This is a genomic window from Acinetobacter sp. NigerLNRRAM0016 (genome assembly GCF_054112845.1).
The window spans coordinates 1-56,529 of the sequence record NZ_JBSYVT010000018.1 but is presented as its reverse complement, the minus strand read 5'-3'; the positions used below and the strand labels follow the sequence as shown (position 1 = coordinate 56,529).

58 protein-coding genes (1 of these 58 only partly in view) are annotated in these 56,529 nt (G+C 45.0%); 28 read left to right on the top strand and 30 right to left on the bottom strand.

Annotation, left to right across the window (positions count from 1 at the left end):
- The 3 genes from dapB to ACWQ4X_RS12280 form a co-directional block, all read left to right on the top strand.
- A protein-coding gene (gene dapB / locus ACWQ4X_RS12290) for a 4-hydroxy-tetrahydrodipicolinate reductase (RefSeq protein ID WP_142769894.1) crosses the window boundary here: on the top strand, positions 1-127 show its final stretch. It extends 695 nt beyond the left edge of the window; 127 of the gene's 822 nt are visible here — the last part of the coding sequence; the start codon falls outside the window, past its left edge; it ends in the stop codon at positions 125-127.
- Between the two features lie 58 nt (positions 128-185).
- Positions 186-830 carry an START domain-containing protein gene (locus ACWQ4X_RS12285; RefSeq protein WP_457903829.1) on the top strand — a complete coding sequence of 215 codons (645 nt, stop codon included), beginning with the start codon at positions 186-188 and terminating at the stop codon, positions 828-830.
- A gap of 214 nt (positions 831-1,044) precedes the next feature.
- On the top strand, positions 1,045-1,935 hold the full coding sequence (locus ACWQ4X_RS12280; RefSeq protein WP_457903828.1) for a LysR substrate-binding domain-containing protein: 891 nt from the start codon (positions 1,045-1,047) through the stop codon (positions 1,933-1,935).
- On the opposite strand, the gene ACWQ4X_RS12275 is transcribed toward ACWQ4X_RS12280, so the two are convergent.
- Positions 1,895-2,296 carry a hypothetical protein gene (locus ACWQ4X_RS12275; protein ID WP_457903827.1) on the bottom strand — a complete coding sequence of 134 codons (402 nt, stop codon included), beginning with the start codon at positions 2,294-2,296 and terminating at the stop codon, positions 1,895-1,897. The two genes, ACWQ4X_RS12280 and ACWQ4X_RS12275, sit on opposite strands and share 41 nt — an antisense overlap.
- A 96-nt stretch (positions 2,297-2,392) precedes the next feature.
- Here ACWQ4X_RS12275 and ACWQ4X_RS12270 point away from each other — a divergent pair, with 96 nt between their 5' ends.
- Positions 2,393-3,838: an aminotransferase-like domain-containing protein gene (locus ACWQ4X_RS12270; protein WP_457903826.1), complete on the top strand. Its 1,446-nt coding sequence runs from the start codon at positions 2,393-2,395 to the stop codon at positions 3,836-3,838.
- On the opposite strand, the gene ahr is transcribed toward ACWQ4X_RS12270, so the two are convergent.
- From ahr to ACWQ4X_RS12230, 8 genes are all read right to left on the bottom strand, one after another.
- Positions 3,808-4,845, bottom strand: coding sequence for an NADPH-dependent aldehyde reductase Ahr (gene ahr / locus ACWQ4X_RS12265; RefSeq protein WP_457903825.1), 1,038 nt, complete (start codon positions 4,843-4,845; stop codon positions 3,808-3,810). The genes ACWQ4X_RS12270 and ahr overlap by 31 nt on opposite strands.
- 27 nt (positions 4,846-4,872) lie before the next feature.
- On the bottom strand, positions 4,873-5,439 hold the full coding sequence (locus tag ACWQ4X_RS12260; protein WP_457903824.1) for a DNA-3-methyladenine glycosylase I: 567 nt from the start codon (positions 5,437-5,439) through the stop codon (positions 4,873-4,875).
- Between the two features lie 30 nt (positions 5,440-5,469).
- Entirely contained in the window at positions 5,470-5,715 is a 246-nt protein-coding gene (locus ACWQ4X_RS12255; protein ID WP_457903823.1) for a hypothetical protein, read from the bottom strand.
- Between the two features lie 17 nt (positions 5,716-5,732).
- Complete coding sequence (locus ACWQ4X_RS12250) at positions 5,733-6,230, bottom strand: M23 family metallopeptidase (protein WP_457903844.1); 498 nt, start codon at positions 6,228-6,230, stop codon at positions 5,733-5,735.
- Positions 6,231-6,331: 101 nt separating this feature from the next.
- Positions 6,332-7,366 (bottom strand): A/G-specific adenine glycosylase, encoded by a 1,035-nt coding sequence (gene mutY, locus ACWQ4X_RS12245; RefSeq protein WP_457903822.1) that lies wholly within the window; start codon positions 7,364-7,366, stop codon positions 6,332-6,334.
- A gap of 127 nt (positions 7,367-7,493) precedes the next feature.
- Positions 7,494-7,859: an HIT family protein gene (locus ACWQ4X_RS12240; RefSeq protein ID WP_161932827.1), complete on the bottom strand. Its 366-nt coding sequence runs from the start codon at positions 7,857-7,859 to the stop codon at positions 7,494-7,496.
- A gap of 74 nt (positions 7,860-7,933) precedes the next feature.
- The gene (locus ACWQ4X_RS12235) at positions 7,934-8,674 is read right to left on the bottom strand and encodes a dienelactone hydrolase family protein (RefSeq protein ID WP_457903821.1); all 741 of its coding nucleotides are present in this window, start codon (positions 8,672-8,674) and stop codon (positions 7,934-7,936) included.
- A 292-nt stretch (positions 8,675-8,966) separates the two neighbouring features.
- Entirely contained in the window at positions 8,967-9,125 is a 159-nt protein-coding gene (locus ACWQ4X_RS12230) for a DUF1328 domain-containing protein (protein WP_016168908.1), read from the bottom strand.
- Between the two features lie 189 nt (positions 9,126-9,314).
- Here ACWQ4X_RS12230 and ACWQ4X_RS12225 point away from each other — a divergent pair, with 189 nt between their 5' ends.
- The 3 genes from ACWQ4X_RS12225 to ACWQ4X_RS12215 all read left to right on the top strand — a co-directional run bounded on the left by ACWQ4X_RS12225 (position 9,315) and on the right by ACWQ4X_RS12215 (position 12,117).
- Entirely contained in the window at positions 9,315-9,767 is a 453-nt protein-coding gene (locus ACWQ4X_RS12225; protein WP_457903820.1) for a YcgN family cysteine cluster protein, read from the top strand.
- Between the two features lie 78 nt (positions 9,768-9,845).
- Complete coding sequence (locus ACWQ4X_RS12220; RefSeq protein ID WP_457903819.1) at positions 9,846-10,760, top strand: alpha/beta hydrolase; 915 nt, start codon at positions 9,846-9,848, stop codon at positions 10,758-10,760.
- 82 nt (positions 10,761-10,842) lie between these two features.
- On the top strand, positions 10,843-12,117 hold the full coding sequence (locus ACWQ4X_RS12215; RefSeq protein ID WP_457903818.1) for a replication-associated recombination protein A: 1,275 nt from the start codon (positions 10,843-10,845) through the stop codon (positions 12,115-12,117).
- 230 nt (positions 12,118-12,347) lie between these two features.
- On the opposite strand, the gene ACWQ4X_RS12210 is transcribed toward ACWQ4X_RS12215, so the two are convergent.
- The 5 genes from ACWQ4X_RS12210 to ACWQ4X_RS12190 all read right to left on the bottom strand — a co-directional run bounded on the left by ACWQ4X_RS12210 (position 12,348) and on the right by ACWQ4X_RS12190 (position 16,332).
- Positions 12,348-13,124 (bottom strand): ABC transporter ATP-binding protein, encoded by a 777-nt coding sequence (locus tag ACWQ4X_RS12210; protein WP_100241112.1) that lies wholly within the window; start codon positions 13,122-13,124, stop codon positions 12,348-12,350.
- 11 nt (positions 13,125-13,135) lie between these two features.
- A complete protein-coding gene (locus ACWQ4X_RS12205) occupies positions 13,136-13,849 on the bottom strand; it encodes an ABC transporter permease (RefSeq protein ID WP_100241113.1) in 714 nt (237 codons plus the stop codon).
- The gene (locus ACWQ4X_RS12200) at positions 13,846-14,535 is read right to left on the bottom strand and encodes an ABC transporter permease (RefSeq protein WP_457903843.1); all 690 of its coding nucleotides are present in this window, start codon (positions 14,533-14,535) and stop codon (positions 13,846-13,848) included. Before ACWQ4X_RS12200 ends, ACWQ4X_RS12205 begins: the two co-directional genes overlap by 4 nt.
- A gap of 94 nt (positions 14,536-14,629) precedes the next feature.
- A complete protein-coding gene (locus ACWQ4X_RS12195) occupies positions 14,630-15,415 on the bottom strand; it encodes an ABC transporter substrate-binding protein (protein ID WP_100241115.1) in 786 nt (261 codons plus the stop codon).
- Between the two features lie 347 nt (positions 15,416-15,762).
- Positions 15,763-16,332, bottom strand: coding sequence for a LysE family translocator (locus tag ACWQ4X_RS12190; RefSeq protein ID WP_457903817.1), 570 nt, complete (start codon positions 16,330-16,332; stop codon positions 15,763-15,765).
- A gap of 137 nt (positions 16,333-16,469) precedes the next feature.
- On the opposite strand from ACWQ4X_RS12190, the gene ACWQ4X_RS12185 reads away from it, so the two are divergent.
- Positions 16,470-16,928 carry an Lrp/AsnC family transcriptional regulator gene (locus ACWQ4X_RS12185; RefSeq protein WP_457903816.1) on the top strand — a complete coding sequence of 153 codons (459 nt, stop codon included), beginning with the start codon at positions 16,470-16,472 and terminating at the stop codon, positions 16,926-16,928.
- A gap of 114 nt (positions 16,929-17,042) precedes the next feature.
- Here the strand turns inward: ACWQ4X_RS12185 and purC are convergent, their stop codons facing one another.
- The 3 genes from purC to dapA are packed head-to-tail and all read right to left on the bottom strand — an operon-like array spanning position 17,043 to position 19,321.
- Complete coding sequence (gene purC, locus ACWQ4X_RS12180; RefSeq protein WP_100241118.1) at positions 17,043-17,762, bottom strand: phosphoribosylaminoimidazolesuccinocarboxamide synthase; 720 nt, start codon at positions 17,760-17,762, stop codon at positions 17,043-17,045.
- Positions 17,763-17,799: 37 nt separating this feature from the next.
- On the bottom strand, positions 17,800-18,408 hold the full coding sequence (locus tag ACWQ4X_RS12175) for a lipoprotein-34 precursor (NlpB) (RefSeq protein ID WP_100241119.1): 609 nt from the start codon (positions 18,406-18,408) through the stop codon (positions 17,800-17,802).
- 13 nt (positions 18,409-18,421) lie between these two features.
- Complete coding sequence (gene dapA / locus ACWQ4X_RS12170; RefSeq protein ID WP_100241120.1) at positions 18,422-19,321, bottom strand: 4-hydroxy-tetrahydrodipicolinate synthase; 900 nt, start codon at positions 19,319-19,321, stop codon at positions 18,422-18,424.
- A gap of 636 nt (positions 19,322-19,957) precedes the next feature.
- Between dapA and mhpT the strand changes: the two genes are divergently transcribed.
- From mhpT to ppk1, 4 genes are all read left to right on the top strand, one after another.
- Complete coding sequence (gene mhpT, locus ACWQ4X_RS12165; RefSeq protein ID WP_457903815.1) at positions 19,958-21,169, top strand: 3-(3-hydroxy-phenyl)propionate transporter MhpT; 1,212 nt, start codon at positions 19,958-19,960, stop codon at positions 21,167-21,169.
- A 157-nt stretch (positions 21,170-21,326) separates the two neighbouring features.
- The gene (gene pncA / locus ACWQ4X_RS12160) at positions 21,327-21,956 is read left to right on the top strand and encodes a bifunctional nicotinamidase/pyrazinamidase (protein ID WP_457903842.1); all 630 of its coding nucleotides are present in this window, start codon (positions 21,327-21,329) and stop codon (positions 21,954-21,956) included.
- A 53-nt stretch (positions 21,957-22,009) separates the two neighbouring features.
- Positions 22,010-22,963 (top strand): bile acid:sodium symporter family protein, encoded by a 954-nt coding sequence (locus ACWQ4X_RS12155; protein WP_457903814.1) that lies wholly within the window; start codon positions 22,010-22,012, stop codon positions 22,961-22,963.
- Between the two features lie 166 nt (positions 22,964-23,129).
- A complete protein-coding gene (gene ppk1 / locus ACWQ4X_RS12150) occupies positions 23,130-25,190 on the top strand; it encodes a polyphosphate kinase 1 (protein WP_457903813.1) in 2,061 nt (686 codons plus the stop codon).
- A gap of 56 nt (positions 25,191-25,246) precedes the next feature.
- On the opposite strand, the gene ACWQ4X_RS12145 is transcribed toward ppk1, so the two are convergent.
- Complete coding sequence (locus tag ACWQ4X_RS12145; protein WP_457903812.1) at positions 25,247-26,500, bottom strand: hypothetical protein; 1,254 nt, start codon at positions 26,498-26,500, stop codon at positions 25,247-25,249.
- A gap of 77 nt (positions 26,501-26,577) precedes the next feature.
- Here ACWQ4X_RS12145 and serB point away from each other — a divergent pair, with 77 nt between their 5' ends.
- The 3 genes from serB (at position 26,578) to ACWQ4X_RS12130 (ending at position 29,378) form a co-directional block, all read left to right on the top strand.
- Positions 26,578-27,798 carry a phosphoserine phosphatase SerB gene (gene serB / locus ACWQ4X_RS12140; protein WP_142769914.1) on the top strand — a complete coding sequence of 407 codons (1,221 nt, stop codon included), beginning with the start codon at positions 26,578-26,580 and terminating at the stop codon, positions 27,796-27,798.
- Positions 27,799-28,211: 413 nt separating this feature from the next.
- Positions 28,212-28,544: a ciprofloxacin tolerance protein AciT gene (gene aciT / locus ACWQ4X_RS12135; protein ID WP_142769915.1), complete on the top strand. Its 333-nt coding sequence runs from the start codon at positions 28,212-28,214 to the stop codon at positions 28,542-28,544.
- Positions 28,545-28,898: 354 nt separating this feature from the next.
- Positions 28,899-29,378 carry an SCP-2 sterol transfer family protein gene (locus tag ACWQ4X_RS12130; protein WP_100241127.1) on the top strand — a complete coding sequence of 160 codons (480 nt, stop codon included), beginning with the start codon at positions 28,899-28,901 and terminating at the stop codon, positions 29,376-29,378.
- A 67-nt stretch (positions 29,379-29,445) separates the two neighbouring features.
- Here ACWQ4X_RS12130 and dtd read toward each other — a convergent pair whose 3' ends face one another.
- Entirely contained in the window at positions 29,446-29,886 is a 441-nt protein-coding gene (gene dtd / locus ACWQ4X_RS12125; RefSeq protein WP_100241128.1) for a D-aminoacyl-tRNA deacylase, read from the bottom strand.
- A 156-nt stretch (positions 29,887-30,042) separates the two neighbouring features.
- Here dtd and pncB point away from each other — a divergent pair, with 156 nt between their 5' ends.
- The 3 genes from pncB (at position 30,043) to asd (ending at position 33,057) form a co-directional block, all read left to right on the top strand.
- Positions 30,043-31,251, top strand: coding sequence for a nicotinate phosphoribosyltransferase (gene pncB / locus ACWQ4X_RS12120; protein ID WP_457903811.1), 1,209 nt, complete (start codon positions 30,043-30,045; stop codon positions 31,249-31,251).
- 109 nt (positions 31,252-31,360) lie between these two features.
- Positions 31,361-32,209 (top strand): sulfurtransferase, encoded by an 849-nt coding sequence (locus ACWQ4X_RS12115; RefSeq protein ID WP_457903841.1) that lies wholly within the window; start codon positions 31,361-31,363, stop codon positions 32,207-32,209.
- Complete coding sequence (gene asd, locus ACWQ4X_RS12110) at positions 32,206-33,057, top strand: archaetidylserine decarboxylase (RefSeq protein WP_457903810.1); 852 nt, start codon at positions 32,206-32,208, stop codon at positions 33,055-33,057. The genes ACWQ4X_RS12115 and asd overlap by 4 nt, the downstream gene beginning before the upstream one ends.
- 74 nt (positions 33,058-33,131) lie before the next feature.
- Here asd and phoR read toward each other — a convergent pair whose 3' ends face one another.
- The 3 genes from phoR to ACWQ4X_RS12095 form a co-directional block, all read right to left on the bottom strand.
- Complete coding sequence (gene phoR, locus ACWQ4X_RS12105; protein WP_457903809.1) at positions 33,132-34,490, bottom strand: phosphate regulon sensor histidine kinase PhoR; 1,359 nt, start codon at positions 34,488-34,490, stop codon at positions 33,132-33,134.
- Positions 34,491-34,500: 10 nt separating this feature from the next.
- On the bottom strand, positions 34,501-35,211 hold the full coding sequence (gene phoB, locus ACWQ4X_RS12100) for a phosphate regulon transcriptional regulator PhoB (RefSeq protein ID WP_100241132.1): 711 nt from the start codon (positions 35,209-35,211) through the stop codon (positions 34,501-34,503).
- Between the two features lie 220 nt (positions 35,212-35,431).
- On the bottom strand, positions 35,432-36,118 hold the full coding sequence (locus ACWQ4X_RS12095; RefSeq protein WP_142769920.1) for a TetR/AcrR family transcriptional regulator: 687 nt from the start codon (positions 36,116-36,118) through the stop codon (positions 35,432-35,434).
- A gap of 211 nt (positions 36,119-36,329) precedes the next feature.
- Between ACWQ4X_RS12095 and ACWQ4X_RS12090 the strand changes: the two genes are divergently transcribed.
- Entirely contained in the window at positions 36,330-37,169 is an 840-nt protein-coding gene (locus ACWQ4X_RS12090; protein WP_457903808.1) for an SDR family NAD(P)-dependent oxidoreductase, read from the top strand.
- 53 nt (positions 37,170-37,222) lie between these two features.
- On the opposite strand, the gene ACWQ4X_RS12085 is transcribed toward ACWQ4X_RS12090, so the two are convergent.
- The 5 genes from ACWQ4X_RS12085 to ACWQ4X_RS12065 all read right to left on the bottom strand — a co-directional run bounded on the left by ACWQ4X_RS12085 (position 37,223) and on the right by ACWQ4X_RS12065 (position 42,471).
- On the bottom strand, positions 37,223-38,596 hold the full coding sequence (locus tag ACWQ4X_RS12085; protein WP_457903807.1) for an MATE family efflux transporter: 1,374 nt from the start codon (positions 38,594-38,596) through the stop codon (positions 37,223-37,225).
- 118 nt (positions 38,597-38,714) lie between these two features.
- Complete coding sequence (locus ACWQ4X_RS12080; protein ID WP_457903806.1) at positions 38,715-39,869, bottom strand: methionine aminotransferase; 1,155 nt, start codon at positions 39,867-39,869, stop codon at positions 38,715-38,717.
- A gap of 102 nt (positions 39,870-39,971) precedes the next feature.
- A complete protein-coding gene (locus ACWQ4X_RS12075) occupies positions 39,972-41,276 on the bottom strand; it encodes a DUF445 domain-containing protein (RefSeq protein WP_457903805.1) in 1,305 nt (434 codons plus the stop codon).
- A 28-nt stretch (positions 41,277-41,304) separates the two neighbouring features.
- Positions 41,305-41,874, bottom strand: coding sequence for a CC0125/CC1285 family lipoprotein (locus ACWQ4X_RS12070; RefSeq protein WP_374527504.1), 570 nt, complete (start codon positions 41,872-41,874; stop codon positions 41,305-41,307).
- Between the two features lie 57 nt (positions 41,875-41,931).
- On the bottom strand, positions 41,932-42,471 hold the full coding sequence (locus tag ACWQ4X_RS12065) for a DUF924 family protein (RefSeq protein ID WP_161932847.1): 540 nt from the start codon (positions 42,469-42,471) through the stop codon (positions 41,932-41,934).
- A gap of 317 nt (positions 42,472-42,788) precedes the next feature.
- Here ACWQ4X_RS12065 and gshA point away from each other — a divergent pair, with 317 nt between their 5' ends.
- Together gshA and ACWQ4X_RS12055 are read left to right on the top strand one after the other, a co-directional pair.
- Entirely contained in the window at positions 42,789-44,366 is a 1,578-nt protein-coding gene (gene gshA, locus ACWQ4X_RS12060) for a glutamate--cysteine ligase (RefSeq protein ID WP_457903804.1), read from the top strand.
- 18 nt (positions 44,367-44,384) lie between these two features.
- Positions 44,385-44,900: a disulfide bond formation protein B gene (locus ACWQ4X_RS12055; protein WP_457903803.1), complete on the top strand. Its 516-nt coding sequence runs from the start codon at positions 44,385-44,387 to the stop codon at positions 44,898-44,900.
- A 62-nt stretch (positions 44,901-44,962) separates the two neighbouring features.
- Here the strand turns inward: ACWQ4X_RS12055 and ACWQ4X_RS12050 are convergent, their stop codons facing one another.
- Positions 44,963-46,294, bottom strand: coding sequence for a PGAP1-like alpha/beta domain-containing protein (locus ACWQ4X_RS12050; RefSeq protein WP_142769929.1), 1,332 nt, complete (start codon positions 46,292-46,294; stop codon positions 44,963-44,965).
- A 243-nt stretch (positions 46,295-46,537) separates the two neighbouring features.
- Here ACWQ4X_RS12050 and ACWQ4X_RS12045 point away from each other — a divergent pair, with 243 nt between their 5' ends.
- From ACWQ4X_RS12045 to urtE, 7 genes are all read left to right on the top strand, one after another.
- Complete coding sequence (locus ACWQ4X_RS12045; RefSeq protein WP_142769930.1) at positions 46,538-47,122, top strand: YqiA/YcfP family alpha/beta fold hydrolase; 585 nt, start codon at positions 46,538-46,540, stop codon at positions 47,120-47,122.
- A gap of 14 nt (positions 47,123-47,136) precedes the next feature.
- Complete coding sequence (parE, locus tag ACWQ4X_RS12040; protein ID WP_457903802.1) at positions 47,137-49,017, top strand: DNA topoisomerase IV subunit B; 1,881 nt, start codon at positions 47,137-47,139, stop codon at positions 49,015-49,017.
- Positions 49,018-49,329: 312 nt separating this feature from the next.
- Complete coding sequence (gene urtA / locus ACWQ4X_RS12035; RefSeq protein ID WP_457903801.1) at positions 49,330-50,613, top strand: urea ABC transporter substrate-binding protein; 1,284 nt, start codon at positions 49,330-49,332, stop codon at positions 50,611-50,613.
- A gap of 88 nt (positions 50,614-50,701) precedes the next feature.
- Entirely contained in the window at positions 50,702-52,327 is a 1,626-nt protein-coding gene (gene urtB / locus ACWQ4X_RS12030; RefSeq protein WP_457903800.1) for an urea ABC transporter permease subunit UrtB, read from the top strand.
- Positions 52,328-52,332: 5 nt separating this feature from the next.
- The gene (urtC, locus tag ACWQ4X_RS12025; RefSeq protein ID WP_457903799.1) at positions 52,333-53,406 is read left to right on the top strand and encodes an urea ABC transporter permease subunit UrtC; all 1,074 of its coding nucleotides are present in this window, start codon (positions 52,333-52,335) and stop codon (positions 53,404-53,406) included.
- On the top strand, positions 53,403-54,221 hold the full coding sequence (gene urtD, locus ACWQ4X_RS12020) for an urea ABC transporter ATP-binding protein UrtD (protein ID WP_457903798.1): 819 nt from the start codon (positions 53,403-53,405) through the stop codon (positions 54,219-54,221). Before urtC ends, urtD begins: the two co-directional genes overlap by 4 nt.
- A 10-nt stretch (positions 54,222-54,231) precedes the next feature.
- Positions 54,232-54,930, top strand: a complete 699-nt coding sequence (gene urtE / locus ACWQ4X_RS12015; protein WP_142769936.1) for an urea ABC transporter ATP-binding subunit UrtE — start codon at positions 54,232-54,234, stop codon at positions 54,928-54,930.
- A gap of 53 nt (positions 54,931-54,983) precedes the next feature.
- Here urtE and ACWQ4X_RS12010 read toward each other — a convergent pair whose 3' ends face one another.
- Together ACWQ4X_RS12010 and ACWQ4X_RS12005 are read right to left on the bottom strand one after the other, a co-directional pair.
- Entirely contained in the window at positions 54,984-55,688 is a 705-nt protein-coding gene (locus tag ACWQ4X_RS12010) for a phospholipase D family protein (protein ID WP_374527524.1), read from the bottom strand.
- Between the two features lie 37 nt (positions 55,689-55,725).
- Positions 55,726-56,448, bottom strand: coding sequence for a hypothetical protein (locus ACWQ4X_RS12005; RefSeq protein WP_457903840.1), 723 nt, complete (start codon positions 56,446-56,448; stop codon positions 55,726-55,728).
- Positions 56,449-56,529 lie beyond the last annotated feature (81 nt).

Here is a 56,529-nt window from a genome sequence, read left to right as displayed (position 1 = left end):
CCACAAAGCCACCAACCGTATGAACTTTGCTTCTGGTGCAGTCCGTGCCGCTGCGTGGGTGGTGGGTCGTGATGCGCGTAAATATGACATGAAAGATGTACTGGGTTTTAATGATATTCAGGTCTAAGGCTTAGCCCTGTTACTATAAAACTGCTGCATAAAATTAAAATAAGAAGCGTAACTCAATGAAAATAAAATTAATGACTTGCTGTGCTGTAGCCTTGTTGGCTACAGCGCAGGCAAAGTCGATCGACAATGCCAAACTTAGTATTAACAAACAGAATATTAAGGTCTGGACCTACCAAAACAACGCCAACCCTGTGGTGTTATATAAAGCCGAAACGCATTTTGATGTTCCGATTGAAAAGGCCACTGCGCTGATTTTAGATGTGGAACAAGCGCCTAAATGGGTGCCTTATATGGGCAGCGTCAAGGTGCTCTCCCGAGATGACAGCAAGGGTGAGTTTCTGTTGTATATGGTGCTGGATTTTCCATTTCCTTTAAAAGACCGTGATTTGGTGGTGAAGGGGAAAATGAGTAAAGATGCTCAAGGGATGATTCATATTCAGAACAAAGCCGTAGAGCAAGGTTATCCGCTGAATCCAGATTATGTGCGTTTAACCCGTTATGAAGGGGACTGGACTTTCCAAAAACTGAGTAAGCAAAAAGTCAAAGTTTCGACTTATGGTTATGCAGACCCTGAAGGTTCCATTCCCCTCAGTGCGGTGAATCTATTTGTTGAGCAACAACCTTATCAAATGCTGTTGAAGATGAAACAGGAACTGGCAAAGCCACGGAATTATGCCGCTTTGCCTGTAATTTTACGCTAAAGCATGTGAGGTGATGCCCACTGGGTTCAGGACTTTGGGCATCGCTTGCAGACCTGAGGGTTGCAGCTGTTAAGCGAAAAGTATTTAACCTTTTGGGATAGACACGTATTTCTGAATCGAGATTGGTCAGGTTGGAAGATTTTGTAGAAATAAATGTTGTAGGAAAATCGAAGAATTCACACAATATTCTTGACCAATAATCAATAAATACCCAATGAAATCGACCATTGAAGAATTAAATGCCTTTGTCCAGATTGTTGAAAGTGGCTCGATTGTCAAAGCTGCTGAGCAACTGGGACAGACCACATCGGGCATCAGTCGTGCCTTGCAGCGCTTGGAAAGCAAGCTGAATGTGACCTTGCTGGAGCGAACCACGCGCAAGCTGAAACTGACACAAGAAGGACAACTATTTCTGGAAAAATCGCGCAAGATTTTGAATGATTTGACCGAAGCCGAAGACGCATTATTAAAATCCGATCATGATATTTCAGGCTTAATTCGGGTCGATTCCGCCACGCCGTTTGTACTGCATGTGATTGTGCCGCTGATTCAGAACTTTATGCAGCAATATCCTAAGATTGAGATTGAGCTGAATAATCACGATCAGGTGATTGATTTGCTGGAACATAAAACCGATGTCGCAATTCGCTTTGGCGAATTAAATGATTCCAGTTTACATGCCAAATTACTCTGTCGAAGCCGCTTATACCTTGTGGCGAGTCCTGCGTATTTGGCGAAGCATGGCATACCGCATCAACCCGAGCAGTTATTGCAGCATGCCTTAATTGGTTTTACCCAGCCGACCCATTTAAACAATTGGCCGTTGCAACATCAGGGGCAGCGCTTGAACATTCATCCCAAAATCAAAGCCTCCAATGGTGAAACGGTGCGCCAGCTGGCATTGCATGGGGCAGGCATTACCTGTTTGTCCCGTTTCTTGGTGCAGGAAGATTTAAACGCGGGGCGGTTGCAGGCACTGTTTGAAGATCAGATTGAACTGCAATACCAAAACATCCACGCTGTGTACTATCAACAAGAGCACTTACCGAAACGGGTTCGTCTATTTATTGAGTTTTTGGCACAGCAGCTTGCCATTTATCTTTAGTTTGCGGCAAGTGTATCTGCACGGTGAGCAAGGCTGGTCGTGGTTGAGCATTTTGATCGTGCAGCGCAATCGCAAAATGCTGTGCATTGTTCCAACAGACAAACTGTAATTTTTTCAACGGTGTCTCGCCAATCAAAGTGGTGCGGGTTGAACCTGATTGGTAGCTAAACAGGCGCTGCGGAATGACCGTATCTTGCACATCACTTTTTTGCCATAACTCAAAATTTTGCTGTCCTGATGCTTTTAAATACCCCTCAATTAAAGACTGACAAATAAAATCACGCTGCTGTTGCTGAACCGAGGTCGTGGGTTGGCAGGCAGCCACTGCCAGCGTCAGGATGAGGATGCTGAGACGGTACATTGTGTTTCCCCTGATAAAAAATAAACTGTACGGCTAGCATAGGCAGGGTGTACTCTTGGTTACAGATACAAAATATTTTAAAAAATGAGTACAGTGATGGGCATCCAGTATCGTGATTTGGCACACCAGTTGGCACAGAAAATCTATGCAGGGGAATTGGGGGCAGGGCAACGTTTAAGTTCCTTACGGCAGTTTGCCCAGTTACAACAGGTCAGTCTGAATACTGCAAAAAGTTGTTATGAATTGCTAGAAGCGCAAGGTTTGATTGCAGCAAGACCACAGGCGGGCTATTTTGTGCAGCCGCAAGCTTTGGCGGTGGCGCTCCCGCAACATGCGGATTTTGCTACTACGGCACGCGAAGTCTCTAACTTGGAACTGCAAATTGAAATTCAGGAAGCCTCAATTCATGACCAGATGATCCATCTGGGCTCGATTCAATTGTCTCCGAATTTGGTGCCTGTAGAGGCACTCCGCCGTTCCATTCAACGGGCTTTAAAACACAGCAAACCTGAAGATTTTCTGTATAGCGACAAACAGGGACATCGTCGTTTGCGCGAGGCGTTGTCGGCACATTGGGCGGAAGATGGGATTTATATTGCTCCTGAAGAGATTTATATCAGCAATGGTTGTATGCCTGCACTGTCGGTGGTGATTCAAACCCTGACTCAAGAAGGGGACAGTATTATTGTACCGACGCCCAATTTTAATGGGCAGTTACAATTGTTGGCGAGTTTGAATCGTAAAATTGTGGAAATTCCTGCGAATGCCAATGGTTTTGATTTACAGCGACTGGAGCAGGCGATGCAACATTCGGGGGCAAAAGCCTGCCTGCTCACAGCCAATTTTCAAAACCCGCTGGGCTTTTGTTTAAGCCCCACAGAGAAAGAGCAAATTGCCCAGTTAGCCGCGAAATATCAATGCTATGTGATTGAGGATGACATTTATGCGGAATGCAGTTTTGACTTAAAGCGACCTTTGCCGATTCAATACTGGGACCGACAGGGCTACGTGATTTACTGTGGCTCGGTTTCAAAATCCTTATCAACTGCGTATCGGGTGGGTTGGTTCTGTATGCCTTCCCGCTTACAGCATTTACGTGCACAATTGCTCACGCGGAATGTTGCAGTGAATACGCCTTTACAATTGGGGTTGGCAGATCTGATTTACAGCCGTGCCTATCGTGAGCATTTAAATCAGTTAAAACCCAATTTAATGCAGCAGGTTGAACAGTATCGGCAATTTTTGATTCAGGTGTTTGCGGGTATCGAGATTCGTTTGAGTCAGCCCAAAGGCGGTTATGCGCTGTGGCTACAATTACCCGATCAAATTCACAGTTTGGACATTTACCGCTATGCACAGCAGCAAGGCATCAGCATTGTGCCAGGCATCGTGTTTGGGGAAGAGCAGCGCTATAAAAACTGTATTCGTTTAAATGCAGGGCATGAGTTGTCATTAGAAATCCGCCAAGCCATTGTGTGTCTGGCGGATTGGGTGCGGCAGCAATTAGGGCTTCAAGCTGTGCTGGATTCGAAGTCAGCTTGAAGCACAATCCGATAACGGGCTTTGCCAGAATGCAATCGTTCAATCGCTTGATTCAGTTGCGACATCGGGAACAACTCTATTTGCGGCGCAATGTTTTTCCGTGCAGCGAACTTGAGCAGTTGGCGTAAAGCCGCAGGCGAACCTGTAGGAGAGCCTGTGATTGACTTTGCTCCACCAATCAGACTGCCCGTATTAAACTTGATTGGTTCCAACGGTACCCCTAGCAGATGCATGGTGCCATTCGGTGCCAGCGTACTGATATAAGCAGGCCAATTCAGGGTAACATTCACGGTACTCAGCAAGAGGTCGAATTTTCCTCGCTGAGATTTCAGCGCCTCCACATCGCGGCTATTCACCACATGGTCCGCGCCCATAGCTTTGAGCTCATCGGTCTTGTCCATGCTTGAAGTAAAGGCGGTAATCTCACAGCCCCATGCTTTGAGTAACTTAATTGCCATGTGTCCCAAACCGCCAATCCCGATCACCCCGACATGATGCGTGGCTTGAATTTGGTGTTTGAGTAAAGGATCAAATACGGTAATGCCACCACACAGCAACGGACCTGCACTTTCAGGCGCAAGGTCATCAGGTAGGGGAATTACCCATTGCCATGCGGCACGGACTTTATCGGCAAAGCCACCTGCATGACCGACGATAGTTGCAGTACTGCCACCTGTACACAGCACAGGTTGTCCTGCCATACATGAATCACAATATTGGCAGCTTTCCGCGGTCCAGCCCAACCCGACACGTTGACCAATCTGCAAACCTTTGGCTTCAGCTCCAAGACGGGCAATGGTGCCTATCACTTCATGTCCGGCCACCACCGGATAGACGGCATTGTTCCATTCGTTGTCAATCACAGAAAGATCGGAATGACACAAGCCACAATATTCCACCTGAATTTCTACTTGATGAGGAAGCAGTTCGCCTGCATCAAATTGAAACGGTACCAATGCTTCGCCTTGTTGCAGGGCAGCATAGCTATTGATCAGGTTATTATTCATGGCGACATCCTCTGTTTTTATCGTGTTTTATTGGGTTGCAGTGTTCTTGGATGGACAGCAGTCTTCATGATCATCGACCATGCCTACGGCTTGCATAAAGGCATAACAGGTGGTGGGACCGACAAATTTAAAGCCTTTTTTCTTTAAGGCTTTGGACATCTGCTGGCTTATTTCAGTTTGAGCAGGTGCCGTTTTATAGTTGGGCACGGCATTCAAAATAGGCGTATGGTCGACAAAGTGCCATAGCCAATCAACCACATCATGTTCCTGTTTCAGGTTCTGCCAAGCCCGCGCATTATCACGAATGGCATGCAGTTTGCCAATGTGTCGAATCAGTCCAGCGTCTTGTAATTTGGCTTCTAGCTCGGCATCGCTCAGTTCTGCAATGTGTTGAATGGAATGCTGGAAAAAATGCTGGCGATAACTTTCGCGTTTTTTCAGTACCGTAATCCATGACAGTCCTGCCTGTTGTCCTTCAAGACACAGCATTTCAAACAGATGTTGTTCATCATGTACAGGTTGCCCCCATTCATGATCATGGTAAGCAATGTAGAGAGGATCCTCGGTACACCAGCCACAGCGTTGTTTTGTCATTCTTCCTCTCTATTCTATGTTGTTATCAGTTTATAAGGTGAAGTCTACCCATTGATCCGCTTTATTGTCCCAGTAGGATAAAGCGGCTTGTGGTAAGTCGTTAAACGAAATCCAGAAATCTTTGCCTGACTTGTCTACAAAACCTGTACTGATGAGCAGGGCATCATCCGTAATTTCCATGATCCAGCCTTGATAGCTTTGTCCTGCAACCACAATTTTTTGTTGATTGCCTGATTCTGCAAATTCAACCAGACGATTCATCAACACTTCAGACATGTGTATTTCCTAAAAAATTAACGTAAATATGGAAAAGGATTGACCGCACCGCGACCTTTACCTGCTAAATAAATTCCATAATGTAAATGTGGTGCCGTATGTCGAGCATTGCCCGTATTACCCACATAGCCGATGAGATCGCCTTTTTTCACGAAATCTCCGACGGATAGGCCACGTTTATGCTCATTCAAGTGCGCATAATAATGCCACGAACCACTCGGTCCCAACACCCAAATTACTTTACCACCCAAATTGTTATCGCGTAAGTCTGCAATTAAGCCATCGGTGGTGCTATACACTTTTGTTCCACGTGGAGCCATGATGTCGATGCCTTCATGTCGACGTCCCTGACTGCGTGAAGCACCCCAGGTGTCACTCAATTGTTTGGCTCGAATATTTTGTACAGGAATCGGGAGCTTGGATTTGAGCGGCATGCCTTGCAGCTCTTGTACTGTTGAGGGAGGCAGCGTTGAGCCTGTCTTCTTGGGTGTCGAGGTACAGGCAGTCAGGGTCATTAACCCAATAGTCAAACTGGTAATCGCAAAATGACGAAGCACAATTTATCCTTTTCGTTATTGTGATTTTCAAGACGCTAAAATTTCAGTTTCTGACTATGTCATATCTCTAAGGCCGAGATCAATTTTTTCATGGCCGTTGGCAGCCCCATTTGTGTAGCTTTTTGTGGCGTGAACCAAGTGCCTGAAAGTTCAATGGCAATATGCTCTTGCTGTTCAGGTTCCACGTGGAAACAGATTGCCTCCAGCAGCCACGTGAAATGGGTAAAACTATGTGAGATTTGGGCACGCTGGCGGTTTGCTTTTAGACCGAGCATTTGTGTGGTTTGACTCAGTTCCGCACTATCTTCATAGATTGGCAAGCTCCACAAACCGCCCCATAAACCGGTATTGGGACGTTGTAACCACAGCCATTGATCTTGGCACTGCAACACCATCACTTGAGCCGATTTTACAGGAACTGCTTTCTTGGGCTTTTTATACGGCAGTTCAGTTTCAAGTCCCTGTTGATGGGCCTTACACTGCTGTTGCATAGGGCAATATAAACACAAGGGTTTTTTCGGGGTACAGATGGTTGCCCCTAAGTCCATAATCGCTTGGGTATAATCATGATTGCGCTGCTCAGGACATAACTCTTCTGCCAGTTGCCACAGTGAGCGTTCATGCACGGGTTTACTCAAATCATCTTCAATGGCATAGAAACGTGCCAGAACCCGTTTTACATTGCCGTCCATAATCACGCCGTATTGACGCAGTCCCAAAGACATCAATGCGCCAGCGGTGGAGCGACCAATGCCAGGCAGTGCCATCCATTCTTCCAATTTACGCGGGAAATGACCTTGCTGCGCCACAATGCCTGCGGCTTTATGTAAATTACGCGCGCGGGCATAGTAACCTAGACCTGCCCAGTAGGGCGCAACATCATCCCATGAGGCGCGACCTAAATCTTCAACAGTAGGAAAGCGTTCGATAAAACGCTCGAAGTATTGCAGTACGGTTTTGACTTGTGTCTGTTGCAGCATAATCTCGGAGACCCAAACTTGGTACGGGTTATCTGCGACTTGCCAAGGCAGGTCATGTCGACCATGCAGATCGAACCAGTTTAACAGGGCTTCAGAGAAAGAAAACAGAGACATGCGAACTCAATACAATTTCAAGCCGCTTAGTATAGCGGAGCCACCGCTTTTTGTAGCGTGAGTGCCATAAATTTTGCTGTAAAAAAATGATGCCGAAGCATCATTTTTTTACAGATCGGGAAAGGGATTAAGCTTCGCTTAACATACCCCAACGCGCATCTAGTTTAAGGGGTTGGTCTTCATAACGTGGAATAATATGAATATGTAAGTGTTCAGATGCCTCACCAAACACAGTCCCATCATTAAAACCAACGTGGAAACCTGACGGTTGATGACGTAACTTTAACTCGTTACGCGCCAGTTCTAACAACGACATTAAACTTTTACGTTCTTTGTCGGTAATGTCAAAGAAAGAGCTGACATGGCGTAGAGGGATAATGACGCAATGTCCTTTAGAGAGTGCATTCGGCTCAGGCAAAATGACACCAAACTCATTTTTATCGATGACATCAAATTCATCAAAATTGCAGTATGGGCAGTTGTTCTCAGTCATTATCTTGTCCTCTTAAAAAATCAATCAAATTTAAAATGGATGCAGGATTCATCCTGCATCTACTTTTGTACTTTTTATTCGCCTAAACGACGTTGTAGCAATTCATACATGGCTTCAAGTCCTTGGTGTTCTGCTTCAGCATTGTAGCCTAAGTCAACGCCATTGGTTTTGGCTTTCTCATCGGCTTCGGGGTTACTAAAACCATGCTTGGCATCTTCAAATACAATTACCTCATGCGGAACTTGCGCGGCATACATTTCTTCACGGAAATGTGCCACATCATCTAGGCTGACCATGCTGTCGAGTTCACCATGCAGCACCAAGATTTCAGCTTTCACCTGACCCGCTTGCGCAGGCGTTTGCGCTGAAAGGTTGGCATGGAAGGTCACCACAGCTTGGAGATCTGCACCAGAACGTGCCAAATCCAGCATGACTTTACCGCCATAGCAGAAGCCAATTGCAGCCAGTTTATCTGCATTTACTTCGTTTTGTGCAGCCAACGCCGCCAGACCTGCTGACGCACGAGTCACAATGGTGTCTGGTGCCTGAAAGGTTTGCATCATCCATTCATTGGCTTGAGCCGCAGAGGACGTCACTTTTTTATCGCCGTACATATCAATCGCTAAGGCGGCATAACCATGTTCTGCCAATTCACGCGCACGTTGTTCGGTATAGGCATTACGTCCCCACCATTCAGGTGCAACCAAGATTCCAGCAACAGGTGTTGCAGTACTGGGTGCAGCAAAATATCCAATCAGGCGAGTCCCATCGGCTGTGGTATATTCAATTTCGCGTGTCTGAATGTTGGTGGTCATCCTTTAGTCCTTGGTATTATTGCGTATGAGAATTTACTGATTAAAGCATAAAAATAATCAATCATTTTTAAAAATTGATGTCGATGCAGCAAAGAAGTGTAAAAAAACATCATAAAATTTGGATGTATAGATTTAATACATTAATAATTAACATGATTTTATATTCTGAATTTAAGAGGGAGAGATGATGATGTCATCACGCTTTCTGAATTTTTTGCCGAAATTGCTGAAATTCAAGACAAAAAAAGAAGGAAAAATCCTTCTTTTTTTGAGTTAACCTGATGACCGTAATCTACGCTTTCCCTCTCGAGATAAAGCCGATAATGGCTAAAATGACGGCAACGACCAATAAGATCACTGCAAAGTCTTTGGATAGCCCTGCAACACCACCAAAGCCGAGTAAGCTTGCAATTAATGCAATCACTGCAAAAATAATCGCCCAACGGAACATAAGTCTTCTCCATGTTGTTGTTGTCTTGCCATTCAGTATAGGTTCGGGTCGGCACAGGGACTGTTGCGCTTTTGTCTAAAAAGTGTTCGAATCTTGGAGTAAGCCTATGATTTAACGTAAAAGAGATTGCTGCATTGTTGCAGGAATTTATTGATATAATAGTCATGTTATTTTTGATTTTTGCCGACCATGTCTAGTGAATTACGCCCGCAGTTCTGGAAAAAATATCCGCTTGAAGCCTTGAATCCACAAGAGTGGGAGGCATTATGCGATGGCTGTGGCTTATGCTGTCTGGTGAAACTTGAAGATGAAGATACGCATGAAGTCGCGTACACCAAAGTGGCGTGCAAGTTGTTAGATTGCCGTAGTGCGCGTTGTAGCAATTATCCTGAACGTTTGCAGTATGTGCCAGACTGTATTCAGCTCACCCCAGAAAAATTAGAACAAATTCACTGGTTGCCTGCCAGTTGTGCTTATCGACGTCTGAGTGAAGGCAAGAATTTACCTTCTTGGCATTATCTGAATACAGGATCACGACAAAGTGTGATTCAAGCCCGAAAGTCGGCGGCGGGACGTTGTATTTCAGAAACTGAAGTCAATGAAGATGAGATTGATGAATATATTGTGCGCTGGGTACGCTAATTCTTCTTTTGGATTTAATTGATAATAATTCTTAATCTCAGTAATATGGGTGTGCCTGATCACTGCTGAGAGATTGAGATGTCGATTGTTCGTTTTAAGGCTGCATTATGGGCAGGCTGGATGTGCTTGAGCTTTTTTGCGCTGACCACCCAGCTACAGGCGAAACCGAGTCTCGAAGCCTTAGGCCCCAATATTGCGGATACGGGTTCAGCCTATTATCAGTTTCAAATTCGTTATTTCAGTTCCGCAGACCAGCAACGTCGTTATAAGGTCTGGTTAGGATTGCCGCGTAGCTTACAGCCACAAGCCAAGCCAGCATCCGCATTATTTATGCTGGATGGTAATTCGGCCATGTCTTATTTAAGCGAAGAGCTGCTACAAAAACTCAGCACGCAACAGGCGCCTGTCTTGGTGGCAATTGGTTATGACACGGCATTACCCTTTGATACGGTTGCCCGTGCTGTGGACTATACCCCTGCGGATGAAACAGGACGTATTACGGTAGACCCACGTCAGCCTGAACGCTTAAGCGGGGGCAGTGCCCAGTTTCGTGAAGTACTGTTGCAACAGATCCAGCCGTGGGTGGCTTCTCAAGTACAATTAGATCCCAAGCGACAAGCTTTGTGGGGACATTCTTATGGCGGTTTATTTGTGCTGGACAGTCTGCTGCATGCTCAGTATTTCAGTCATTATTTTGCGGCAAGTCCATCTTTGTCGTGGGCAGATGCACGGATCATGAAGAATCTACACAGCAAAGTGGCAGTCACAGCGCAAACGCCAAGCTTATGGGTGATGGAAGGAGATTTGGCTGCCCAACATCAGGGACGTGCCAGCCCGAATTTTAATCCGAATACCCTGCAGGATAATCGCCAAGTGATTGCCAGCTTTGAACAGCGTGGGGTGCACAGTAAATTGCTGCTGTATCCAAATCGGAGTCATGGACAAATGTTCTCGGCATCTTTACTGGATGTTTTGAACTATCATTTATTCTAGTTGGATCTTCCGCATTCAGGTGTTCAGTCGGATAAGCATTCCAGTGTAGACTAGAACCACATTCATTGGCTGAAATAACCGTATGTCAGACACCCAGATTCCTCTTCCAGAACGTCTTCGTCCTCGTGATTTGTCTGAAATTATTGGGCAAGAGCATTTGTTGGGCGAGCAGGCACCGTTACGTCAGATGATTGATCAGGGGCATTTGCCTTCGATTATTTTCTGGGGACCGCCAGGGGTGGGGAAAACCACCATCGCCTTATTGTTGGCGCAGGCGGTAGACCGCCCTTTTGTCAGTTTATCGGCATTGAATACGGGGGTTAAAGAGCTTCGGGAAATTATTGCGGAAAGTGGTGATTTGCTCACGCCAGTGGTGTTTATTGATGAGATTCATCGCTTTAACAAGTCACAGCAAGATGCGCTGTTAAATGCAGTCGAGAAAGGCAAAATCACCCTGATCGGGGCGACCACCGAAAACCCATCCTTTGAAGTAAACAGTGCTTTATTGTCGCGTTGTCAGGTCTATACCTTGAATGCGCTGAGCAATGAGGCAATTCAGGAATTGATACTGCGTGCAGTGCAGCAAGATTCATTTTTAAAACAACGTTACATCCAGATTGAAGAGTTTGATGCCTTAATTCAGTTTGCTGCAGGTGATGCACGGAAGGCACTGAATTTACTTGACCTCATCGCCAGTACCTTTGAAGCCGATGTCGAGAACATCATCACCAATGCCATTGTGGTGCGTGTTGCCCAGCAAAATATTGCCCGTTACGACAAATCGGGCGAGCAACACTATGATTTGGTTTCGGCTTTTATCAAGTCTATTCGTGGCAGTGATCCTGATGCTGCTTTGTATTGGATGGCGCGGATGCTGAAGGGTGGTGAAGACCCTGTGTTTATTGCGCGTCGCATGCTCATTTCTGCGTCGGAAGATATTGGCAATTCAAACCCGAATGCCTTGTTGCTGGCGGGGGAATGTTTCCGTTCGGTTCAAGCGGTTGGCATGCCCGAGGCGCGAATTATTTTGGGACAATGTGCAGTCTATCTGGCGACCAGTGCCAAAAGTAACAGTACCTATTTGGCCATCAATAAAGCTTTGGAGTTGGCAGAAAGAACGGCCAATTTACCTGTGCCGCTACATTTACGTAATGCCCCGACCAAACTGATGAAGCAGCAGGGCTATGGGGTGGACTACCTCTATCCACATAACTATCCCGAACATTTTGTGTTGCAGGAGTATTTGCCGCCTGAATTAAAAGGCACTAAGCTGTATGAATCTGCTCGCAATAAACGTGAAGTGGAAGGTGAGCGTTTACAGCAACGTCGCTGGATGCAAGAGCAACAGCAGCAGTAATTGAACGCAGAACAACAGACATAAAAAAGCCCGACATCCTGTCGGGCTTTTTCGTATGCACTGTTTAGGTATAACTCCTGTCGTACCTCACATCCTGGTGTTGCCACTTATCATTATTGTTTTATGTGTTGGAACTTCCTGTTCTCTATGTCCCCATCATATGCAAAACAGCGTGAGTGACATAGAGGAGATTTTCCTGAATTGCTGTACGCTGTGGCGTACAACAACATTTATTTAAAGTTGCCTTCTAAGAATTGTTTTAAGCGTTCACTTTTCGGATTGACCAGCACTTCTTTCGGGTCACCTTGTTCTTCAATTTTGCCTTGATGTAAGAAAATCACATGATTGGAAACATGGCGGGCAAAGCCCATTTCATGCGTGACCACAATCATGGTGCGACCTTCTTCAGCCAAACTTTGCATGACTTTGAGTACTTCACCGACCAATTCAGGGTCTAAGGCACTGGTAGGCTCATCGAACAACATCACTTCAGGTTCCATGGCCAATGCACGTGCAATCGCAACGCGTTGCTGCTGTCCGCCAGATAAGAACGATGGATATTTACCTTCTACACTTTCAGCCAATCCGACTTTTCTTAAATATTTGCGCGCACGTTCTTCAGCTTCGGCACGTTTTAAGCCCAAAACATGCATTGGACCTTCTATGATGTTTTCCAGTACGGTCATATGTGACCATAAGTTGAAATGCTGGAACACCATCATGAGTTGGGTACGCATTTTTTGTAGCTGTCGTGGACTGGTGGCTTTAAGGTTGCCAGACTTGTCGATCACCGTGTCTAGTTTCTCGCCATTCAGTTGAATCGAGCCTTGGCTCGGCTGTTCCAAGAAGTTGATACAGCGTAAGAAAGTACTTTTACCTGAACCCGAAGATCCAATAATACTGATCACATCGCCTGCATTGGCATCCAGTGACACCCCTTTAAGCACTTCATTGTCGCCAAAGGTTTTATGTAAATCACGAATCACCAGTTTTGCTGAGTTTTCCATCTATGTTTCTCCTAATGATTCGATGGTTTTAAAAATGCCAACCAACGTTGTTCCAATTTGCGGAATATCCAAATCAAGATAAATGCCAAACATGCGTACAAGATTGCCGCGATCCCGAAGGCATCAAATGTGGCATAGGTAGCCGCATTCACATCGCGTGCAATTTTCAAAATATCAGGCACGGTTGCGGTAAAGGCAATCGTGGTCGCATGTAGCATTAAAATGACTTCATTGCCATAGAACGGCAATGCGCGGCGTAACATGGATGGAATGATAATACGGGTATAACGCTTCCACGGAGACATGCCAAAAGCACGAGCAGCTTCAATTTCGCCATAAGGAATAGAGCGAATGGCGCCTGCAAAAATTTCCGTGGTGTAGGCTGCGGTATTCAGGGCAAAAGCCAAAATGGTACAGTTCAAGCCTTCGCGGAAGAACTCATCTAGGCGTTCATGCGCATGAATGTATTCGAGACTATAAATACCGGTGTAAATAATCAGGAGTTGCACATACAGTGGCGTACCGCGGAACACATAGGTATATAGCCACACAGGCAGGCGTAAAAATGGATTTTCTGATACGCGGGCAATGGATAATGGCACTGCCAGTACAAAGCCAATGGCAATAGAAAGTACCAACAGCCATGCTGTCATGGCTACGCCTGTCATTTGAAAACCATCGGTCCAAAGGTACGACTGCCAATATTGTTGAAGAATTTCAATCATAGTTTTCCCTTTTTCACGCCAACAGAATAACGACGTTCCAACCACATCAGGATCAGATTCGACACCGTGGTAATGGCAAGATAAATGACCGCAGCAATCACACTGAAATAAAAGACGTCCATGGTGCTACGACCTGCATCTTGGGTAATTTTCACAATGTCGGTTAAACCAATCAGCGAGACCAAAGCCGTGGCTTTAATCAGCACTTGCCAGTTGTTGCCAATCCCCGGCAAGGCAAAACGCATCATTTGTGGAAAGAGGACACGTCGAAACACTTGCAATGGGGTCATGCCATAAGCGAAAGCGGCTTCCATTTGACCCTTGGGCACAGCTTGAAATGCACCACGAAATGTTTCGGTAAAATACGCGCCATAAATAAAGCCCAAGGTAATTACACCTGCAACAAATGGATTGATGTCAATCTGATCCATGTTCAGAGATTCTGTAATTGAATTGAGACCCAGTTGTAGGCTGTAAAACATTAGGAGCATGATCACCAGATCAGGCACACTACGAATGAGGGTGGTATACGCAGTCGCAATATTGCGGACAATTTTAAGACTAGAGAGTTTAGAACTTGCACCAATCAATCCAATCACGATGGAAAGTAACAGTGATAACAATGCAAGCTGTATGGTCATCCAAGTGCCCTCAAGCAACACGGGACCATAACCAGACAAAAACATACTCATCTACTCCGAGTAAAAGCGGTAAAGAAGATATTGATGTAACTCAGTGAGATAGAAAAAGTGCCGGTATAAAACCGACACTTTTTTGTCATCAATAAATGCTGAACGAGAAGTACTTCTTCTCGAGTTTTTTGTATGTTCCGTTGGCAATAATTGCAGCTAAAGCTTTATCGATATCTCGTTTAAGCTCTACATCTTCTTTACGTAAACCAATCGCAGCACCTGCACCCAGTGTTTTCACGTCCACCACATTGCCACCCGCAAAGGCAAAGGCTTTGCCCTTAGGTGATTTCAAGAAGCCGCCATCGACCATAATGGCATCTTGTAATGTTGCATCGAGACGCCCAGACACCATGTCTTGGTAAAGTACGTCTTGGTTTGGATAAGGGACCACATTCACGCCTTTAGGCGCCCAATAGGCTTTCGCATAGCCTTCTTGGATGGTTCCTTGTTGTACACCCACACGTTTGCCTTTGAGTGAAGCCACGGTTGGTTGTAATGGAGAACCTTTCTTCGCAACCATACGGGTTGGTGTGTTGTAGATTTTATTACTGAATGCGATTTGCTTCGAACGATCTGCAGTAACAGTCATCGAAGACAAGATACCATCAAATTTTTTCGCTTTGAGGGCAGGAATCATGCCGTCGAAAGAGTTTTCTACCCAGACACATTTGGCTTTTAATTCGGCACAAATGGCATTCCCTAAATCGATGTCAAAACCCACCAACTTGTTGTCAGGAGTTTTATATTCAAAAGGTGCATAAGAGGATTCTGTACCGAAACGAATGACTTTCCATTCTTTGGCTTGTACAGTGCTGCCAAGAGCTGTCAGCATTAATGTAGTTGAAAGTAAAACTTTCTTTTGCCAGCTTTTCATCGTAAATATAGCATCCGTAAAAAATCAAATTTCAAAAAAATAAGACGAAGACAAAACTTACTCCACCTTTTGCTTTGAAATAAAAGCAACATATATACCAAAACTTCCATTTATTGGTGGTTTATTCAGCTTTCCACCTTTATATTGGTGGAAATTCGGGCATTTTTACGGGTTAGGTTCATTTTGTATTGCAACATCCTATTTGCAATCCTTCATCATATTTAAAAGCCAATACAGCACATAGTGGGAAAAATCTTGAAGCTGTGTACGCTATGGCGTACACAGTTGCTGCTTTTTTTTACAGTTTTACTTAATAATCTGACTCAAATGTACATCCAATCAGCGATTTAAGCCTGCAGTTTGATGAATTGTATGCAAGCTGGTAAGACTGCGAGCAGTAGAGCCAGTGCCATGCTGAGATTGAAAATGCAGAAAAATTTGGGCTGCATGAGCAGACGACGTAAAAACTTGCCTGCAACCGCCCAGATGCCGACACATGGAATCGAGATCAAGAGTAAAATTAAGGCAGCATACACAATGGCACTGAATTGAAGGTTGACCGCAAAGTAGGTGGCAATGGTGCTTATCGACATGATCCATGCTTTGGGGTTGACCCACTGAAAAATTGCACCTTGCATAAAGCCCATGGTGGGTTTTTCTTCAAGCTTGATCTGTAGCGGACCGCTCAACGCAATTTTCCATGCCAGCCAGAGAAGATAGGCAGTTCCGATCAGACTGAAGAGCAATTGCAGCGCAGGAAACCATTGAAAGACTTGGTTGAGTCCCATGCCTATTGCGATCAGTTGTAAAGCGACACCGCAGGCAATCCCTAAAATTAAAGGCAGAGTTTTCTTGAGTCCAAAACGCGCGCCTGAAAGCATGACCAAGGCATTATTGGGACCTGGTGTGCTGGTCATGACCAAACAAAAAAGCAAATAAGAGATAAAAAGGCTGCTGTTCATGCTGCTGTACACGGAAAATAAACAGAATTTTATTGTTGATTAGACACAATTTGATTTTATATTGAGCTTAAAATTTAAATAAATTGCAATAAATGATTGAATTAGATCGCTTAGACCGAAGAATATTGTGTGAGCTTGAAAACGATGCACATATCACCAATGCCAAACTTGCGGAGTGCGTCGGTTTGTCTGCATCTGCATGTTTACGACGAGTGCAAGAATTAGAAAAAAGGGGCGTGATCAAGGGTTATAAAGCCATTATAGATCGTTCTCTGTTAGGTATTGGTTTGATTGTTTATGTGACCATCGGCTTGTCGAGTCATTCCAAGGCCTCTTTAAAGCATTTCGAAGAAGTGATTGAGGCTGCACCAGAAGTCACGGAATGTCATACTATTACGGGGGCGGTGGAGTATTTGCTCAGAGTTGAAGTGTCAGATATTAAATCTTATAAAAAATTTCATACCGATGTTTTAGGGACCATTCCGGCCATTTCTTCCATCACCAGTTTATTGGTGATGGACACCACCAAAGATTTACGTGTTCAAGTATAAAAAAGAAGATAGATCAGATTTAATGTAAGTGATCGAGATTGAAAGTATTTTATGCAGTGCATAAAAAAACCGAGACATCAGACTCGGTTTTTTATTATGAAGCTTCAGACAAGATTAGATGTCTGAAAGGTCGATGCCAATACGTGCAGCAACTTCTTCATAAGCTTCAACCACACCACCTAAACCTTGGCGGAAACGGTCTTTGTCTAATTTTTTCTTGGTGTCTTTGTCCCATAGACGGCAACCGTCTGGAGAGAATTCGTCACCTAACACGATGCGGTCATGGAATACACCAAACTCAAGTTTGAAGTCGACCAAAATCATGTTGCCTTTGTCGAAAAGCGCTTTAAGAACGTTGTTCACTTGGTAAGTGAGTTCTTTCATTTTTTCAAGTTGCGGAGCAGTTGCCCAACCTAAAGCAATCGCTTGAGATTCGTTCACCATTGGATCGCCAAGCGCGTCATCTTTGAAGAACAATTCGAATGTTGGCGGAGTCAATTCTTTGCCTTCTTCAACACCTAGGCGACGGCACAATGAGCCCGCTGCATAGTTACGAATTACACATTCCACAGGAATCATGTCTAATTTCTTCACCAACACTTCAGTTGGAGAAAGTAGTTTTTCAAAATGAGTTTCAATGCCTGCAGCAGCCAGTTGCTCCATGATAAAGGCGTTAAAACGGTTGTTCACCTTGCCTTTACGATCTAGTTGTTCGATTTTTTCGCCATTGAACGCAGAGGCATCATCACGAAATACTAAAATCAGGTGGTCTTGACTATCTGTTTCATACACAGATTTCGCTTTACCAGTATAGAGCAAGGTTTGTTTTAACATGGGGGAACCTTTTGCAAAAAAAAATGCCTAGTAAGATCTAGGCCGGCCAGTTTTGGTAAATCTGGGTTAACAGTTCTGCAGCTTTTTCTTTATCTGCAAAGCTGTTGTCGGCATTAAACACTGCCAAGTTATGACTTGAACCTACTGATGTTAGTCGCAGTACATAGATCTGCTGATCGATTTTAAGCGTTACTTCGTAACGGTTTTTACTTTGACCCACAATGTTCTGGTTCAGGCTGCTGAGCGTGGCAAGTGTATACTGCCAAATTGTATCAGAATTTCCGTCAATTTTGAGCAATGGATTTTGATTTCCATCAGTCAGAAGTTGCGGACGACCGAGCACAGCATTTTGCTCTGAAGCAGCAGTTGCTGAGCTGTTTGGTGCAGCAACGTCTGGACGAGGCAGAGCAAAACGGTTGCCCTTGCTATTTTCAAGCTTTGGCGCATGTTGAATCGCAAGGGGTTCAACCGTTGGTGCTGGATACAGTGGCGTTGCTGGACGAACCATTGACCCTTCAGGATATTGTAGAGGTTCGAGGGTTGCTGTTTCTTTATAGTTCAAAGATTTGTTGCTAACTGCAAGTGAACTACAACCCGCTAAACTGAATACTGAAAGTGCAAGGGTTAAACCTAAACGTAACTGCATAATATAGTGCTCTTTATTTGATTATACCTGCCGCAACCAACGCTTCACGAAGCGGTGCGCGGTATTGTTCTGCAAGAGGTGTTAATGGTAAGCGAATGCCAGTACCAATTAAGCCCATTTCGTGTAGCGCCCATTTCACAGGAATTGGGTTCGATTCACAAAATAGAATATTGTGTAAATTTGCAACTTGCGCATTCAGTTCTTCTGCACGCGCAGCATCACCTGCAATTGCAACAGCACACACTTCGCTCATTTGTTTCGGTGCAACGTTTGCTGTAACCGAAATGTTGCCTTTGGCACCATGTTCGATTAACTGGTATGCGGTTGCATCGTCACCTGAGTACACCACCATGTCTTTGCCAGCTAAGCCTTCAATCAAGGCTTGACCGCGCGGAACATCACCTGTGGCATCTTTAATCCCGACAATTTGCGGGATATCTGCAAGGCGAATGACCGTTTCATTCGCCAAGTCGACGCCAGTACGACCAGGTACGTTATACAGAATTTGAGGTAAATCAACAGCTTCAGCAATTGCTTTATAATGCTGATATAAGCCTTCTTGAGTCGGTTTATTGTAGTATGGGGTGACCAATAGCGCTGCGTCAGCACCCAGTTGTTTTGCTTCTTTTGTTAGTTCAATCGCTTCGCGTGTTGAGTTTGCACCAGTGCCAGCAATAATCGGAATACGTTTGTTCGCTACACGAATGACTTCTTTAATCACTTGTGTATGTTCAGCCATGCTTAATGTAGAAGCTTCACCAGTTGTTCCAACTGCAACAATACTGTTTGTTCCCTGTTCTATGTGCCACTCAACGAGCTTCTCAAGACCCTTCCAATCTACGCTGCCATCTTCAAACATTGGGGTGACGATTGCGACTATTGAGCCTTGAATGATCTGTGCTTGCTGAGTCATTTTGAAAAAATATCCTATTTGTCCATCCAGTGAAGTGAAAAACGTGAGGTGGATGGGTGCGTATTTTGATTTATAGCAATTTCAATTAGATTATGGCGAATTGAATAATGCTTACGCAAATTATGACTGAACAAGCGATGAAGAACAATATGCTTTAGTCAAAGCGACTCAAAACTTTAAAAAAAGCAAAAATAAAGTGCAGTAAAATTACAAAATACAGGTTTCAGATGCCAGCTGAAAATATATTTTTCAAAACTTTATCGTAGAAAAATAAGCAAGATTAAGAGCTTATAGGACTTAATCAAGAGCTTAAAGCTCTATTTATTCTGCTTAAATTTAAGCTGAATGATCACTAAAAACAACGTGAATCATAAATTTTAGCGATAACTCCATGTTCAGAAATTCAATGCAATGCTGTGCTAAGTGCTTCATGTTGTGTTGAATTGTTGACTAATTTAGTCAAATTTCATTTGCATTAATTGATTTTAAGACTAGACCAACTGAACGCATAAAATGTGATTTATCTCTTAATTGATAAAAAAAGTCTAAAAATCTTCAACTTAAGACGAGTTAATTAAAATGTGCGCTTCACAGATGATTGTTGTTCATTGGAGGGGTTAGAACAAGGATTTTGAGATGAATGCATCATCAGACAAGCAGCACTCGGTCATTACGGTTGCCATTTGCTTTTTAATTGCTGTCATTGAAGGGTTGGATATTCAGGCTGCGGGGATTGCCGCAGCAGGGATTCGTGAACATTTTGCCTTAGACAGTTCCCAGTTGGGCGTATTTTTTAGTGCGGGTATTTTAGGTCTATTGCCCGGGGCATTGGTTGGCGGACGCTTTGCCGACCGTATTGGACGTAAAACCGTGTTGGTTTGGTCAGTTGCGGTGTTTGCGTTCTTTACCTTATGTACGGTCTGGGTCAACAGTTTTTATAGTTTATTGCTGGTCCGTTTTCTGGCGGGTGCAGGCTTGGGTGCCGCCATGCCGTTATTGATTACTTTGGCTTCCGAAGCGGTCAGTCCTGAAAAGCGTGGGCGTGCGGTCGGTTTGATGTATTGTGGTATGCCGGTGGGTGCTGCCATTTTGTCTTATATCGCCAGTCTGGATTTTGGTTCGAATTGGAAAAACATTTTCTATTTGGGAGGACTGCTTCCGATCATCGTGCTGCCAATCATGATCAAGTTTTTACCTGAGTCACGTGAATTCTTAAAAGCACAAACCCGTGCTGAAGATGACACTGCGGCACCAGCTACTTTTCAGGATTTGTTTAATCGACACAATTTGATGCGTACAGGCTTAATCTGGGTGAGCTATTTCTTCACCTTGATGGTGGTGTACATCATGCTGAGCTGGTTACCATCTTTGTTTATGGAACTTGGCTTTTCCCGCAAAGAAGCCAGTACGGCTCAGTTCTACTTCATGTTAAGTGCGACAGTGGGTACGGTTATTTTAGGCATGCTGACGGACCGCTGGAAAAAAGCCTATGTCATCTTATTAATGTATGGCGGTATTTTAGCTGGTCTATTTGCACTGAATGCAGCCGCTTCGCTGACGCAAATGTATTTGGCATCGGCATTGGTTGGTGCATTCGTGATTGGTTGTCAGGGCGTACTCTATGCTTTCGGCAGTATTGTTTACCCTACAGAATTACGCGGTACAGGTGTGGGCATGGCTTCGGCAGTGGGACGTATTGGCGCGATGTTGGGTCCGACCATTGCAGGGCAATTGCTCGCCGCAGGCTTTGGTGCAACAGGCGTAGTCTCCGCAGCCATTCCATGTATTGTGATTTCAGCGTTGTTGATGTTGATTTTGGTACAACGACTACAAAAAACCACTACTTAATTAAGCTCATGCTGTATAGATAGCCCGTCATGACGGGCTATTTGCTTTTGTAGCGAAGCGATGGATGGAGACGGCTTCGTTCACTACAAGGCTGTGGTTTTGTTATATGCTAGCCCACAATCAAAAACAAACAGCGAGCCACACCGACATGCAACACATGCAAAACAAGAAAGCCCTGATTGTAGTGGATGTACAAAATGGATTTACCCCTGGGGGGAATCTGGCCGTTGCCCATGCAGACCAAATTATTCCAAAAATTAATCAATTGGGGGCCTATTTTGAGCAAATTATTCTGACCCAAGACTGGCATCCTGCCCAGCATATTTCTTTTGCAGAGAACCATGTTGGAAAACAGCCATTTGAGCAGATTGAATTGTCTTATGGACCACAGGTATTGTGGCCTGCGCATTGTGTGCAAGGCAGTCATGATGCCGATTTTCATCCCGATCTGGCTTTACCCCAAGCCCAGTTGATTATTCGCAAAGGCACCCATGCTGAAATTGATAGTTATTCGGCATTTATGGAAGCTGATCGTCAAACCACAACGGGTTTGGCGGGCTATTTAAACGCACGCGGGATTGACACCGTGTATATCGTGGGCATTGCGACCGATTTTTGCGTGGCATGGACCGCCATTGATGCCAGCCAGTTGGGTTTTAATACTTATGTGATTGCAGATGCCACCAAAGCAATTGATTTGAACGGTTCGTTACAGCACGCATGGCAAGATATGTTGGCTGCGGGGGTGAAACGGATTTATCTGAAAGATATTCTGGCGGCAGCATAAGCCTGTACTGTGTTTGATTTGCTTTTCCCTTTGTCTAGCTGTTGAGTTTACGCATGTCTGCATTTTTGCAATTAAGCCGTTTTATTCAGAAAACTTTTGCCTTGTGGGTGCTGCTGTTTGCTGGAATTGCGCTGATTCTGCCCGAAGCCTTTGTTTGGCTTAAAGCTTACATTCCGTGGATGCTGGGCATCATTATGCTGGGCATGGGCATGACCATGCAGCTCGACGATTTTAAAGCGGTCTTGCAAACCCCAAAAGCTGTGTGCGTGGGGGTGGTGGCGCAGTTTGTGGTGATGCCTATTCTGGCGTATCTGCTGTGTCTCGTGTTTCAGTTGCCTGCGGAACTGGCAGTCGGGGTAATTTTGGTCGGTTGTTGCCCAGGAGGAACGGCATCCAATGTGATTACCTATATGGCAAAGGGTAATACGGCACTGTCTGTGGCTTGCACTGCGGTATCGACTTTATTGGCACCTGTGCTGACGCCCTTTATTTTCTATCTGCTGGCAAGCCAATGGATCGACATTAATGCATGGTCGATGCTGAGCTCCATTCTACAAGTGGTGTTATTGCCGATTATTCTGGGTTTGGTGCTACGCAGTCTATTCAAGCAACAGGCACAACAGTATCTACAGGTGATGCCGCTGATTTCGGTGCTTGCAATTGTGTTGATTGTGGCGGCAATTATTGGCGGCAGTAAGGCACAGATCTTACATTCTGGCTTGCTGATTTTTGCGGTAGTCGCACTGCATAATGGTTTGGGATATGTGTTGGGCTTCTGGAGCAGTCGCTTTTTGCATTTAGCTTATGCCGACAGTAAGGCGGTAGCCATTGAAGTCGGCATGCAAAACTCAGGTCTAGGGGTAGCATTGGCAGCCGTTCATTTTGCGACAGCGCCGTTGACCGCATTACCGAGTGCTATTTTTAGTTTGTGGCATAATATTTCAGGTCCTTTATTGGCGACCTATTGGGCGAGAAAAAACATGCCTGATAAGACAGAAACACAGTAGCATTGCATCGAAATTCTCAAAATTTGATAAAATTTTAACATTAAGTATAAAAAACAGGCAGTAGATCGGGTTTTTGGAGAGTGTAACAAAACCGTCATAAACCCCATCTAAGATGCCAAGCACAGAGGGTAAAGTGTTGATAAAAAATCAACCATAATGAGAGAAAATGGAAAATTTTCAACATTCATCAGAAACTTATTTTAATCGTGAATTGGCATTACTGGAGTTTAATCGACGCGTCTTGGCGCAAGCGCGCAATACCGATTTACCGCTTTTAGAACGGCTTAACTTTCTCATTATTTTCTCCCGCAACTTGGACGAGTTTTTTGAAATTCGTGTTGCGGGTTTAATGAAGCAGCAGGATTTAAATGCGCTGACGCGTATGCCTGATGCCATTCCGACCGATGTGGTACTGGCTGAGCTGTCACAACGGGTACATCAGGCGGTACAGGAACAGTACGATATTTTGAATCATGCCATCCTGCCGCAGTTACAGGGGTTGGGTATTCATTTTATTCAGTACCAAGACATTTTGGAAAAGCATAAAGCGTGGATCGCTGCTTATTTTGCCAAGCAAGTTCAACCCGTCTTGACCCCGATTAGCCTTGATCCATCACATCCCTTTCCGCGCTTGGTGAATAAAAGCCTGAACTTCATTGTCAGTTTGGAAGGTAAAGATGCCTTTGGGCGCGAGATAGAACTGGCAATTGTGCCTGCACCACGGTCATTACCGCGTTTAATCAGTTTGCCTGAAAGCGTGGAAGGACAAGAAGAACAAATCTTTCTGACCGCGATTATTCAGCAGCATATCAGTGACTTGTTCCCAGGGATGAAAGCCACAGGCTGCTATGCCTTCCGTGTAACCCGCAATGCCGATTTAATTTTATCGGAAGATGTCGATGATTTGGCGGTGGCGTTAAAAGATGAATTGTCTTCGCGTCGCTTTGGGCGTGCGGTACGTTTGGAAATTGAAGATGATTGCCCGCGTAGTATTGTGGATTATTTATTGAATGAATTTGATCTCGATCAACAACATTTGTATTCGATTTCGGGTCCGATCAATTTATCGCGCCTGACCACGCATTTTAAGCGTCCAGACTTAAAATATCCGGTCTTTAATCCCGTTATTCCAAAGCCTTTTCGTAAGCAACAGTCCATCTTTGATATTTTGAAAAAAGAAGATGTGTTGTTGCATCATCCTTTTGACTCTTTCCAGCCTGTGATTAGCCTGCTACGTGAAGCTGCGAAAGATCCGAATGTATTGGCGATTAAACAGACCTTGTATCGTAGCGGACCTGATTCCGAGATTGTGCAGGTACTGGCAGAAGCGGCACGCAATGGCAAAGAAGTCACCGCGGTGATTGAACTCCGTGCACGTTTTGATGAAGAGTCCAACATTACCGTGGCCAATGTATTGCAAGAAGCAGGCGCCGTGGTGGTGTATGGCATTGTGGGCTATAAAACTCATGCCAAAATGATTTTGATCGTGCGCCGAGAAGAGCAGCAGTTGGTGCGTTATGTGCATTTAGGCACAGGCAATTATCATGCGGGCAATGCCAAACTCTATACCGATTATAGTTTGATGACCACCCAGCCCGATATCTGTGAAGATGTGCATCGCATGTTCCAAGAACTGACGGGCATGGGAAAAATGGCAAAATTAAAAACCTTGCTGCATGCACCGTTTACCTTACATGCTGAATTACTCAAGCTGATTGAGCAGGAAATAGAATATGCGCAAGCGGGCAAAACTGCGCGGATTATCATTAAGGTCAATGCCCTGACCGAACCGCAGTTGATTGCTGCGCTGTATCGGGCGTCGCAGGCTGGGGTGAAAATTGACCTGATTATCCGCTCTATTTGTTGTTTGGTACCGCAATTGGCAGGGCTATCCGATAATATTCGGGTGCGTTCAATTGTCGGGCGCTTTCTGGAACATACCCGTGTCTATTATTTTGAACAGGGCGGGGAAAAGAAACTGTACTGCGCCAGTGCCGACTGGATGGGACGTAATTTGTTTTCACGGGTTGAAACCTGTTTCCCGATTTTGGATCCGAAGATTAAAAAGCGGATTTTGCAAGACGGCTTACAAAACTACTTGTCGGATCATCACGGAACTTGGGAACTCCAAGCCTCTGGCGAGTGGTTGAAAGCGCAAGCACCTGAAGGGCAGGTGCCGCATTCGGCACAGGAATTTTTGATGAACAAGAGTCTACAGAAAATCTAGGTATGTCTCGCATTTCAAAAGACATAAAAAAGCCTGACTGTGGTCAGGCTTTTTGCTTAAGAGGCTTTGGACTGTTTGCCTTTTAAAATTTCGGTTCGAATGCTTTGCGCCAGTTCAGCAATGCTGCTGTCCATACCATTCACCATAAAGGCGTGACGGGTCAAAACATTGGTCGGATTTGGCAAAGACACCAAGTCGTAATGGTCGCTGATTTGCTTTAACAACTCATTGCTTAAATGCACTGCACTTTCTTTGGCAGAGAGTTGGTGCACCAAACGTTCAGCCGCTTGTACCGCAGTTAACTGCATCGCTTCAACAGAAGAAGAAATAGCGCTGCGCGTTTGCAATACAAAGCGCTTTTCTTCACGGTAGCGTTTATACAGCACATCGGAAAGCAACTGGAATACCGTGCCAATCATGGCTAGACACGGTACGGCATCAGGCATATCTGCCGATAGGGTAATGGTGGCACCCTGTGCATTAAATTGTTGCACCGTGGTAATGTCCGAACGGTTTAATTTGTAATGCTGAACGGCAAGCTCAATGCTCTTATTCAAGAAAATCTGGCACAAATTAAAATAAGGCAGCGACACGGTCTGATTCACAGACTCAAGCAATTGCTTTGGATCATAATATTGAATGTTCAAAGCCACAGAACAATCATCAACAATCACAGGCTTAATTTCTTTGGCTTTGTTTTTGTTCTGGAACTGCTGTTGTGCCTGCGCAATGGTTAAAGCCGCATTATGCTTCTCTTGTTCCAAGGCTTGGGTTAAGGCTTGAATTTCGTGTTTTAAACGGGATTCGTTGTTAATGCGTGCCAAATATTCAGAACGGCTTGGACGCGCAATCGCACGATATGCCAACCACAACAACCCATGAATAAAGAACGAGAATAAAATCGCCAGCCATTGGGTACGCAAGATTTCGCCAATACTTGGTTTAATCAGGGTAATTTCAATGGTGCCGACTTTTTTCTCATTTTGTAAGGCATCCCGCACAAAAACTTCGCCATCACGGGTTTTGGATAAACCACCTGTCGCCAAGACCTGATTGCTGCCGTCCAAAATTCGAATAGAGGCGACACTTGGATTGGTGGCGTAACGGTTCACCAATAACGCCAGTGATACGGTATTGGCAGGTTCAAGTTCCGATAAACTGTCTGTGACCAATTGGCTGGTCATCAACTGTCCCTGATTCGCACGGTTTTCATTCAGTTGGTGAGTGGTTGCAATCACCAATAAAAAGGTATGAAGTGCAAAACTTATTATCAGTAGGCTAGCAAATAGCCCTTGTCTAGGCGCATTCAACGTAAACTTCCAAGGCAATTCTATTCAAATTCGATTATGATTCTCACAATAGTTGTAGCTCAGACCCGAGTCAATTCATGCGAGAAATCATTCTTATATCATTTTTGGGACCCGACCAGCCTAATCAATTCACACGATTAATGCAGGTATTGTCCACTCATTCCTTACAAATTCTAGATGTTGGACAAGCCGTCATCCATAATCAACTGACTCTAGGTATTGTTGTTTCGTCAGATGACCAGACTGCAACAGCATTAGCCATGAAGGAAATTCTGATTCTAGCACATGATATCGGCTTAACAGTGCGCTTTAAACCCATCTCTTCGACAGAATATGATCAATGGGTGAGTGAAGGTGGACGGACACGCTATATTGTCACGGCTTTGGCACCAGAACTGACCGCAGCGCATTTACAAGCTGTTACCAATATTGTGTCTAATCAAGGTTTCAACATTGAGACGGTGACGCGTTTATCGGGGCGTCCGCAGTTGCAAAACATGTCTGAAGGACCAAAACGTTCATGCGTACAGTTTGGTTTAAGTGGACAGATGTTGGATGCCACTGCCATGCGTGCAGCGTGTTTAAGCCTGTCCGCTGAACTCAGCATTGATGTTGCCGTGCAAGAAGACAATGCCTACCGCCGTAACAGCCGTTTGGTATGTTTTGACATGGACTCAACCCTGATTGAACAAGAAGTGATTGATGAGTTGGCACTGGAAGCGGGTGTGGGCGAACAGGTCGCAGAAATTACCGAACGTGCCATGCAGGGCGAGCTGGATTTCCAGCAAAGTTTCCGTGCGCGTGTGGCCTTATTAAAAGGTTTAGATGCTTCAGTTTTGCCTAAAATTGCGGAACGCCTGACCATTACCGAAGGTGCGGAGCGCCTGATTACAACATTAAAATCATTGGGTTATCGAACAGCAATTCTATCGGGTGGTTTCCAGTACTTTGCGGAGTATTTACAAGCCAAACTTGGCATTGATGAAGTGCATGCCAATATTCTGGATGTGGAAGATGGCTTTGTGACAGGTGAAGTCAAAGGGCATATTGTGGATGGCGCACGTAAGGCATTTTTATTGCGTGAGCTGGCAGACAATATGGGGATTTCACCAGAACAAACCATTGCCGTAGGCGATGGGGCCAACGATTTACCAATGCTCTCGATTGCTGGTTTAGGCGTAGCTTTCCGTGCCAAACCACTGGTGCGTAAGAATGCCAATCAGGCGATTTCTAGCGTGGGTCTAGACGGGGTGTTATACCTGTTGGGCGTGCATGATAAAGATCTTAACCGCGCGTAATCATTGCGGTTTCATGACAAAAGCGCAATCTTCGGATTGCGCTTTTTGTGTTCTTGCTGATGAGTTTTGTATAAAAAATTCGTCTGCCATTTGCATGCCGACCAGATGATTTTCCATAGAGAAAAAAATAATTTTTCCCGTGTGAAAACCCGTTGTTTTTTTGTAATGACACGCCAACTCATAGCTTCTCTTGCTTCCCTTCAAGTCGAAATGACAAAAATTGTAATGACAAAATAATATTGCGACAATGTATGTCGCTCAATAAAAAAGCATGCCTTTTTTTCTGTTTAAAACTGTTCATAATGCTTGCATAGAGACATAGATAGACAAATTTCACAAAATTAATATAGGTCGTGAGGATTGCTGGTCGGGCACTTGCCCAGACACCATTCCCATTGAAGACGGAGGTTTTTATGGTCACAGCGAATTTAGCAACCATAATTGGCTTGAGTTGTGTGGCTGTTGCATTGATTGCGGTTTTCTTCTCGCCTTATCGTCGTTGGCTGAGCTTTATGTTCGCAGGCATGATGTTCTGGGGCCTGCTTGAAATGATCCGTTTGAGCATTCAGGTTGTGTTTGAATTACCGATGGCATACAGCTATCTAGCAGCGGTTAGCATCGCCATGGGCATGCTCACCTTGTTATTGTTCCGTGAAGACCGTCGTGCAGAGCGTGCCAGCTCAAAACGCCGCTATATCGAGCATACCCCTGTGTATGAAGATGATCAGCAGTACAGTAGTCGTTAATTTTGATGCTCCTTTTCATCACAGATGAGAGGGAGCGCAGTTTTAGGTTAAGTAAAAATAATAAAAACAGTAGCCATGCTATTTATTCAGGCAAAGTCATACTTATTCAAGGGGCGACAAAACGCGTGTTCTCGCCATCCATCTAATTTTGATCAAAAAGAATTCTTCAACTCAAAGCTTTCCGTTTTAAAGACTTGACAAAATAAGGATGCTTTTGTGATCGGAATAGAATTTCAAGCTGTGACTTTGGTGTTCAGATCAGGATTGTTATACAAAGCCTAGCTTCCATCGGAATTAAGTTATGGTAGGATGGAGCAGTCAATTTTTCTACAATTACAATAGGCTTCAAACGTCATGAAACTGTCTTCAATTCCAGTTGTAAAGCTACCTTTGGTCGATGTGAGCACGGACCCACTCGATCTCCTTGTGGCGAGTTTGGTTTTACGCATGAAACAACTGGCTCGTACAAGTCCTAAATTTATTGAGTTGATTCATGACCGTCAATTCCGTATCCAAATTGGGACAGATCTAGGCGTAGCGCGTCAGATTATTATCGACAATGGACAAATTGATACAGTTTCAGGTGATGCTGAGAAAGCGGATTTTATTTTGCAATTTGCGGATAGCGAGCAAGGCGTAAAAACCTTATTAAAAGGGGATCCATCAGCATTCATGACTGGCATGCAAAATGGCAGTATCAAGATGGAAGGGGATTTCAGCTTATTAGTGTGGTTCAACAAAGCGGCAAAATTGATTCCACCAAAGCTACCTAAACCCGTGAAAGAAAAGATTCAGTTGGCACGTCAATTTTTAAAAGAAAAGACAGGTCGCTAAGTGCTATTAATATAGCCTGTTAAAAAAGCCTACAGCATGCTGTGGGCTTTTTTTATGATGTGAAGATTTATTCGACTTCGAGCTGAAAGGTCACGGGTCCATCATTAATTAAGTGGACTTTCATATCCGCAGCAAAAATCCCCGTTTCTACCTGAGCAAATTGTGATTTGGCATACTCGACCAGTTGCTCATACAAAACTTTGGCTGCATCAGGGGGCATCGCAGGACCGAAATCGGGACGCAAGCCTTTTTGCGTTTGTGCCATCAGGGTAAATTGCGACACCAGTAACAAGCCACCTTGTGCTTGCGTCACATTCCAGCCCATCTTGCCTTGTTCATCATCAAAAATGCGGTACTTCAAAATTTTATCAATCAGCTTTTTGCCTTTTTCCAGATGATCTTCTTTGCCCAGCCCTAAAAAGACCAGCAACCCATGTTGAATTTCACCCGTTACTTGACCGTCGACGACAACTTTGGCTTCAAGTACTCGTTGTAATAAGGCACGCACGAGAATCCCTCAATATTTGATGTGCTGGGCATTGTAGCAAAGATCCGATGATGCAGATGGAGCATGTTTCTGATTTGACGAGTTTTATGCAATCAATGGCTTTTTTCACCCTAAAAGTGTGCTTTAATGCTAGAAGTTGATAAAAACTGAACCTTTATGTCTGCAATCATTCAATCCTTACTCGATACTGACTTATATAAATTCACCATGCTGCAAGTGGTGCTGCATAAGTTTCCGCAAACGCATAGTGTCTACCATTTCCGTTGTCGTAATTTGGATGAAACAGTGTATCCCTTGGTGGATATTCTGCAAGATTTGAATGAACAGTTAGATTATTTATGCCAGCTACGCTTTAAAGAAGACGAATTACAATATTTGCGCAGCTTACGTTTTATTAAAAGTGACTTTGTCGATTATCTGGAACTGTTCCAACTCAAGCGTCGTTTTATTCATGCAGGCATAGACAGCGAAGGCCGTTTGGATATTTGGGTTGAAGGACCCATGGTACAAGCGATGATGTTTGAGATTTTTGTACTTGCGATTGTGAACGAGCTGTATTTCCAGCGTATTCGTACGCCTGAAGTCTTGGAGGAAGGTCAGCGTCGCTTAACCGCCAAGATTGAATTTATTCAGCAATGTGAGCAACAGCAACGTCCTGAAGATCCGCCATTTTTAGTATCAGATTTTGGCACCCGCCGTCGTTATAGCTTGGCTTGGCAACGACAGGTGATTCAGGCCTTCCATCAAGCAGTACCGAATGTGTTCCGTGGCACCAGTAATGTGCTGTTGGCAAAAGAATTGGGAATTTCCCCGATTGGCACCATGGCCCATGAATTCTTGCAAGCTTTTCAGGCGCTAGATGTGCGTTTACGCGATTTCCAGAAAGCCGCCTTAGAAACTTGGGTGCAGGAATATCGAGGGGATTTGGGGATTGCTCTGACTGATGTGGTGGGGATGGATGCTTTCCTGCGTGATTTCGATTTGTATTTTGCCAAACTCTTTGATGGTTTAAGACACGACAGTGGTGATCCTTTTGTTTGGGGCGATAAAGCTTATGCACATTATCAAACTTTAAAAATTGACAGCCGAACCAAAATGCTCACCTTTAGTGATGGTTTGAATTTACACAAGGCGTGGGCTTTACACCAATATTTTAAAGACCGCTTTAAAGTCAGTTTCGGGATTGGCACCAATTTAACCAATGATATGGGGCAGACCCCGCTAAATATCGTGTTGAAACTAGTGGAATGTAATGGGCAATCCGTGGCGAAAATTTCGGACAGCCCAGGCAAGACCATGACCGATAACGATACTTTCTTGGCTTATTTGCGTCAGGTTTTTCAGATTACTGAATCTGCACATTAATCCATTTCTAATGCAGATTTTCTGCTGAGTTTTATAGGAAAATCGGCATTCTATCGATAAAGGCTTATGCTAACATCAAGCAGTTGCCAGAACAAAACGTGTAAAAATGATGACGCAATCTACGCCAAACTTGGGCTTATTAATCGAAGCGGAAGAGTTACTTCCGCTTTTGGGCAATGAAAAATTACGGATTGTGGATTTAAGTCGCAGTTCAGTCTATGAGCAGTTGCATATTCCACATGCCATCCCCCTCAAACCCGCACAACTGCTGCGTCAGGAAGAAAATGCCACGGGCTTGTTGCCTGATGCCGAAGCTTTGACTGCCTTAATTCAGTATTTGAATATTACGCCAGAGCATCATGTGGTGGTTTATGATGATGAAGGCGGGGCTTGGGCAGGGCGCCTGATCTGGAATTTACATTGTCTGGGTTTTTATAACACCTCACTGCTCAATGGCGGGATTCACGCATGGCTGGCACAAGGCTTGCCGACCACCTCTGAGCAGGCGCAATTTGCCCCTGTCGCTCCTTTGGTTCAGGTCAATTTGGCTGCGCAAGATCAAGTCCGTATTCAATATGCAGAGCTGTTGCCCTTAGTCGAGCAACAAGCAATTCAGCTGTGGGATTGCCGAACTGAAGATGAATATACAGGTTTAAGATTGGCTGCTCGACGCGGCGGTCACATTCCAAATGCACGCCATTTTGAATGGAGTACTGCACTTAACCGTGAAAATCATTTAAAATTGCATGCTTTAGAACGCACACAACAACGCTTAGAACAACAAGGTTTCAATTTACAGGAACCTGTCGTGGTGTACTGTCAGTCACACCATCGTTCAGGTTTGGCTTATATTTTGGGTCGTGTATTGGGTTGGAATATTCGAGCTTATGATGGTGCGTGGAGTGAATGGGGCAATCGCCTCGATAGTCCAATCGTTACTGGAGAGTTACCGTCTTGAGCCTCACCTCACGTTTAACTAAACAATTTTTTATTCAAGCACAACGTGTTGTGCCGCAACATCAGCTCTCTCGTGTGGTGGGTAAGATTGCGGCCAGTGAAAACCAGCTGATTAAAAATACGGTCATTTCTGCATTTAAAGCGCAATATGGCATTGATATGTCCATTGCAGAGCAAAAAAATGCCTTGAAATACAAGTCATTCAATGAATTCTTTACCCGTGCTTTGCAAGATGGTGTGCGTGAAATTGACACCAATGCCAGCAGCATTGTGTCACCTGCGGATGGTGCGATTTCGCAATTGGGTCACATCGAATCGGGTGAAGTCTTTCAAGCCAAAGGGCAAAGCTTCTCGGTTGAAAAACTGATTGCAGACCCGCAGTTGGCAGAACCATTCAAACATGGTGAATTTGCGACGGTGTATTTATCTCCGCGTGACTATCACCGTGTACACATGCCCTTTGCAGGCACGTTGACGGAAACGCTGTATGTACCTGGTGAGCTGTTCTCTGTGAACCAGACTACGGCTGAAAATATTCCAGGTTTGTTCGCACGTAACGAGCGTATGGTGTGCTTGTTCGATACTGAATTGGGTCGTATGGCGGTGGTTTTGGTCGGTGCGATGATTGTGGCGGGCATTGAAACTGTGGCGACAGGCAAAGTAAAGCCGACAGGGCGTTTAGAACTGAATCAGCACAATTTGTTCCTTGAAAAAGGCGCAGAACTGGGACGTTTCTATTTGGGTTCAACCGCAATTGTTTTATTTGAACAAAACAAAATGCAGTGGGATGAACAGTTTAAAGCCAATTCAACTGTGGTGATGGGGCAGGCGCTCGGTCATACCGTGTAAGAAGATGCTTGAGGTGGCTGTGCGAGATAGCCATCTCAACATAAACTTTGAATAAGATTTAAAAATATAATGATTTAGCTCATGTGATAAAGACGTTCTTTCGGGAACACCACTTTAAAGATCGAGCCTTGATTTTCTTTTGATTCAATTTCTAAATGCGCGTTGTGCTGCATCAATACGTGTTTCACAATCGCCAGTCCCAATCCAGTTCCACCTGTTTGACGGCTCCGTGCGCTATCCACCCGATAAAAACGTTCGGTTAAACGTGGCAAATGTTTCGGATCAATGCCGATTCCAGTATCTTCAACCGTGAAATAGCCATGTTCGCCATCATCATGCCAACCCATGGTAATGGTGCCGCCTTTAGGGGTGTATTTAATGGCATTGGTAATCAGGTTACTGAACGCACTCGCCAACTCGGTATCTGAACCAATCAGGTCGCAATGACTGTCAATATCCAGATTCAGGGTATGACCATAATCGACATTGTAGGCTTGAGCATCATCAAATAACTGATTCATCAGGCTTGGCATTTCAATAATCTGGTTTTTGGCAATCTGTTTGTTGTTCTCCAGACGCGATAGCAGCAACAGATCATTTACCAAAGCATTCATGCGTTTGGTTTGCGCCTGCATTTGCTCGAAAGCTCGTTTCCAGCGTGGATTTAAATCTTCTTGGTCGGTAAAGGTTTCAATATAGCCACTCAGTACCGTCAAAGGCGTGCGTAATTCATGCGAAATATTATCCACAAAGTCTTTACGCATTTGCTCCAAGTTGTGCATGCGGGTCACGTCATAGGCCACCAGCAGACGGCTTTCACCACCGAAGCGGGTCATTTTGATTTGCACATAGTGGTCTTCAAATACAGAGGACTTCATTTTGATGCCGTCAGGAATTTGATCACTTTGTTTGAAGTAATCAATAAAACTCGGTTGGCGCAAAATGGTCATGATGTTGCGACCAAGATCCAGTGCCTGAATGCCCAGTAGTTTTTCTGCCGCAGGGTTCCACCATTCAATCTGGTGCGATTCATCAATCAGCACCACGGCTTCTGCCAGTGCCACCAAGGAAGACTGGGCACGATCAATCAATCCGACCATTTCGGCCTGAACAATCCGTTCTTGGCGCTGTGCACGATAGACGTTAAACAGCAAAGCCCCCCATATCCCATTTAAATTGGGCGGAACATCATAGGGACGATTGGAAATCCATTCATTGACCAAATACAAAGAACGTAATTGGAAAATAAAAAAAATCGAGAAACCAGCAAAAATGCAGATCCAGAAATACCCAATGCCAAAACCGACTAAGCTTGCAATCAGTAAGAGAAAAGCCAGTAAGCGTAAATCTTGTTTGGCAAAAGTCCACAAACTGCTATAGCGGAATTTTTGATGTTCACGGGCCAGTTCGGGGACGGGGTATGGTTCATACATAAAATTAAAATTAACCTAAAGCAACATCTGCACGAGTAGAGAAGCGGTAACCTGTACCACGTACGGTTTGCACAAAACGGTCTGCACCATAAGGTTCTAAAACTTTGCGCAGGCGGCGAATATGCACGTCAATAGTACGGTCTTCGATATACACATTACCACCCCAAACTTGATCGAGCAGCTGGGCACGGGTATAAGCACGTTCTGGATGGGTCATGAAGAACGCCAACAAACGGTATTCTGTTGGACCCATATCTAAAATATTGTTGCCAAAACTTACGCGTTGGCTCACAGGATCAAGCAGTAAACCATTGGCATCAATGGTTTTTTCACCACTCAGCGCATTGGCGCGACGCAGTACGGCTTTAATTCGAGAAACCAATTCGCGGGTGGAAAAAGGTTTGGTCATGTAATCGTCTGCACCTGCATCGAGACCTTGGACTTTATGGTCTTCTTCTCCGCGGGCTGTCAGCATAATCACTGGAATTTCTGATAGGTTTTCATCGCGTTTCAAGCGACGACATAGATCGACACCACTGACGCCGCCTGGCATCATCCAGTCGAGCAAAATCAAAGCAGGGCGCTGATCCACAATCATTTGATGCGCTTGTTTTGCATCTTCTGCCTGTAAGCATTGAAAGCCTGCCATATCCAAAGAGGTGTGAATCATCTCTCGAATCGGAAGTTCGTCATCGACGATTAGTATGTAGTCATCTTTCACAACGCAATATCCTATTGGTGATAACGGTAGGCCGTTTCTTATTTATGACAGGCTTATTACAAAGATTAATTATGACAGTATCATTGCAGAATAGGGCAGAATGCCGATTTTCGCAAAGTTTTGTGACAATTTTTAGTCGAAAACATGAACAATTTTAGACAGTCTAACTCTGGTTCATCTAACCAATTTCAAATTTTTGTAAAAATTAAATGGCTGTAATTTAATTTTTTTTATCCGAAAATGATGCCAATAATGTCACAAAGACCACTCTGCAAGAGGCCAATACATCTTCCATAGACTGTTTAAATCCACTCATGACCCAACGAATTGCAATCTGTGTGACATAACCATTTAAGCCTGTAGAAACCCATGAAATTTCACGTTCCGAATGCGGAATATTCGGCATCATCAACATGACAAAGGCATGAATCATGCGGTCAAAGCGCAGCATGGTTTCTCGAATGGTGGCTTGGTTATGCAGTTCTTGTACCAGCATGGCATCAATATAAATAATCCGTGCCATGCGTGGGTTATCTTTCAACGTGGTTAATAAAGCCGTTAAACCTGCATCGACCATTTTTTCATGACTGCTGGAGGCTTGCATAATCGCCTGCATTACATTCTGCTGCAGTTCATCAATCAGTTTCAGGAAGATGGTTTGAAACAGTTGATCGCTTTTTTTAAAGGATTCATAGAAATAGCGTTCTGTCAGCTTGGCTTCATTACAGATATCTTTGACGGTCACCGAAAAGAATCCATGGGTGCCGTAGACCTCGATGCCCGCTTCAATTAATTTTTCTCGACGTGCCTGTTTACGCTCAGCTAAAGACAGTCCTTTAAACTGGCGTTCTTTACTTTTGGTGGGGTTGTTATTGTGTTCCGCAGTGTTGCTATTGGAATAAGTCATAAGGGCAAAACGTAGCAAAGACTGGCTTTAGTTTAACAACTATTGTGGTAAAAACCTAAATTTTAGCCATGCTTGAAGTGGAGATGAGATTCGTCAGGCAATTATTGACAATGCATATTGTCAAATTTATATTAAAAGCGTCAACGGCATAGTGCAAAAAATAGCAGTGCTGGTATTGTGTCAAAGCCTATGCAACCCATAAGGATAGAGAATGAAAACATTTAACAATAAAGTAGCGGCCGTTACTGGTGCGGGTTCAGGAATTGGTCAACAACTGGCATTGCTGTTAGCCAAACAAGGTTGCCATCTTTCTTTAAGCGATATTAACGAACAAGGCTTGGCCAAAACCGTAGAACTCCTCAAAGACAGTAAGGTGCGTGTCACCACCCAAAAGCTAGATGTATCGGACCGCGAAGCCATGCGTGCGTGGGCAGAAGAAACCGTTAAAGATCATGGTTCGGTGAATATGATTTTTAACAATGCAGGGGTGGCATTGGGCTCGACCGTTGAAGGGGCGAGTTATGACGAACTGGAATGGATTGTCGGGATTAATTTCTGGGGCGTGGTGTATGGCAGCAAAGAATTCTTGCCACTGATCAAGCAAACAGGTGATGGGCATATCATCAATATTTCCAGCTTGTTTGGCTTAACGGCTCAACCGACACAATCGGCTTACAATGCCACAAAATTTGCGGTGCGCGGTTTTACCGAATCGTTGCGCCAAGAACTGGATATTGAAAACTGTGGCGTGAGTGCGCTGTGTGTCCACCCAGGCGGTATTCGCACCAATATTGCCAATGATGCGCGTATGAATGACAGCTTACGCAGCTTGGGCATGAATCCTGAAAAATCAGCACGAACTTTCAACAAGTTATTGCGTATTCCACCAGAAGAGGCAGCACGTGAAATTCTGAATGCAGTGCAAAAAGACAAGCGTCGAGTGTTGATTGGTAATGATGCGAAATCTTTGGATCTGATTCAGCGTATTTTGCCGACGGGCTATCAGAAAGTGACGGCAATGGCGTCGTCATTGAGCAAGCGTTTTAAATAATTCAAGAAACGTGCTGAGTTAGGTTCAGCACGTTTTTTCCTATCCATCATCCATTAAATTAAGGTCTTGACGGTTTTCTTTTTCCAGATCAATTGATAATACAGCCCTTGCATGATGCACAGGCTAACAAAAGCCAAAGCATAACCATACCAAATGCCTTTTAAGCCAAACCACTGACTAAACAGATAGGCACACGGCACTTCAATCAGCACAATCGCTGCAATGTTAATCAGCATGGGAATGTTGACGGTACCACTGGCACGCATAATCGACGCAAAAATTGCGCTGGCACCAAAAAATAAAATGGACCACAACACAATAAACAGCAGTTGTTGCCCTAGTGTCACCACTTCGGGGTCGGTAATAAATAGCGCCATTAAATATTTGGAGAACAGATACGCCAAAATCACCAAGATACCCGTGATGATGATATTCATGCGCAAGGCTGTGCGGGTGACTTTGGTGAGTAAATCGGCTTTGCCTGCACCAATCGCTTGAGCCGCAAAAATCGAGGCGGCAATTGAAATGGAAAGGGCTGGAAACTGAATGTAGTTCAGCACCTGATTGACCGCGCCATAGGCTGCGGTTGCTTCCGAGCCATAACGGTTCACCAGCCCGATGATCACTAAGCCTGCCACCGATGTGGTGACCATCTGAATGCCTGTCGGAATGCCCAAACTCAGAATGATGCGACTCAGTTCAGGTTGATGTCGGATATGTCTGAATAATTCGGCATCAGGGCGCAACGGGTGATGTTTTTTATTGAGATAGACCATTAAAAACAGCAGTACTGCAGCATAGCCAATGATGCTGGCAATGGCAGGCGCGATGATGCCCAATTTTGGAAAACCAAAATATCCTGCAATTAAAATCGGGGTGATGACAAAACCGATAATACTGGTCATGCCAAGGGCAATCAGTGGAGTAATACTGTCGCCCACACCGCGTAAAATCGAGGTATAAATAATATATACAAACAGTAGTGGGCTACCCGCCATCATCCACTGGACATAGGGTAAAGACAGATGCATGATTTCAGGGTCAATCCCCAGCAACAATAAAATCTGTTTGGCAAAAAGCACGCCCAAAAAGGCAATCACACTGCCGCCAATCAGGGTCATAAACAGGGTGGAACCGACTACACTGCGAACTTTTTCCAGATTTTGTGCGCCCCATGCCTGTCCAATCAGCACGGTTGAACCTGCCGATAAACCGATGATAAAAGCCAAGAGACAAAACAGGATGGGGAAATAGACTGCGACCGCAGCAACCGCTTGAACCCCAAGCATTTGCCCGACAAAAACCGTATTAATGGTGCCTGATAGGTTTTGTAAAATATTGGTGGCAATCAGCGGCAATAGAAACCAAAGAAATGCTTTCCAGAACTTGTCAGAATTGATCAAGGGACCATGAGGGACGGCAGCCATATTCGCGATGTATCATCCATAATTTTTTATTGTGCTCTTTGCAACATAACACAAGCCACAGGAAAAAAAGCAGGAGATCTGTTGAATTTTCACTGTTTCCAAGCACGAGAAAAATTGCCTAGCAGCGGTTCAGAATCTCGATGGCCTGTTCCAAGGTCTGTTCCGTTTTGGCAAAGCAAAAACGAATCAGGCGTAAATCTTCAGGAGGGTGCTGATAAAACACGGAAATTGGAATGGCGACAATGCCATGCTGTTCTGCAAGGAAGTGGCACATGTCCACATCGTTCAGATCGGGACGGATGGCGCGATAATCCAGATTCTGGAAATAGGTGCCCTGTGATGGAGTCAATTGGAAGCGAGAAGCGGCAAGACCAGCGGTGAACAGATCCCGCTTACGCTGATAAAAATCAGCGAGTTGCTGTACATGTTCAGGATGCTGTTGCATGTATTCGGCTAAGGCCACTTGTACAGGGGTGACCCCGCAGAAATTGGCAAATTGATAGACCTGACGGAAAACCCGCATTAATTCAGGGGCTGCCACACAATAGCCCGTTTTCCAGCCTGTGACATGGAAGGTTTTACCAAAAGAACCCACCACGAAACTGCGTTCACGCAGTTCTGGAAAGGACAAGGCCGAATAATGCGGTTGCCCGTCGTAAACCAAGTGTTCATAGACTTCATCCGACAGCACCACAATATTCCGCGCCTGAATCAATTGAATCAGTTGCTGCCAATCTTGCTTCGACCAAATGGCACCTGTTGGATTATGTGGAGTATTGACAATGATCATGCGGGTTTTGTCATTGATGGCTTCCGCGACTGTATTCCAGTCCACCTGAAAATCTGGCGTAGTTAATGGAATACGAATGGCTTGGGCACCGACCAAGGCGATGCTTGGCGCATAGCTGTCATAGCTCGGGTCGAACACAATCACTTCATCGCCCGCATGCAGGATGGCTTGAATGGCACTAAACAGGGCAATGGTGGCACCCGGGGTGATGGTGATTTCGTGGGTTGGATCAATCAGCAGTTCATCACGCTGAAGAAATTGCGCAGCCACTTGCTGGCGTAAGCTAAGTAAGCCATCACCCGCAGCATATTGATTAGAACCATGTAAGGTCGCATGGCTTAAGGCTTCCAGCAAGGCTTGTGGCGGCGCAAAGTCGGGAAAGCCCTGCGAAAGATTAAGGGCATTTAGGCGCTGTGCCATGGCGGTCATTTGGCTAAAAATCGTGACCCCTTGTGCAGGGAGTTTAGAGTGTATTTTGAGCATGACCGCTAACCTTGTCGGAGAAGAAACTGATTTAATTTAGCATGTTGCAAGGTAGGTACAAGTAGCATTCACGCGATTTCTACAGCTACCTTGCAGAATAAATTAAAGCAGATAATCCACCACAGCACGGATGATGCCGAGGGCGAGACCAATAAATGCGCCCACCACAACCCCATTGACGCGAATCATGTGCAAGTCGCCACCAACTTCATTTTCGATTTTGCCAATCATCTCGCGCGAGTCCCATTCATGAATGCGCTCGCTAATAAACCGAATCACTTTCTCGCTGTATTGATCACTCAGATTCACCGCCAGACCACTCATGCGGTCATTCAATAACTGGCGTACCGCCTGATTGGCGATGATGTTCTCACCGACCTGTTGAATCGCCACGCGCAGATTGGCCGCGATGCCCGAATCGGATTGCATCAGATCGGCTTTAATGGCATCACATAAAATCACCACCGCACCGCGAATAAAATTCAGTACTTGCGGGCTATCCAGCAGGGCATCTTTGCTGCGATTCAGGCGTTGGCTGGCGCTACTGTTGCGATCCTGTAACTGGTACATCAGTTCTTGGGCGGTTTCCTCAATCTGTTGTCGCCAAGGGTGTTCTGGGTTTGCCAGCATTGACTCTACCCGTTCAATCAGGGAATCGATGGTACGCTGTTGCACATCAATGCCAATCCAGCTGGCCCCTTTCGCCAGTTTGGAAACGCCCAGTTCTTTAAACAGTTTTTGCGTCAGTTCACGGGTTTGCTCAGGGTGCGTGATCATCCAGTCATGCACCACATCCAGACCGCGTTGCAGCACATCCTGATGGAAGTCATTTTCAATCACGGCACGCAGCATTTCGCTGGCCAGCATATTCACATCGGTATTGCGGACCCATTGCACACTGTTATTTTGAATAAAGCGACCAATCTGCTCCTGCCCGACAAAGTCAAAGATTTTAGGAACCGTTTGCTGAATCACTTGGGTGACTTGGGTGTTGTTGTGTGGATTCGCCAACCATTGACCGACCGCCAGACTCAAGTCGATATTTTTCAGACTGCGTTCCACCACTTGCGGCGAGAGAAAATTCTCCTGCACAAAACGCCCCATCGATTCGGCAATACGTGCTTTGTTGCGCGGAATAATTTCGGTGTGGTCACGTAAAAACTTAGGGATGGGCATCTTGCCAAAGGGATTGCGGAACAAGACGGTAATCGCATACCAGTCCGCCAAGCCCCCGACCACGCCAGCTTCGGCAGATAGCATCAAGATATGAATTAACCATACATATTCGGGCAAAAACTTGGCAGCCACCATCAAGATGAGCCAAGCCAGTACGGCCATGATCAAGGCGATGGTCGCAAAGCGTTTACTGCGTTTTAGACTGTCCGAACTGGTGCTCGCAACCTGCATATCAAGATCCTAAGTCATCTGTTAACGATTAATTGGCGGGTGTCACGGGTTGAGGCTGAATCACCTCACCCGTGGCAGTGAGTCCGTACTTTTGCCCTAAAGATTGCAAAATTAACGTGGCATCAAAGGCATCGCTCGGAGCTTTATCTTTTTCCTTATAACACTCAATGGTATAGGAGACTTGCACAGGGTCAATATTGACCACTTGTGGCGTATCGTAAAACGGATCAGGCCAATAGCCTGGATAGCGGCGATAGTAGCCACGTGGGTAATAGCCATAAGGATAAAAGGAGGGTGAACGATAGACCACCGCCTGACGGGGTGGTTTATTGGTGAGATTGCTCGGGTCATCCAGCACTTTAAAATAACGGAAGCCATTTTTGACCGTGGTTTGCGCGGCTTTGACCAAGGTAATTTCTTCCGCCATCCCATAGTTCATATTTGGGTCGGCTTCAAAACTGATACGATAGGTTTGTGTATTCATCGGATAGGTATTAAAACGCCCCAATTGATCAAAAGTTCGCGGTTTAGACGGGGTAGAGGCGCAACCCGCCAGTGCGAGCGTGATCAGGGTCAGGGCAATAAGCTTGGTTTTCATGTTCATACTCCGCTGATTGCTGGTGAAATAGGGGAGAAACGGCCACAACATTTGCGTTTAAAAATGGCTATTCGGTTGGGTCAAAAATTCTAATTCTTCAGCACTGGACGCGCGTCCTAAAATACGATTTCGGTGTGGATAACGTCCAAATTGGTCAATGATGGCTTTGTGTTGTCGTTCAAATTCTAAAGCAATCGGATGTCCCAGTTGTTCAAATAAGCTTAACCCAAATTCATGCACCCGCTGCGATTCGCTGTGCATAAACGGCATGTATAAAAAATAGCGCTGTTCGGGACTGAGTTGTAAATGATGTTGCCCCAAAATGGCTTCTTGTGCCAAGCCCAATGCGAGTGCATCTTGGGCAAAAGCAGCGGCTTGATCACGGTATAAATTGCGAGAGAATTGATCCAGAATAATGACTTCGGCCAGACGACCTTCAGGTTGTTGTCGCCATGCCCAGAGTTCACCCAAGGCTGCCTGTTGATGGATCTGACTAAATTTTTCTGCCAACATTTGATCAAATTCACTGCTTTTTGCAAACCAGTTCGGCTGGGTTTCGGGCGCATACCAAAAGTTCAAAATATCCTGATAATTCATTTTTATTACAGATCCTTAGCAGTTATTCTTCCATAAAATCATATTTTTTTGGTGTCTTATAGAGTAACTTTGTGATAAAAAATTGCCGCAATAGGGTGAGCTTTTTAAGAATTTTTTACATCGACCCGTTGAACATGAGCGATGTCACCCCTATTAATGCCAGTTATCTGATTTACTGAATCTTTTCGACAGAAGCCAGAAATGTTGCGAATCTGCTGGAAAAATAGACAGCGTGTCATGTGGCGGCATCAAATCACAGTATACTGATATAAACTGATGATTTTATTTTAGTAGTTCTTCCAATAAGCGAGATGATAATGAGTCAACCCGAATCGACCTCTCAAGCTGTGTTTCCGACTTGGGTGGATTCTTCGCTGTTACAAGGGATGTTACGTGGTATAGAACGTGAAAGTTTGCGTATGCAAAGCAATGGTTTTTTATCGCAGGCAGATCATCCCCAAGCTTTGGGATCGGCTTTGACCCATCCGCATATTACCACCGATTATTCAGAAGCCTTGATGGAGTTCATTACTCCTCCACAAGACACCATTGGCAAAGCTTTAACGTATTTAAAAGATATTCATGCAGTGGTCCATCGTCATTTAGAGCATGAAGAAAAGCTCTGGCCATTGTCGATGCCGTGCATGCTGGACAGTGAAGAAGACAACATTCGATTGGCGCAATACGGCAGCTCCAATATTGGCCGTTTCAAGACTCTATATCGTCGCGGTTTAGGCGTGCGTTATGGTCGCCGGATGCAGACCATTTCTGGGGTACATTATAATTTATCCTTCCCAGACAGTTTATTTGCCGCCTTACAACAACAAGAAAGTGATGCAGATTTACGCCAATTGTCTGCGCAAGATTATCGCAGTCATCGTTATTTTGGTCTGATTCGTAACTTTATCCGTCTTACCCCACTGGTGATGTTCTTGCTGGGTGCCAGTCCATCGGTGTGTAAATGTTTTATGACGGGTCGTGAGCATCATTTGTTGCCACTGTTAAAAGGCACCTTGTATTTGCCCTATGCCACTGCTTTGCGTATGGGCCGTTTTGGCTATCAGAACTCCGCACAGAAGCAACTCGGGATTCACTACAATGACATTCAAGGTTATTTAGACGGTTTACAAAAAGCGGTCAAAACTCCGTATGCAGATTTTAGCCGTTTAGGGTTAAATGATGTGCAAGGTGAGCCGATCCAAATTAATGACCACGTGCTGCAAATTGAAAATGAGTACTACAGTCTGGTACGTCCAAAGCAAGTGCCGCAAGCAGGTGAAACTCCTTCGGAAGCCTTGGCGAAGCGAGGTGTAGGCTATGTCGAACTGCGCGCAGTGGACGTGAACCCGTATAGCCCGATTGGGATTGATGAAAGCAGTGCGGGTTTTCTGGAAGTACTGGCCTTGTATTGTTTATTGCAAGACAGTCCAGCGTTGTTAGATGATGAACAAGAGCAGATTGAACAGAACCAAGCGGAAGTGGTCAATCGTGGTCGTGCACCGAATGCGCATATTGTGGCAGAGGGGCAGACTTATGCGATTGAGGACTGGTGTCAAAAACATGTGGATGCCATGCGACCTTTTGCAGAACTGCTCGATCAAGCCAATGCCACACAGCTTTATGTACAGGCTTTAGCCTTGATGCAGCAACGCATTGATGAAGTGGATGATACGCTTTCGGCACAGGTGATTGCAGATACTTTGACCCATGGCGGGACGTGGAATTTTGGTAGCGTGATGGCTCAACAACATGCGGCAGTGTATGAACAGCATCAATTGAGTCCTGAAACACAGGCGTATTTTGATGAATTGGCACAGACATCGCTACAACAGCAACAACAACTTGAACAAGATAGCACCGTCAGTTTTGATGAATATCTTGCACATTATCGATAAAAATTAAGAGGTTTGACCATGCAATGGAGTTTTCGCTTCGTGAGCGGGTTTTTAGTCATCGCAAGTATCGTGGGTATGGCGTTTGCGCTGTATCTCGAACATGTCCAAGGTTTATCACCATGTCCGCTGTGTGTCTTCCAGCGTGTGGGTTTAATGGGGTTGGGCTTTATTTCTTTAGTGGCACTGATTCATAACCCAAGTTCAACCGTGGGCAAACGAGTTTATGCCTTATTGGGCAGTCTCTCTATTTTGTGGTCGGCTGGGGTTGCAGCGCGTCATGTCTGGTTACAGAACCTGCCACCAGATCAGGTGCCGAGCTGTGGTCCAGGCTTAAACTACTTGATTGATGCCTTGCCGCTGAAAAGCGTGTTGGCGCAAGTGCTGACGGGTTCAGGCGAGTGTGCCGTGATTGACTGGACTTTCCTTGGACAGTCTTTGCCAGTGTGGTCATTGCTGTTTTTTGTGGTTTTGGCAGTGGTCAGTTTGTGGCAATTGGTGCGCCGTTATCCAACTGCTGCAAAAGCGAAAAAATAACACCGACAGCGTTTTAATCTGTATAAAAAAAGCCAACGAGAGTTGGCTTTTTTTATGTGACATCAGGTCAGAGCGATGCCTTCATAATCATCCAGACCAATCATATGCTCATGCGCATGCAGTTGGTGATGTTGGGCTTTTTCAGGATAGAACCAATGCACAATTTGTTCAGCCACACTGGCATGATATTGAATTTCCAGATGATTCAGACCATAGAAAATGGCTTTATGCGATTCGGGCAGTTTTAATTGAAAGCGTGGATTGGGATGCTCGCCCAAGGCACTTTTGACACTGACCAGATAGTCGCCAATGACTTTCAAGGTTTTGTTTTTACGGTGCTCGAATTCTAGCGTTCCTGCGACCAGATAGGTGTTGATATGCGAAGGCAGTGGCGCGGGTTTGCGGTTATCATCAAAGAAGCCGATGCGGGCTTCATTGTGTTCCCAGTCATCATCACGCACGCTGCCATAGCGTAAATCCAGAATGCCATTACTGCGAATATTGACCAGATGTCCTGCCAATTTCACAATCGGAAAGCGTCCCAGTTTTTCTTGAATGGCAAAGCCAAAGCGTTCCAAGACGGCACCGTGATGTGGTGAACCCAGACAGACCAGATTTTCTACCATGTGTAGCCATTGATGCATGTTCTGTTTGCCATAGAACAAGGCACTGCGTGCGACCAGTCCGCCCATACTATGCCCAATAATATCGAGACTGGTAATACGCGGGTTACGCTGAATCAGGTCTTCTAGGGTATTGGCAAGGCTACGTCCATTGGCTGAAATACGACGCCCAGAATTGTAGTTCAGGTACAACATGGTGTTGTGGTCACGCTGAGCCAGTAGCTTTTCGCCAAATCCACCATTGTTGCGATTGGTCCAGTCCAAGTGATTCATGCACAGACCATGCACAAAGATGACCACCCGTCCCGATAAATCCCCACGCTGAATTTCACCATAGTGATCGTACAGCACCATCGGCAGGGCGATGGGATTATGATATTTCAGTAAGTAATCGCCAATCACACCATTCACTGCACCCACTAAAAAATGCAGGCTGGGGGTGAGTGGTTTTTCATGCAGCTTTGGGTATTTTTCAATAATTTGTCGCAAACCGGGTGCCAAAAGATAATGCCCGTAGTTTTCTAAAATACTCATGCTCAGGCGGTTAAATTTGACGATTTGCGGTAGGTTTTGCAGATATTTAAATTCTTGTTCATCCACCCCAAAAATACTGGAGAAGATTTCCCGCTGAATGGTACGCATAAAGTCCTGAACCACATTGTTCAGGGGCGTACTGAGTAATTGAGCCAGACCTTCCAGTAAGTCCGCTTGACTGGGTGGGGTCCGATCCCATTTACAATACGTTTCATGCAGCGGTGTTAAACTCGGCATTTGTTATTGTCCTTGATGCTTTGTTTGGCTCATCTCAAGGCTTTCATTTTGCTTAAGATAGAGGTATAACTTTTTTCAGTTTCATCATATCGAGTTCGGCTCGAATAATTTTAAAATACCGATGAATATCGCGAAAAAGGGCTATTTTTGTCTAACAATTCGAGCCTTTCGACGAATTTAAAACAATCCTGCGTCAGTATGATGAAAAATAAGGACAAGGTTGCAGCAGGTGAGCAAAGAAAGATGAATATTATTTATATCCACGGCTTTCAAAGCAGTCCAAATTCAATCAAAGCACAACAGTTACAGCACTATTGCGCGCAAGAGGATCGCTGGACGGTGCATGTGCCTGATTTAAACCTGCCGCCTGCACAGGCATTGCAACTGCTGCATGATTTGGTGAGTCAGCATGAGGATGTGGTGTTGCTCGGTAGCAGTTTAGGCGGCTTTTATGCGACACAACTGGTCGCAACACATGCGCTGCCTGCTGTATTGATTAACCCTGCTATGCGACCATGGCAACTTTTTCGGGATTTATTTGGGCAACAGCAACTTCCCTATGCCGTGAATGCCACTTGGACACTGGATGAGCCGCAATTGGACTATTTAGAGCAAATTGCGGTATCAAATGTTCAGCAAGCAGACAAAGTGTTGGTATTGTTACAACAAGGCGATGATGTTTTAGATTATCGTGAGGCTGAACAGTTTTATGCATCACAGCAACCTCGGGCATTGGTCATGACCGAGGCAAAGGGCAACCATGCGATGGATGATTTTGCTGCCAAAATACCTATGATTTTACAATTTTTATCGTCTTGCAGATTATAAGGAAATCGTACAACGTGTCTCAATATACGGCTCAATCGCTTGAAGTTTTATCTGGTCTAGATCCAGTCCGTCGTCGTCCCGGGATGTATACCGATACCTCTCGTCCGAACCATTTGGCTCAGGAAGTGATTGATAATGCGGTGGACGAAGCACTGGCGGGGCATGCCAATAAAATCACGGTGACGGTGTATAAAGATGGTTCCTTGGCTGTAGCCGATAATGGTCGGGGTATGCCGGTTGATATTCATCCTGAATATGGACAAAGCGGGATTGAAATTATTCTGACCAAGCTGCATGCCGGCGGTAAATTTAGTACCGACAACTACCAGTTTTCCGGTGGTTTGCATGGTGTCGGTATCTCGGTGGTGAATGCCTTATCGACCCGCGTTGAGGTTGAAGTGCAACGTCAGGGGAATCTGTACCAAATGGCGTTTGAACAGGGCGAACCTGTAGCGCCTTTGGCGGTCTTGGAAGGCAAAGTGGCCAAACGTGCTACAGGAACATTGGTACGTTTTTGGCCTGAAGCCAAATATTTTGATTCACCTAAATTTGCCTTAAAAGCACTGAAACATAATTTAAAAGCCAAAGCGGTTTTAGCCGCAGGTCTACAGATTATCTACGTTGATGAAATCAATGACGAGAAAATCGAATGGCAGTTTGAAAATGGTCTGGTCGACTATTTGATGGACGAGCTGGAAGAGCGTGAAATTGTGCCTGCACCTGCCTTTGTCGCGACAGGGGATGCCGAACGTGCCAGTGCCGAATTTGCGATTTGCTGGAATGTGGAAGGTGGCGAACAAATTCAGGAAAGCTACGTCAACCTGATTCCAACAGCGCAGGGCGGAACGCATGTGAATGGCTTGCGCTCAGGGGTGACCGATGCTTTGCGTGAGTTCTGTGAGCTGCGTAATTTATTGCCACGTAACCTGAAACTGTCTGCCGAAGATGTTTGGGATGGCGTGAACTATATTTTGTCGCTGAAATTCCAAGAACCTCAATTTTCAGGACAGACCAAAGAGCGTCTTTCCAGCCGTGAAGCCGTGGGCATCGTGCAGAATATTGCCAAAGATGCTTTTGCCCTGTGGCTGAACCAGCACTCTGAAATTGCCATGCAACTGGCAGAAATGGCAATTTCCAAAGCGGGACGTCGCTTAAAAGCAGCGAAAAAGGTGGAACGTAAAAAGATTGTGTCGGGTCCAGCCTTACCGGGTAAGTTGGCGGACTGTGTCGGTCAAACCCGTGAAGATTCGGAACTGTTTATTGTGGAAGGGGATTCTGCGGGCGGTTCAGCCAAGCAGGCACGCGATAAAAACTTCCAAGCCATCATGCCAATTCGAGGCAAAATCTTAAATACTTGGGAAGTGTCTTCGGATGAGGTGCTAGCTTCGCAAGAGGTGCATGATATTGCGATTGCCATTGGGGTTGACCCAGGCAGCGATGATTTAACTGAATTACGCTATGGCAAGATTTGTATCTTGGCAGATGCTGATTCAGATGGTCTGCATATTGCCACGTTGTTATGTGCGCTATTTGTGAAACATTTTCCAACTTTGGTGGAAGAAGGGCATTTGTATGTGGCAATGCCACCGCTGTTCCGTATTGATGATGGCAAAGACGTGCACTATGCACTGGATGAAGATGAGCTCGAGTCGATTCTGAAGAAAGCCAAAACCAAGAGTCCGCAAATCACCCGCTTTAAAGGTTTGGGTGAGATGAATGCTAGTCAGCTACGTGAAACCACGATGGACCCGAATACTCGCCGTTTAGTGCAGCTAGATTTGGATGATAGTCATTTAACTGCCTCTTTACTGGACAAATTACTGGCGAAGAAGCGCTCGGGTGACCGTAAGCACTGGTTAGAGCAAAAAGGTAATCTAGCGGATATTGCGGTTTAATTGCAGTCTGCTCTATTTTTCAAGCCATCCAAGCTAATTGCTTTGGGTGGCTTTTTTAGTGCACAGCAGTATCTTCTGCTGAAAAAAAAATGTGCAATTTCAGTAGGGAAGAGTGCAATGAGTGGATGAAAAATGCACCATCCTGAGTCGTGAAAATACAAATCAGGAGGCAATGATGTATACAAGATTATTAATTTAGATAGAGGGTTTTGAAAATTTATATAATAAAAACATATGTTTAATTAGTTGGCATAAAAATTGAATACTCTGGGCAGACATAACCAAAAAACACAAAATGCTTGGAGAACTAAAATGTTCCAACAAAAACTATTGAGTAAAACCCTTTTGGCGGCAGCAGTGGCGGGGAGCATTGCATTAACAGGCTGTTCAAAACCAGCAGAAAAAACAGAAACCGCAGCATCGGAAGCCAAAGCGCCTGCGGCTAGTGGCGATACCATCAAAGTAGGGATTTTACATTCGCTGTCAGGCACCATGGCCATTTCTGAAACTTCACTGAAAGACACGGCACTGATGGCGATTAATGAAATTAATGCCAACGGTGGGGTGTTGGGGAAAAAATTAGAACCAGTGGTGGTTGACCCTGCTTCAGACTGGCCCTTATTTGCTGAGAAAGCCCGTCAGTTGATTACTCAAGATAAAGTGGCGGTGATTTTTGGCTGTTGGACTTCGGTATCGCGTAAATCGGTCTTGCCAGTGGTGGAAGAACTCAATGGTCTGTTGTTCTATCCTGTACAGTATGAGGGTCAAGAACAATCGAAAAATATTTTCTATACGGGTGCCGCACCGAATCAGCAAGCCATTCCAGCCGTGGAATATCTAATGAGTGAAGAGGGTGGCAAGGCTGAGCGCTTTGTGCTGTTAGGTACGGATTATGTTTATCCACGCACCACCAATAAAATTTTACGTGCGTTCTTAAAGTCGAAAGGCATTGCCGATGCGGACATTATGGAAGAGTACACGCCGTTTGGTCATAGCAACTATCAAACGATTGTAGGTAATGTGAAAAAATTTGCTGCAGGCAAGAAAACCGCGGTGATTTCGACCATTAATGGTGACTCGAATGTGCCGTTCTACCGTGAATTGGGCAATCAGGGCATTAAAGCCTCGGATATTCCAGTGATGGCCTTCTCGGTGGGTGAAGAAGAACTCCGCGGTATTGATACCAAGCCATTGGTGGGTCATTTGGCGGCATGGAACTACTTCATGTCGGTGAAAAATCCGAAAAATACTGAATTTGTGAACAAGATGAAACAGTATGCGGTGGAATACAAATTGCCAAATGCGGATAAATTGGTGACCAATGACCCAATGGAAGCGACCTATGTTGGGATCAATTTGTGGAAGCAGGCGGTAGAAAAAGCGGGCACAACCGAAGTCGATAAAGTCCGTGATGCCATGGCGGGACAAACATTTGCTGCACCCTCGGGCTACACCCTGAAAATGGATGAAAGCAATCATCATTTACATAAGCCAGTGATGATTGGCGAGATTCGTGGCGATGGTCAGTTTGATGTGGTGTATAAAACAACCGATACCATTAAAGCGGAGCCTTGGAGCCCGTACATTCCAAAATAATTCCCCTCAACCTACTGCTACGGCAGTAGGTCTTTTCATTTCTTCATTCCGATGACAGACCATTTGCCTTGTGAGGGGGAGTCTTTTCATGTCAATAAAACGCTATTGTGTGGCGCTGCTGTGTACCTGCCTGCACATATTCTTCAATCCTGTCTGGGCTGAAACATCTACCGCGGATGCACCGCTGCAAGTCCAGCAGGCAGATCCGATTCAGCGTTTTGTCAAAGCCGATTTTGCTGAACGCCGTGCCATGTTGAACCAATGGCCTGCCAGTATTGAAAGCCTCGATCAGTTGGTGGCCTATATTGATCAAAATGAATTGTATCGAGATGGTGCAGGTCAAACTTATATCTTAAAAAATGATGAGAAGTTGTATCAGTATCCTGACATGCAAGCGCTGAGTACATGGCCTGCGGATTTATCTCAAGTCACGTTGGTGAATACCTTACGTAAAGCTTTGAGTTTTGGGCAAGCCAAAGTGAAATTGAAATCGGATGAAGCAACCCAGCGTTTAGCCGCGATTGATATTTTAGAAAATAATTTAGATGAGCTTGATCCAGTCTGGATTCGTCAACTCTATCTGCAAGAACAAAACAATAAAGTCAAAGCACGTCTGCAACAGCTCAAAGCGCGTATGGATTTAAGCAGTTCCGATGCACTGGTCAAGTTACAGGCGGTGAATACCTTGTCCGCATCGGATCGTCCTGATGTGCTGGCAGTGATTGAACAAGAACTCAATCAAGCGAACCTAAATCCTGAACTTGAAGCGGCTTTGCAGGCGGCAAAAAGCAGTATTAAAACCCGATTACAAGCCAGTGAATGGGCAGGGCATGTGTTTTCAGGGCTTAGTACCGCCAGTATTTTACTGTTAGCCGCATTGGGCTTGGCGATTACGTATGGTCTGTTGGGTGTGATCAACATGGCGCATGGCGAGTTGATCATGATTGGTGCCTACACCACTTATGTGGTGCAAAGCCTATTTAAAACCCATTTAGGGCAATATGTTGACTGGTATTTACTGATTGCAATTCCTGCTGCCTTTTTGGTGAGTGCCTTGATTGGCATGCTGATTGAACGCACGGTGATTCGCCCGCTGTATGGAAGACAACTGGAAACTTTACTGGCGACCTTTGGGGTCAGCCTGATTTTAATGCAACTGGTGCGCATGATTTTTGGCGCACAAAATGTTGAAGTCTCGAATATTGCATGGCTTTCAGGTGGTATTTCCTTAACCCCAAGTTTAATGCTGCCATATAACCGGATCGCCATCATTATCTTCACCGTCGCAGTGCTTTTGCTGTTGGTGTATCTCCTGAATAAAACCCGTTTTGGTCTGTTTGTTCGTGCGGTCACGCAAAACCGCCAGATGGCGCGTGCGGTCGGTATTCGTTCGGCACGTATCGATATGTTGGCCTTTGGATTGGGTTCAGGATTGGCGGGTTTAGCGGGTTGTGCCTTGGCGCAAGTGGGTAATGTCGGTCCAGATTTGGGTCAAAACTACATTATTGATGCCTTCTTGGTGGTTGTGGTTGGCGGTGTTGGGCAAGTCTGGGGTGCGGTACTGGCAGCCTTGGGTTTGGGCATCAGCGGTACGGTGCTGGAAATTGGTTTAGGTGCGGTACTGGCCAAAATTATTCTGTTGGTGCTTGTGATTCTGTTTATTCAGAAACGTCCACAAGGTTTGTTTGCCATTAAAGGGCGTTTTGTGGAGTAAAACTGATGAAAATAACAAATTTATTTGCCGACAAATCCTATAGCGCCGTTGCGATTGCAGCCTGTTTTGTGGTGATGCTGATTTTACCATGGCTGCATGTATTACCTGCCGAATCCGCTTTGCATCTGTCTGCCTATTGGGTCACTTTAATTGGCAAAATCATGTGTTTGGCGCTTGTGGCCTTGGCATTGGATTTGGTCTGGGGCTATGCTGGCATTTTGAGCTTGGGGCATGGGCTGTATTTTGCCTTGGGTGGTTATGCTTTTGGCATGTATCTGATGCGTGAATCGGCTGGATCAGAACTGCCTGATTTCATGCGCTTTCTTAGTTGGACTGAATTACCGTGGTACTGGGTCGGCACGCAACATTTTTTGTGGGCACTGGTGCTGGTAGTCTTGGTTCCAGGTCTGATCGCATTCATTTTTGGCTTCTTTGCTTTCCGCTCCAAAATCAAAGGGGTGTACTTCTCCATCATCACCCAAGCCATGACCTTTGCTGCCGCACTGTTGTTTTTCCGTAATGAAACAGGCTTTGGTGGCAACAATGGTTTCACAGGCTTTAAAACCATTTTAGGCATGGACATTACCTCGGCATCTATGCGTGCCACCTTGTGCTTTTTAACGGCATTGGTGTTGCTGCTGTGCTATTTGGGTCTACGTTACTTAATGAATCAGCCCTATGGCCGAGTGCTCGGGGCCATCCGTGACAGCGAGAACCGCTTGCAATATTTGGGCTACCGGACCCTTTGGTACAAGCTCTCGGCATGGGTCTTGTCTGCGGTCATTGCAGGCATCGCAGGGGCGCTGTATGTGCCGCAAGCAGGCATTATTAATCCTAGTGAAATGAACCCAGTCAACTCGATTGAAATGGCGGTTTGGGTCGCAGCGGGGGGACGTGGCACCCTGATTGGTCCAATTCTGGGTGCGGGTTTAATTAATGCGGTGAAAACTTATTTTACGGTGGCCTATCCAGAAGCGTGGCTACTGATTTTGGGTGGTTTATTTATTGTGGTGACTTTATTCCTGCCGAAAGGGGTGATTGGGTTATTTGACCGTTTTAAAAAGGAGCATGATGCATGAGCAAAATGATTCAACCGCATGGTGGACATGCTTCAGAAGGCTATGGGCGACCAAAAGAACACGGTGCCGATTTTAGCCACGGCATCGCCCTGTATTTGGAAAAAGTCAGTGTCTGGTTTGACTCTTTCCGTGCCCTGAATGATTTGTCGCTGTATATCGAAGAGGGTGAATTACGCTGCATTATTGGTCCGAATGGGGCAGGTAAAACCACGTTGATGGATGTGATTTCAGGAAAAACCCGTCCTACAGAAGGTTCAGCTTTTTTTGGGCAAACCTATGATTTGGCGAAGATGAGTACCGAACAAATTGCTGAAGCAGGCATTGGGCGTAAATTTCAGAAACCGACGGTATTTGAAAATTTCACGGTGATGGAAAACTTACTATTGGCTGCACCCAAAGATAAACGGGTGAAAAAAAGCTTTTTCAGTAAATTGGATGTAGATGTTCAGATCGCACTGGATCAAACCCTCGAGCAAATTCGTTTAAAAGAATTGGTCAACAAGCCTGCGGGTCTGTTGTCGCATGGTCAGAAGCAATGGCTGGAAATAGGCATGTTACTGATGCAACGTCCAAAACTGATTTTACTGGATGAACCTGTGGCAGGCATGACCGATGCGGAAACAGAACGTACAGCGGAACTGTGTCTGGAGTTGAAAAAGGAGCATACCTTGGTGGTGGTTGAGCATGACATGAGCTTTATCGACACCATCAGTGAAAAAGTCACGGTCTTGGCACAAGGGGCGATTCTGGCAGAAGGAACGCTGGCAGAAGTGCAAGCCAATGAAGACGTGATTGAAAAATACTTGGGGCGTTAAGGAGCAGCGCATGTTAGAAGTTAAGGCGGTAAACCAATATTATGGGGGCAGCCACATTTTACGTGATGTGTCGTTCCAAGCCCCGATTGGCGAGTGTTCGGTGGTGTTAGGACGCAATGGCGTCGGTAAAACCACCTTGCTGAAATGCCTGATGGGGATTTTACCGATCAAGTCTGGACAGATTGTATTGGATGGCAAAGACATTTCTAAACTCAGCCCCGAACAGCGGGTGCGGGCGGGTTTGGCCTATGTGCCACAGGGACGGGATATTTTTTCGACTTTGACGGTAGAAGAAAATATTTTGATTGGTATGGCGAAATTCTCAGGCGCCAAAACCAAGAAAGTACCCGAACATTTGTATGAAATTTTTCCTGTATTGGATGAAATGAAGCATCGCCGTGGCGGGGATTTATCAGGTGGACAGCAGCAGCAATTGGCAATTGCGCGTGCATTGGCATCTGAGCCTAAAGTGCTGATTTTGGATGAGCCAACAGAAGGTATTCAACCTTCTATCATTAAAGACATTGGCCGAGTCATTCGTAAACTGGCAGATGGCGGTGATATGGCGATTATCTTGGTGGAGCAGTTTTATGATTTTGCTGAAGAACTGGCGGATGGCTATACCGTGATGGCACGTGGACAGGTGATTGCACAGGGGCGTGGTGCTGAAATGCCTGAAAAAGGCATTAAGGATTTAGTGGCAATCTAAAAATAGATTCACCTCTTAAGTCCTGTGCTCCATGACTTAAGAGGTTAGGGTTTTCATTCAAGACTAGTATGTTCAGACCATAAAAAATAACCGCCATATTGGCTAGGTCTGTATTCACCACCCGCCGCTTTACCTTGTTCAGTTAGAACATGTTTCCCATTTTCATTGAATTGCAGCAGCCCTTTTTTAACAAAAATCTCTAAAAGCTCACCTGTTTTGATTTTATGCTTGGCTGCCAATTTTGAAGAAGTCAGTTTGCTGGCCGGGTCTGCATCTTCTTGAGTTGTCTCCGCTTTATTCGCTTCAGCCTTAACTTCATCTAAAGAAATTCGAACTTCCTCACTAATCCGAATGATTCGTTGGGCTTCTTCATACGCATCTTTAAAGACTTGGGCATCTTCATCTTTCGAAATTAAAATTCCCATTTCATTATTATTGACTTGGCTAAATTCATACAGGTTTAAACTGGAGACAATACAGCTCTCTTCATTCAGATAGCATTTGGCATGTAGGTTTTTGCAAAAGCTAATCCGAACATAATCCAGTTGTTGCATCCATTTAATTTCATCAGGATGCAAGTCACTTTTGCCATAAATAATACGAATATCAATTTTTAAGCGGTTCTTATCTTCAAGTAATTCTTTAATACGATCATTCAGTCTTAAATAGGGACTAATCAGAATTAAGCGCTCTTTGGCGTTTTTGATTAACTCTTCCAGAAAAAAGTTCGTTGCGCTGGTATTTAAAAATTTCGCCATGTGATGACCCTCAAAAAAAATTATAAAGCGATATCAGTTATTTAGTTTCTACTTTTATATAGGTGCCGCTGGCAGAGACATTATGCCCAAAACCACAGCCTGAAGTATTTTGCTGTTCTTCCACCACAATTTTCTGTCCCTGTTTGGCATCAGTGGCAAAATTTAACTGGATTTGGCAGTCCTCATATTTATAAATAGCTTTTTTCTGTTGTAGCGGCATCTGTGTATCGAAGCTGCCTAAATTCGGTCCATAAATCAGCCCACGCAGTCCAAAATAATAGCCCTCAAATTCAATTTGATAAGTATTTTTTAGTTGCTTTACCGTGATGGTATCCCATTGTCCAAAACCATTGGGGCTGACATAGGTCCCTGCCAAAGCGGATGAAGCTTGTAGCTTGGGTAATTGGGATAAATTGAACTGACTCATTTTTGAATCGGGATTACGCAGAAACCATGCCCGCGCCCACAGGGGTTTGCCTAGTTTGGCATAGGTCAGTCCGACATTATTGTTGGCGATTTCTATCTCGCGATCCGTGACCTTAACACCACTTTCATCTGCATTAATTTGGCAAAAATGTGACCAAGCCGCTTGATCCTGAAACTGGCTGAGAGCTTGAGTGTATTGTTTCTGGTCATAATATTGCTTACCCAAACGCGCATATTGTTTCAGTTTGGCACAGCCTTGTTGTAGCTCTTGTTCATAGCTCGATTCAGCCATGCTGATCTGTGGAAAAATCCATGCGGAGGTGCTTAAAGCCATAAGGGATAAAATTTTAAATTTCTGCATTGTTATTAAAATTCAAAAGTGATGAGCCGATAGTCTAGGTAATCTGACGGGATT

What these genes read in the sequence shown, in the direction of transcription:
- ACWQ4X_RS12285 (WP_457903829.1), top strand. Translation starts at nt 186, where the DNA reads ATGAAAATAAAATTAATGACTTGCTGTGCTGTAGCCTTGTTGGCTACA.
- ACWQ4X_RS12280 (WP_457903828.1), top strand. Translation starts at nt 1,045, where the DNA reads ATGAAATCGACCATTGAAGAATTAAATGCCTTTGTCCAGATTGTTGAA.
- ACWQ4X_RS12275 (WP_457903827.1), bottom strand. Translation starts at nt 2,296, where the DNA reads ATGTACCGTCTCAGCATCCTCATCCTGACGCTGGCAGTGGCTGCCTGC.
- ACWQ4X_RS12270 (WP_457903826.1), top strand. Translation starts at nt 2,393, where the DNA reads ATGGGCATCCAGTATCGTGATTTGGCACACCAGTTGGCACAGAAAATC.
- ahr (WP_457903825.1), bottom strand. Translation starts at nt 4,845, where the DNA reads ATGAATAATAACCTGATCAATAGCTATGCTGCCCTGCAACAAGGCGAA.
- ACWQ4X_RS12260 (WP_457903824.1), bottom strand. Translation starts at nt 5,439, where the DNA reads ATGACAAAACAACGCTGTGGCTGGTGTACCGAGGATCCTCTCTACATT.
- ACWQ4X_RS12255 (WP_457903823.1), bottom strand. Translation starts at nt 5,715, where the DNA reads ATGTCTGAAGTGTTGATGAATCGTCTGGTTGAATTTGCAGAATCAGGC.
- ACWQ4X_RS12250 (WP_457903844.1), bottom strand. Translation starts at nt 6,230, where the DNA reads ATGACCCTGACTGCCTGTACCTCGACACCCAAGAAGACAGGCTCAACG.
- mutY (WP_457903822.1), bottom strand. Translation starts at nt 7,366, where the DNA reads ATGTCTCTGTTTTCTTTCTCTGAAGCCCTGTTAAACTGGTTCGATCTG.
- ACWQ4X_RS12240 (WP_161932827.1), bottom strand. Translation starts at nt 7,859, where the DNA reads ATGACTGAGAACAACTGCCCATACTGCAATTTTGATGAATTTGATGTC.
- ACWQ4X_RS12235 (WP_457903821.1), bottom strand. Translation starts at nt 8,674, where the DNA reads ATGACCACCAACATTCAGACACGCGAAATTGAATATACCACAGCCGAT.
- ACWQ4X_RS12230 (WP_016168908.1), bottom strand. Translation starts at nt 9,125, where the DNA reads ATGTTCCGTTGGGCGATTATTTTTGCAGTGATTGCATTAATTGCAAGC.
- ACWQ4X_RS12225 (WP_457903820.1), top strand. Translation starts at nt 9,315, where the DNA reads ATGTCTAGTGAATTACGCCCGCAGTTCTGGAAAAAATATCCGCTTGAA.
- ACWQ4X_RS12220 (WP_457903819.1), top strand. Translation starts at nt 9,846, where the DNA reads ATGTCGATTGTTCGTTTTAAGGCTGCATTATGGGCAGGCTGGATGTGC.
- ACWQ4X_RS12215 (WP_457903818.1), top strand. Translation starts at nt 10,843, where the DNA reads ATGTCAGACACCCAGATTCCTCTTCCAGAACGTCTTCGTCCTCGTGAT.
- ACWQ4X_RS12210 (WP_100241112.1), bottom strand. Translation starts at nt 13,124, where the DNA reads ATGGAAAACTCAGCAAAACTGGTGATTCGTGATTTACATAAAACCTTT.
- ACWQ4X_RS12205 (WP_100241113.1), bottom strand. Translation starts at nt 13,849, where the DNA reads ATGATTGAAATTCTTCAACAATATTGGCAGTCGTACCTTTGGACCGAT.
- ACWQ4X_RS12200 (WP_457903843.1), bottom strand. Translation starts at nt 14,535, where the DNA reads ATGTTTTTGTCTGGTTATGGTCCCGTGTTGCTTGAGGGCACTTGGATG.
- ACWQ4X_RS12195 (WP_100241115.1), bottom strand. Translation starts at nt 15,415, where the DNA reads ATGAAAAGCTGGCAAAAGAAAGTTTTACTTTCAACTACATTAATGCTG.
- ACWQ4X_RS12190 (WP_457903817.1), bottom strand. Translation starts at nt 16,332, where the DNA reads ATGACCAGCACACCAGGTCCCAATAATGCCTTGGTCATGCTTTCAGGC.
- ACWQ4X_RS12185 (WP_457903816.1), top strand. Translation starts at nt 16,470, where the DNA reads ATGATTGAATTAGATCGCTTAGACCGAAGAATATTGTGTGAGCTTGAA.
- purC (WP_100241118.1), bottom strand. Translation starts at nt 17,762, where the DNA reads ATGTTAAAACAAACCTTGCTCTATACTGGTAAAGCGAAATCTGTGTAT.
- ACWQ4X_RS12175 (WP_100241119.1), bottom strand. Translation starts at nt 18,408, where the DNA reads ATGCAGTTACGTTTAGGTTTAACCCTTGCACTTTCAGTATTCAGTTTA.
- dapA (WP_100241120.1), bottom strand. Translation starts at nt 19,321, where the DNA reads ATGACTCAGCAAGCACAGATCATTCAAGGCTCAATAGTCGCAATCGTC.
- mhpT (WP_457903815.1), top strand. Translation starts at nt 19,958, where the DNA reads ATGAATGCATCATCAGACAAGCAGCACTCGGTCATTACGGTTGCCATT.
- pncA (WP_457903842.1), top strand. Translation starts at nt 21,327, where the DNA reads ATGCAAAACAAGAAAGCCCTGATTGTAGTGGATGTACAAAATGGATTT.
- ACWQ4X_RS12155 (WP_457903814.1), top strand. Translation starts at nt 22,010, where the DNA reads ATGTCTGCATTTTTGCAATTAAGCCGTTTTATTCAGAAAACTTTTGCC.
- ppk1 (WP_457903813.1), top strand. Translation starts at nt 23,130, where the DNA reads ATGGAAAATTTTCAACATTCATCAGAAACTTATTTTAATCGTGAATTG.
- serB (WP_142769914.1), top strand. Translation starts at nt 26,578, where the DNA reads ATGCGAGAAATCATTCTTATATCATTTTTGGGACCCGACCAGCCTAAT.
- aciT (WP_142769915.1), top strand. Translation starts at nt 28,212, where the DNA reads ATGGTCACAGCGAATTTAGCAACCATAATTGGCTTGAGTTGTGTGGCT.
- ACWQ4X_RS12130 (WP_100241127.1), top strand. Translation starts at nt 28,899, where the DNA reads ATGAAACTGTCTTCAATTCCAGTTGTAAAGCTACCTTTGGTCGATGTG.
- pncB (WP_457903811.1), top strand. Translation starts at nt 30,043, where the DNA reads ATGTCTGCAATCATTCAATCCTTACTCGATACTGACTTATATAAATTC.
- ACWQ4X_RS12115 (WP_457903841.1), top strand. Translation starts at nt 31,361, where the DNA reads ATGACGCAATCTACGCCAAACTTGGGCTTATTAATCGAAGCGGAAGAG.
- phoR (WP_457903809.1), bottom strand. Translation starts at nt 34,490, where the DNA reads ATGTATGAACCATACCCCGTCCCCGAACTGGCCCGTGAACATCAAAAA.
- ACWQ4X_RS12095 (WP_142769920.1), bottom strand. Translation starts at nt 36,118, where the DNA reads ATGACTTATTCCAATAGCAACACTGCGGAACACAATAACAACCCCACC.
- ACWQ4X_RS12090 (WP_457903808.1), top strand. Translation starts at nt 36,330, where the DNA reads ATGAAAACATTTAACAATAAAGTAGCGGCCGTTACTGGTGCGGGTTCA.
- ACWQ4X_RS12085 (WP_457903807.1), bottom strand. Translation starts at nt 38,596, where the DNA reads ATGGCTGCCGTCCCTCATGGTCCCTTGATCAATTCTGACAAGTTCTGG.
- ACWQ4X_RS12080 (WP_457903806.1), bottom strand. Translation starts at nt 39,869, where the DNA reads ATGCTCAAAATACACTCTAAACTCCCTGCACAAGGGGTCACGATTTTT.
- ACWQ4X_RS12075 (WP_457903805.1), bottom strand. Translation starts at nt 41,276, where the DNA reads ATGCAGGTTGCGAGCACCAGTTCGGACAGTCTAAAACGCAGTAAACGC.
- ACWQ4X_RS12070 (WP_374527504.1), bottom strand. Translation starts at nt 41,874, where the DNA reads ATGAAAACCAAGCTTATTGCCCTGACCCTGATCACGCTCGCACTGGCG.
- ACWQ4X_RS12065 (WP_161932847.1), bottom strand. Translation starts at nt 42,471, where the DNA reads ATGAATTATCAGGATATTTTGAACTTTTGGTATGCGCCCGAAACCCAG.
- gshA (WP_457903804.1), top strand. Translation starts at nt 42,789, where the DNA reads ATGAGTCAACCCGAATCGACCTCTCAAGCTGTGTTTCCGACTTGGGTG.
- ACWQ4X_RS12055 (WP_457903803.1), top strand. Translation starts at nt 44,385, where the DNA reads ATGCAATGGAGTTTTCGCTTCGTGAGCGGGTTTTTAGTCATCGCAAGT.
- ACWQ4X_RS12050 (WP_142769929.1), bottom strand. Translation starts at nt 46,294, where the DNA reads ATGCCGAGTTTAACACCGCTGCATGAAACGTATTGTAAATGGGATCGG.
- ACWQ4X_RS12045 (WP_142769930.1), top strand. Translation starts at nt 46,538, where the DNA reads ATGAATATTATTTATATCCACGGCTTTCAAAGCAGTCCAAATTCAATC.
- urtA (WP_457903801.1), top strand. Translation starts at nt 49,330, where the DNA reads ATGTTCCAACAAAAACTATTGAGTAAAACCCTTTTGGCGGCAGCAGTG.
- urtB (WP_457903800.1), top strand. Translation starts at nt 50,702, where the DNA reads ATGTCAATAAAACGCTATTGTGTGGCGCTGCTGTGTACCTGCCTGCAC.
- urtC (WP_457903799.1), top strand. Translation starts at nt 52,333, where the DNA reads ATGAAAATAACAAATTTATTTGCCGACAAATCCTATAGCGCCGTTGCG.
- urtD (WP_457903798.1), top strand. Translation starts at nt 53,403, where the DNA reads ATGAGCAAAATGATTCAACCGCATGGTGGACATGCTTCAGAAGGCTAT.
- urtE (WP_142769936.1), top strand. Translation starts at nt 54,232, where the DNA reads ATGTTAGAAGTTAAGGCGGTAAACCAATATTATGGGGGCAGCCACATT.
- ACWQ4X_RS12010 (WP_374527524.1), bottom strand. Translation starts at nt 55,688, where the DNA reads ATGGCGAAATTTTTAAATACCAGCGCAACGAACTTTTTTCTGGAAGAG.
- ACWQ4X_RS12005 (WP_457903840.1), bottom strand. Translation starts at nt 56,448, where the DNA reads ATGGCTTTAAGCACCTCCGCATGGATTTTTCCACAGATCAGCATGGCT.